General features: G+C 45.9%; 43 protein-coding genes and 1 pseudogene. 31 read left to right on the top strand and 13 right to left on the bottom strand.

Going from position 1 to position 48,959, the window contains the following annotated elements:
• On the bottom strand, positions 1–167 hold a 167-nt coding region (locus tag M2108_RS27685), incomplete at its 3' end, for a transposase (RefSeq protein WP_277472631.1).
• A 2-nt stretch (positions 168–169) separates the two neighbouring features.
• Between M2108_RS27685 and M2108_RS27680 the strand changes: the two genes are divergently transcribed.
• The gene (locus tag M2108_RS27680) at positions 170–1,147 is read left to right on the top strand and encodes a LysR family transcriptional regulator (protein WP_346780616.1); all 978 of its coding nucleotides are present in this window, start codon (positions 170–172) and stop codon (positions 1,145–1,147) included.
• Here the strand turns inward: M2108_RS27680 and M2108_RS31705 are convergent.
• Positions 1,144–1,392 carry a helix-turn-helix transcriptional regulator gene (locus M2108_RS31705; RefSeq protein WP_481856954.1) on the bottom strand — a complete coding sequence of 83 codons (249 nt, stop codon included), beginning with the start codon at positions 1,390–1,392 and terminating at the stop codon, positions 1,144–1,146. The two genes, M2108_RS27680 and M2108_RS31705, sit on opposite strands and share 4 nt — an antisense overlap.
• Positions 1,393–1,521: 129 nt before the next feature.
• Positions 1,522–1,842: a hypothetical protein gene (locus M2108_RS27675; RefSeq protein ID WP_280777274.1), complete on the bottom strand. Its 321-nt coding sequence runs from the start codon at positions 1,840–1,842 to the stop codon at positions 1,522–1,524.
• Positions 1,843–2,456: 614 nt separating this feature from the next.
• Here M2108_RS27675 and M2108_RS27670 point away from each other — a divergent pair.
• From M2108_RS27670 to M2108_RS27630, 9 genes and pseudogenes are all read left to right on the top strand, one after another.
• A complete protein-coding gene (locus M2108_RS27670) occupies positions 2,457–3,863 on the top strand; it encodes a glycoside hydrolase family 1 protein (RefSeq protein ID WP_277472627.1) in 1,407 nt (468 codons plus the stop codon).
• 180 nt (positions 3,864–4,043) lie between these two features.
• Entirely contained in the window at positions 4,044–4,928 is an 885-nt protein-coding gene (locus tag M2108_RS27665) for a LysR family transcriptional regulator (RefSeq protein WP_277472626.1), read from the top strand.
• A 303-nt stretch (positions 4,929–5,231) separates the two neighbouring features.
• Positions 5,232–6,128, top strand: coding sequence for an AEC family transporter (locus M2108_RS27660; RefSeq protein WP_277472625.1), 897 nt, complete (start codon positions 5,232–5,234; stop codon positions 6,126–6,128).
• 195 nt (positions 6,129–6,323) lie between these two features.
• Complete coding sequence (locus tag M2108_RS27655; protein ID WP_277472624.1) at positions 6,324–8,183, top strand: beta-glucoside-specific PTS transporter subunit IIABC; 1,860 nt, start codon at positions 6,324–6,326, stop codon at positions 8,181–8,183.
• Positions 8,184–8,346: 163 nt separating this feature from the next.
• Positions 8,347–9,255 (top strand): LysR family transcriptional regulator, encoded by a 909-nt coding sequence (locus M2108_RS27650; RefSeq protein WP_277472623.1) that lies wholly within the window; start codon positions 8,347–8,349, stop codon positions 9,253–9,255.
• Between the two features lie 399 nt (positions 9,256–9,654).
• Positions 9,655–9,762: pseudogene (locus M2108_RS27645) on the top strand (RNA polymerase subunit sigma-70); the annotation flags it as partial.
• Positions 9,763–9,868: 106 nt separating this feature from the next.
• Positions 9,869–11,377, top strand: a complete 1,509-nt coding sequence (locus M2108_RS27640; RefSeq protein ID WP_277472622.1) for an amidase family protein — start codon at positions 9,869–9,871, stop codon at positions 11,375–11,377.
• Between the two features lie 413 nt (positions 11,378–11,790).
• Positions 11,791–13,644, top strand: coding sequence for a beta-glucoside-specific PTS transporter subunit IIABC (locus M2108_RS27635; protein ID WP_277472621.1), 1,854 nt, complete (start codon positions 11,791–11,793; stop codon positions 13,642–13,644).
• Between the two features lie 26 nt (positions 13,645–13,670).
• The gene (locus M2108_RS27630; RefSeq protein ID WP_277472620.1) at positions 13,671–14,591 is read left to right on the top strand and encodes a nitrilase-related carbon-nitrogen hydrolase; all 921 of its coding nucleotides are present in this window, start codon (positions 13,671–13,673) and stop codon (positions 14,589–14,591) included.
• Positions 14,592–15,807: 1,216 nt separating this feature from the next.
• On the opposite strand, the gene M2108_RS27625 is transcribed toward M2108_RS27630, so the two are convergent.
• Positions 15,808–16,587: an alpha/beta fold hydrolase gene (locus M2108_RS27625; protein WP_277472619.1), complete on the bottom strand. Its 780-nt coding sequence runs from the start codon at positions 16,585–16,587 to the stop codon at positions 15,808–15,810.
• Between the two features lie 343 nt (positions 16,588–16,930).
• Between M2108_RS27625 and M2108_RS27620 the strand changes: the two genes are divergently transcribed.
• The 7 genes from M2108_RS27620 (at position 16,931) to M2108_RS27590 (ending at position 26,265) form a co-directional block, all read left to right on the top strand.
• The gene (locus tag M2108_RS27620; protein ID WP_280777272.1) at positions 16,931–17,944 is read left to right on the top strand and encodes a substrate-binding domain-containing protein; all 1,014 of its coding nucleotides are present in this window, start codon (positions 16,931–16,933) and stop codon (positions 17,942–17,944) included.
• A gap of 53 nt (positions 17,945–17,997) precedes the next feature.
• Positions 17,998–19,164: a M24 family metallopeptidase gene (locus M2108_RS27615; RefSeq protein WP_277472617.1), complete on the top strand. Its 1,167-nt coding sequence runs from the start codon at positions 17,998–18,000 to the stop codon at positions 19,162–19,164.
• A 78-nt stretch (positions 19,165–19,242) separates the two neighbouring features.
• Positions 19,243–20,205: an ABC transporter permease gene (locus M2108_RS27610; protein ID WP_277472616.1), complete on the top strand. Its 963-nt coding sequence runs from the start codon at positions 19,243–19,245 to the stop codon at positions 20,203–20,205.
• Between the two features lie 35 nt (positions 20,206–20,240).
• Positions 20,241–21,731 carry a sugar ABC transporter ATP-binding protein gene (locus M2108_RS27605; protein WP_074083764.1) on the top strand — a complete coding sequence of 497 codons (1,491 nt, stop codon included), beginning with the start codon at positions 20,241–20,243 and terminating at the stop codon, positions 21,729–21,731.
• 1 nt (position 21,732) lies between these two features.
• The gene (locus M2108_RS27600; protein ID WP_277472615.1) at positions 21,733–22,680 is read left to right on the top strand and encodes an ABC transporter permease; all 948 of its coding nucleotides are present in this window, start codon (positions 21,733–21,735) and stop codon (positions 22,678–22,680) included.
• Positions 22,681–22,877: 197 nt separating this feature from the next.
• Complete coding sequence (locus M2108_RS27595; RefSeq protein ID WP_277472614.1) at positions 22,878–24,668, top strand: cache domain-containing sensor histidine kinase; 1,791 nt, start codon at positions 22,878–22,880, stop codon at positions 24,666–24,668.
• Complete coding sequence (locus M2108_RS27590) at positions 24,661–26,265, top strand: response regulator (protein WP_277472613.1); 1,605 nt, start codon at positions 24,661–24,663, stop codon at positions 26,263–26,265. The genes M2108_RS27595 and M2108_RS27590 overlap by 8 nt, the downstream gene beginning before the upstream one ends.
• Before the next feature lie 71 nt (positions 26,266–26,336).
• Here the strand turns inward: M2108_RS27590 and M2108_RS27585 are convergent, their stop codons facing one another.
• Positions 26,337–27,665 carry an extracellular solute-binding protein gene (locus M2108_RS27585; RefSeq protein ID WP_277472612.1) on the bottom strand — a complete coding sequence of 443 codons (1,329 nt, stop codon included), beginning with the start codon at positions 27,663–27,665 and terminating at the stop codon, positions 26,337–26,339.
• Between the two features lie 306 nt (positions 27,666–27,971).
• Here M2108_RS27585 and M2108_RS27580 point away from each other — a divergent pair, with 306 nt between their 5' ends.
• From M2108_RS27580 to M2108_RS27550, 7 genes are all read left to right on the top strand, one after another.
• On the top strand, positions 27,972–28,949 hold the full coding sequence (locus tag M2108_RS27580; protein WP_277472611.1) for a LacI family DNA-binding transcriptional regulator: 978 nt from the start codon (positions 27,972–27,974) through the stop codon (positions 28,947–28,949).
• 195 nt (positions 28,950–29,144) lie between these two features.
• On the top strand, positions 29,145–30,458 hold the full coding sequence (locus M2108_RS27575) for an ABC transporter substrate-binding protein (protein WP_277472610.1): 1,314 nt from the start codon (positions 29,145–29,147) through the stop codon (positions 30,456–30,458).
• A gap of 111 nt (positions 30,459–30,569) precedes the next feature.
• Entirely contained in the window at positions 30,570–31,454 is an 885-nt protein-coding gene (locus M2108_RS27570; RefSeq protein WP_277472609.1) for a carbohydrate ABC transporter permease, read from the top strand.
• Positions 31,454–32,281 carry a carbohydrate ABC transporter permease gene (locus M2108_RS27565; RefSeq protein WP_277472608.1) on the top strand — a complete coding sequence of 276 codons (828 nt, stop codon included), beginning with the start codon at positions 31,454–31,456 and terminating at the stop codon, positions 32,279–32,281. The genes M2108_RS27570 and M2108_RS27565 overlap by 1 nt, the downstream gene beginning before the upstream one ends.
• Before the next feature lie 59 nt (positions 32,282–32,340).
• A complete protein-coding gene (locus M2108_RS27560) occupies positions 32,341–33,312 on the top strand; it encodes a carbohydrate kinase family protein (RefSeq protein ID WP_277472607.1) in 972 nt (323 codons plus the stop codon).
• Complete coding sequence (gene gtfA / locus M2108_RS27555; RefSeq protein ID WP_277472606.1) at positions 33,309–34,778, top strand: sucrose phosphorylase; 1,470 nt, start codon at positions 33,309–33,311, stop codon at positions 34,776–34,778. The genes M2108_RS27560 and gtfA overlap by 4 nt, the downstream gene beginning before the upstream one ends.
• A 103-nt stretch (positions 34,779–34,881) precedes the next feature.
• Positions 34,882–36,318, top strand: a complete 1,437-nt coding sequence (locus tag M2108_RS27550; protein WP_277472605.1) for a glycoside hydrolase family 32 protein — start codon at positions 34,882–34,884, stop codon at positions 36,316–36,318.
• 282 nt (positions 36,319–36,600) lie between these two features.
• Here M2108_RS27550 and M2108_RS27545 read toward each other — a convergent pair whose 3' ends face one another.
• Positions 36,601–37,032, bottom strand: a complete 432-nt coding sequence (locus M2108_RS27545; RefSeq protein ID WP_277472604.1) for a MarR family winged helix-turn-helix transcriptional regulator — start codon at positions 37,030–37,032, stop codon at positions 36,601–36,603.
• Between the two features lie 197 nt (positions 37,033–37,229).
• Between M2108_RS27545 and M2108_RS27540 the strand changes: the two genes are divergently transcribed.
• Positions 37,230–38,546, top strand: coding sequence for an amidohydrolase family protein (locus tag M2108_RS27540; RefSeq protein ID WP_481856953.1), 1,317 nt, complete (start codon positions 37,230–37,232; stop codon positions 38,544–38,546).
• Between the two features lie 169 nt (positions 38,547–38,715).
• On the opposite strand, the gene M2108_RS27535 is transcribed toward M2108_RS27540, so the two are convergent.
• The 5 genes from M2108_RS27535 to M2108_RS27515 are packed head-to-tail and all read right to left on the bottom strand — an operon-like array spanning position 38,716 to position 41,030.
• Complete coding sequence (locus M2108_RS27535; RefSeq protein ID WP_277472602.1) at positions 38,716–39,012, bottom strand: spore coat protein; 297 nt, start codon at positions 39,010–39,012, stop codon at positions 38,716–38,718.
• An 11-nt stretch (positions 39,013–39,023) separates the two neighbouring features.
• The gene (locus M2108_RS27530) at positions 39,024–39,224 is read right to left on the bottom strand and encodes a hypothetical protein (protein ID WP_277472601.1); all 201 of its coding nucleotides are present in this window, start codon (positions 39,222–39,224) and stop codon (positions 39,024–39,026) included.
• A 31-nt stretch (positions 39,225–39,255) separates the two neighbouring features.
• On the bottom strand, positions 39,256–40,392 hold the full coding sequence (locus tag M2108_RS27525) for a zinc-dependent alcohol dehydrogenase (protein WP_277472600.1): 1,137 nt from the start codon (positions 40,390–40,392) through the stop codon (positions 39,256–39,258).
• Positions 40,389–40,775 (bottom strand): spore coat protein, encoded by a 387-nt coding sequence (locus tag M2108_RS27520; RefSeq protein ID WP_277472599.1) that lies wholly within the window; start codon positions 40,773–40,775, stop codon positions 40,389–40,391. The genes M2108_RS27525 and M2108_RS27520 overlap by 4 nt, the downstream gene beginning before the upstream one ends.
• 12 nt (positions 40,776–40,787) lie before the next feature.
• Positions 40,788–41,030 carry a spore gernimation protein GerQ gene (locus M2108_RS27515; protein WP_277472598.1) on the bottom strand — a complete coding sequence of 81 codons (243 nt, stop codon included), beginning with the start codon at positions 41,028–41,030 and terminating at the stop codon, positions 40,788–40,790.
• 415 nt (positions 41,031–41,445) lie between these two features.
• Between M2108_RS27515 and M2108_RS27510 the strand changes: the two genes are divergently transcribed.
• Positions 41,446–42,531, top strand: a complete 1,086-nt coding sequence (locus M2108_RS27510) for an L-dopachrome tautomerase-related protein (protein ID WP_277472597.1) — start codon at positions 41,446–41,448, stop codon at positions 42,529–42,531.
• Positions 42,532–42,597: 66 nt separating this feature from the next.
• Here M2108_RS27510 and M2108_RS27505 read toward each other — a convergent pair whose 3' ends face one another.
• Entirely contained in the window at positions 42,598–43,149 is a 552-nt protein-coding gene (locus M2108_RS27505; RefSeq protein WP_277472596.1) for a helix-turn-helix domain-containing protein, read from the bottom strand.
• A 361-nt stretch (positions 43,150–43,510) separates the two neighbouring features.
• On the opposite strand from M2108_RS27505, the gene M2108_RS31485 reads away from it, so the two are divergent.
• Both M2108_RS31485 and M2108_RS27495 read left to right on the top strand, forming a co-directional pair.
• On the top strand, positions 43,511–43,738 hold the full coding sequence (locus tag M2108_RS31485; protein ID WP_346780615.1) for an alpha/beta hydrolase: 228 nt from the start codon (positions 43,511–43,513) through the stop codon (positions 43,736–43,738).
• Positions 43,739–43,754: 16 nt separating this feature from the next.
• Positions 43,755–44,525, top strand: coding sequence for a DODA-type extradiol aromatic ring-opening family dioxygenase (locus M2108_RS27495; RefSeq protein WP_277472595.1), 771 nt, complete (start codon positions 43,755–43,757; stop codon positions 44,523–44,525).
• Positions 44,526–44,693: 168 nt separating this feature from the next.
• On the opposite strand, the gene M2108_RS27490 is transcribed toward M2108_RS27495, so the two are convergent.
• The gene (locus M2108_RS27490) at positions 44,694–45,566 is read right to left on the bottom strand and encodes an AraC family transcriptional regulator (protein WP_277472594.1); all 873 of its coding nucleotides are present in this window, start codon (positions 45,564–45,566) and stop codon (positions 44,694–44,696) included.
• A gap of 160 nt (positions 45,567–45,726) precedes the next feature.
• Between M2108_RS27490 and M2108_RS27485 the strand changes: the two genes are divergently transcribed.
• Genes M2108_RS27485 through M2108_RS27475 form a run of 3 tightly spaced genes read left to right on the top strand, consistent with a single transcriptional unit; the run spans position 45,727 to position 48,569 of the window.
• Positions 45,727–46,557, top strand: coding sequence for an amidohydrolase family protein (locus M2108_RS27485; protein WP_277472630.1), 831 nt, complete (start codon positions 45,727–45,729; stop codon positions 46,555–46,557).
• A 24-nt stretch (positions 46,558–46,581) separates the two neighbouring features.
• On the top strand, positions 46,582–47,547 hold the full coding sequence (locus M2108_RS27480) for an aldo/keto reductase (protein ID WP_277472593.1): 966 nt from the start codon (positions 46,582–46,584) through the stop codon (positions 47,545–47,547).
• Positions 47,547–48,569, top strand: coding sequence for a zinc-binding alcohol dehydrogenase family protein (locus M2108_RS27475; RefSeq protein WP_277472592.1), 1,023 nt, complete (start codon positions 47,547–47,549; stop codon positions 48,567–48,569). Before M2108_RS27480 ends, M2108_RS27475 begins: the two co-directional genes overlap by 1 nt.
• Positions 48,570–48,959 lie beyond the last annotated feature (390 nt).

The following is a 48,959-nucleotide window of genomic DNA, read 5'->3' as shown; positions in this document are numbered from 1 at the left end:
TCTTCCGGTAGATCCCGCCAGGCAGCACCACTTCGAGCGATCCATAGAAAAGCGTTAAACATGGTTCGTTCATTTAATTTTGACGGACGTCCTGTTGTGTAGGGTGGAAACATATCCTTAATTTGATCCCACTGTTCATCGCTTATTTCGTACCATCTTTGACTCATGTTTGCTGCTCCATTCGTTTTTCTCAAATCTTACCATAATATTTAGTTTTCAGACACATTCTAAAGACTTGAAGGCGTTTTTAGCGGTGTACCAATACAAAAGTATTAACCAGGCAGCACAAGCATTGTTTGTGACACCTCAAGGGTTGAGTCAAACAATTAAAAAACTCGAAAGGGAACTAGATCTTGAGCTGTTCAGCAGAACACCAAAAGGCGTCTTTCCAACAAGATATGGGGACGTGCTTAATGAAAAAGCCGGACAAATCATCAAAGAACTGACTTCACTCAAGAACACTACCCAGATAAAAGCCACTGAACGAATAGCGCCTCTGACGGTTGCTTCTACATTCGGTGTCATCGCCTATCTAACAGTAGATTTTTTGATTGACTTCCGGGAAGCGTATCCCGATATTCGGCTGGATATTATTGAAGCTCCGGATGATTCAACTGAAGAATCTGTATGGACGGAAAAAGCTGAACTCGGATTTCTTGCAGGACCCATTAATGTTGTGAAATTTAACGCATCCTTCTTCACCTCACATAAGCATTGTTTGGTTATCCATAAAGAACACAGACTAGCACAAAAACGAGCTATCGCATACGAGGATTTGGAAGATGAGCCAATTGCCCTCGAGGGACGAGCTTTCCGGCCATATCATAACAATATGAACCGGTCCCTGAAAGCGGGCGTTACACCGCAGATCCTTCTGGAAACCTCTGAAATTGAGTTCACTCATCAAATTGCTAGCGCGAATAAAGGGATTGGGTTGTCCGTCGATTATTGCGCCTTCAACAACCGTTACAAGAACACCGTTATAAGACCATTTCAGAATTTCGATGAATGTACCTGGGACACGTATCTCATTACCAAGAAAGGTAAGATCATCAGTAAAGAAGCGGAAATTTTTCAGGATTTTGCGTTGTCCTGGCTGCAGACGAATCAAGCAAAGCTGTTCAAATGGAATGGGGAAGAACTTTAAGTGAAATTCTCCCGATATTCTTGAGGGTAAGAGCCGATTTGTTTTTTGAATACCTTGATAAAATGGGGAACAGATGTATAACCGAGCTTACCGGAAATATAAAATACTTTGAGATCTGTATTCTTCAGAAGAAATACAGCCCGTTCCATGCGGATCTTCAACAGATAATCTCCGATTGTCTCCCCGGTAACTGATTTATATACACTGGACAAATGAACAGGATAGAGGCTGACATGATCGGCAATAGATTGCTGAGAAATTCATTCACTTAGATTCTCTTGTATATATACTTGTACTCGAGAAACCAAGCCTTGCTGCTTATTTTCTATGTTTGAGGTCAGAGTATCTCGTAAGTCATTCAACTGTTTATGAGCTCACTCTTCTAATGTTTTGATCGACAGGAAGCTGGACTTGCATTGCAGTTGCTCTAACTCGAAGATTGGTTGATTATGATCTCTTCTACCGTTTTTATTAGCTGCCTGTATAAAGGTTGCTGCAAGCACAATAAACACTTCATAAACCCTGTCGAATGTCATATCTTTCATGAGTTTCATTTCCGTAAAGATGGATTCCAGCTTTTGCTCGAATTCGCTCCAACGTCCGGTTTCCAGCAGTATGAACAGATACGGGGGTTCATATAATGACGTAATCTTTGAAGGCAGAGTGTCCGTAAGGTTTGCAATGTAAGCTAACAACAATCCCTTCTGATGGCCTGCATACCGGGTGAACACACTCAGGGATTGTTGATATAAGCTTGCTATTTGCTCGGGGAAACGTTCGGTTTGGCTAAGATAGATCGAAATATCCTCATTAACGAAGGCTTGTGTGCTGCTGAAACTTCGAGGCAATAGAGTGCAATAAAGAGTCCGACAACCTGGATTTGCTTTTGACCAGCAGAACAAGATAACCGTGATCCGAGAAGCAGTGCCAGACCCCAATAAGTATCCTGGAATACTTCGTATGCTATACTGGCCAAAGCGTGCTCAAGAAGCGAGAGGGACTGTACATCATAATTGGAGGAACCTTCTTCTATCTTTACCAATACCAAAGTCACCGGATTACCTGCGGAGAAGGGGAGGTCAAATAACTGCAGCTTTTCATGAATAATGTCCCGAGAAAATAAGCTGAACCCGGAAGAAGATCTATAAGAACTTCTGGGGTTTTTGAAAAAATGGAAATGAGGACGTCATCTTACTTTCTCTACTATATATACAAGAACATATAAGCAAGATACCTATTAAGTATTGGTAAAAAGAATGGACAATGGGGTATTCTAAGTTAGACAATGGATATCTGGAGGTTCGTTCAAATGACCAAAAATAAGTTTCCGGAGAACTTTTTATGGGGTGGAGCTGTAGCTGCTAACCAGGCAGAAGGTGCTTGGCAAACAGATGGAAAAGGTATCTCTATTGCTGATGTTATGCCTCTTGGAGTACAAGGACCAGTACACAGTGAGCCTACACCTGAACAATATTATCCTGCACATGAAGCAGTAAATTTCTACCATCATTTTAAAGAAGATGTTGAATTGTTTGCAGAAATGGGTTTTAAATGCTTTAGAACGTCAATTGCTTGGACGCGTATATTTCCGAATGGTGATGAGCTTGAGCCTAACGAACAAGGTCTGAAGTTCTATGATAATCTGTTCGATGAACTTCTTTCAAAAGGTATCGAACCAGTTATTACAATTTCTCACTATGAGACCCCTCTCCATCTTGTAAAGCAATATGGTGGATGGTCCAATCGTAAGCTGATTGGATTCTTTGAGCGATATGCGACAACAATTTTCAAGCGCTACCGTGAGAAAGTGAAATACTGGATGACGTTTAATGAAATTAATAATGTGCATATCATACCTTTTGCTGCTGGGACTATACCTTCAGTTGATGGAAAAATTGATATGCATACGCTTTATCAATCCAGTCACCATATGTTTGTAGCCAGTGCGCTGGCTGTAAAAGCTTGCCATGAAATTATTCCTGGTGCGAAGATCGGCTGTATGCTTTCATTAAGCGGGGTCTATCCGAATACATGTCACCCGGATGATGTCTTTGAAACCTATCAGTTGCGTCGCCGTTCCCTTTTCTTTGGAGATGTTATGCTTAGAGGGACTTATCCAAGCTACATTAAGCGTATATGGGAGGAGCTGAATATACAGGTGGATATGGAACCTGGTGATGAAGAACTCATCAAGCAATATCCTTGCGAATACCTTGGATTTAGTTATTACAGAACAACTACACATAAAGCTGGAATTCCAATTGTTGGACATACTGGAGGAGTGACAGGTATTGATAATCCTTATCTGGAATCTACTCCGTGGGGATGGCAAGTAGATCCGAAAGGATTACGTTTAACCTGTAATGAGCTTTACGATAGGTACCAGAAGCCATTATTCATTGTGGAGAATGGTTTAGGTACTATTGATCAAATTGAAGCAGATGGCAGCATTCAAGACGATTACCGGATTGATTATCTTAACAAACACCTCAAGGAAATCAAGGAAGCCATTCATGATGGAGTTGAAATTATAGGCTATACCTGGTGGGGACCAATTGATATTATTAGTGCCGGTAAAGGTGAAATGAAGAAACGGTATGGCTTCATTCATGTGGATAAGGATGATGAGGGTAAAGGCACATTAAAGCGAACTAAGAAGAAAAGTTTCAACTGGTATAAGCAAATTATTGAAACTAATGGAGAAATTATTAATTAAAAAAGTAAAACCCAAACCTTAAAAGTGTTTGGGTTTTACTTTTTTTTTATTGCAAATATAAGACTGCTCTTGATAATTATAAACAACGAAGGACTTCATATAGTTCTTTCTGGATATGATAAGATATAGTCAGGCGTTGATAATAGTATATTAGAGCATTTTCTATAGGAGGGCTGAATAATGGACATCCGCCAATTACGCTATTTCATGGCTATCGTTGAAGAAGATCAAATTCTCACCAGAGCGGCTAAGCGGCTCAATATGGCTCAGCCTCCTTTGAGCCAACTATTGAAGGCGCTTGAAGATGAGCTTGGAGTCCTTCTATTTGAGCGCATTGGCAAACGCTTGGAACTAACGCCAGAAGGGAAAGCCTTATACCAAAAAGCACTTAAAATTACAAACTCTATGGACGAAATTATGATAGAGATGAAAGAAATTAGTGAAGGTGTTCGGGGGCAATTGATTTTAGGAACTACAGTATATTATGCTTCCCTCTTGATGGACAAAATGAATTACTTCCGTCTAAATCACCCCTTAGTAACGTTCAAAATACTACAAACTGATCCTGTAAGGCTGGTTCAACTGTTGAAAAATCGTGAAATTGAGTTTGCATTGCTGAATCTGCCTGTAGGAAGTGACGGTCTCTCTAAGCTTGAACTGAAAGAGCTGAAATATACCTTTGTTTATCCGACTGAATGGAGGTTGTCCGGCAATTCAATAAACAGCAAAGATATTGAACAATACCCCTTAGTATTCATGAGCAGGGAAAAGGGGTATGGGACTTTTGAAGATACCTTAGAGGAGTTCCGGAGACTGGGGGTAAAGCCTAATATTGTAGCGCAAACAAACGACCTACACATGATCATGAGCATGATTGAAAAAGGGATTGGGGCCTCTATTCTTCCGAGTATTGTGGTCCGTGAAAATTATAATCCGAATATTTCAAAGTTAGAAATCACTGATTTTAAACTCAGTACGGGTTCCGCTCTCGTCTGGTTAAGAGACCGTTATGTTAGTAAAGCTGCTAAATACTTTCTTGAACTGTTTGGAGAAAAGGATTTTTAATTTAAAACGGGCTAGTCTTAAAGGCTGTCCGGTAAATTTTGCTCATTAAAAGAACTTGAGTTACCTAGCCTTGTAGCATCTGGTATTAAGAAATAAACATCATTGTTGGGATTATATTAACATGGATTTTATACATATAGAAAATATGTAAAATATATATATGTAATACTATTAACATATAGCTCTATATCCGCTTACTCTAAATTGATTTATATGTTCCAGAGTATATACTAGATACATTTTAAGTATTGGCTCACCTTTTATGTTGTCAGGTATGATGTTCAAGAGGTGAGGATAGAATTTATGAGTGCTATATTTTCGCAAATCTTTTTATTGTTTGGTTTAATGATGATTGGATATATAGTGAATAAAGTGAAGGTGATGGATGAAGTTGCAGAAAAGAAAATCTCAAAATTAATTGTTAATGTCACGATTCCTGCAACTATTCTCTATTCTTCGATGTCCCAAGGGGTGGAGGATAAAACAAGAATCCTATGGGTGATTGTTGTAGCGGTAGCTGTATTCCTAATTACACCGATGTTAAGTTCTATGGCAGTAAGAACATTTAAGATGGATAAAACCTTCAAACTGATGTTAAACTACAGTAACTTGGGTTTTATGGGAATTCCTATTGTATCAAGCATCTATGGTGGAAATGCTGTGTTTGATGTGTCTATCTTTATGATGGTATTCAATATAAGTTTGTTTTCCCACGGAATATCCATTCTCCAGGAGGGTCATGGAACTAAAACAGAGGCATTAAAAAACATGCTGAATCCTGGGATATTATCCGCTGTAATTGCCTTGGGGATATTTTTGCTAGATATACCCGTTCCGCTTCCTCTCGCCAGTCTATGCTCATCCGTGGGCAGTATTACTACACCTTTAGCTATGATTGTCATCGGTTCGACTATGGCATCCATAAGTATTAAAGAGGTAATACAAGATAAAGAGATATATCTGTACACCATAATGAAAATTATTTTAATTCCTGCAGTAATTTGGTTTATTCTTCAGTTCTTTGTGCAAGATCCGATGATACTGGGAATAGCAGTAATATTATCGAGTCTGCCGACAGCAGGTAATGTATCGATGTTATGTTCAGAGTATAATGGAAATATTGGACTAGTTACAAAAGGAATATTCATGTCTACTTTATGTTCCATCGTTACAATTCCTATTCTGTTAATCATCTTTTAGATTTAGACCCTTTTACGAGGGTCTTTTTTGTATGTTTTATAATTGCTGTTTCTATATATCTCTAGACATATATAGAAGAGACGATTTAAATATTGGCCGATTATGAAAAACCTAAGTATGATAATCATGTAGTTTCAAAGCAGGTATTGCTTATAAAGTACATGATGAAACAGTCTTACTACAGGGGGTATCAATATGGATTTCAACAAGTTGGCCAAAGACATCCTGCAACTCACGGGAGGCAAAGAAAATATTGTTCATTTAGAACATTGCATGACACGGATCCGGATGAATGTAAAGGATGACAGTAAGGTACAAACCGAACAGCTAAAATCTCTGGATGGTGTGATGGGTGTTGCCCAGAGTGGGGGCCAGCATCAGATTATTATCGGGAACAATGTGACTAAAGTATATAAGGAATTAGTTGGTGTTGGTCATTTAGAAAGCGCTAACAGTGAGGACGCGGACGAACAAACGGAGAAGAATAGCTGGATTAGTAAAGTATTTGACATTATCTCAGGAATTTTCGTTCCTATCATACCGGTTATTGCTGGAGCAGGTATGCTCAAGGGACTTCTATCCATTTTGACAACAACTGAAGCGATAACTACAACTAGTGATGCCTATAAGTTCATTGAAGCTCTGTCGTCAGCTGCTTTTATATTCCTGCCGATCCTGCTTGCTTTTAGTTCAGCCACCAAATTTAAGACTAATCCTTATGTGGCTGTTGTGCTGGGTGGATTTATGCTACATCCGGCCTTTACAGCTTTAAGGCAGCAAGAAATTACAAGCCTCGATGTGTTCAATCTTCCGGTACGGCTAATTGATTATTCGTCAAGTGTTCTTCCCATCATTCTTGCGGTTTGGATGCTGTCGTATATTGAAAAAATAGCCAGAAAAATCATTCCGGGTTCTCTTCGAATTGTTCTTGAAGCAATGCTCATCTTGCTCGTTGCTGCTCCCATTACAATGACGGTTATCGGACCGCTGGGTACAGTTATTGGAGATGGTTTATCAGATGTATTTAATATTATATTTAATTTCTCGGGATTGCTTGCGGGGGTACTACTTGGAGGGACTTTCTCCTTGATCGTTATTACTGGAATGCACTATGGTTTCACTCCATTAATTTTGGGAGGTATCGCTAAGAATGGATTCGATTTAATCAAACCTATGATGATGATGGCGAATATGGGGCAAGCAGGTGCTACCTTCGCAGTATTCCTTAAAACTAAAAATAAAAAAATGAAATCTCTGGCCGGAGCCAGTACGTTTTCAGCACTGCTTGGAATTACAGAGCCGGCCATTTACGGGGTTACAATGAAATTAAAAAGGCCATTTATTGGGGCACTCATCGGAGGAGCGGCTGGCGGAGGAATTGCGGGAGTATTCAAAGTGAAAGCTTATGGCTGGGCAGTAGCTGGTTTGCCTGCTATTCCGCTATTCTTAGGAAATACCTTTATTTATTTTATTATTGCTGTATTAGTGAGTTTTAGTGTCGGGATGTTGGCTACATTACTCCTTGGCTTTAAAGATATAGAAGAAGAAAAGCAGATAGAACAAGCTCAGAAGAGTACGGATGCAGTGATGGGAGCTAAGGGCGAAGTTATTCAAAGTCCATTAGAAGGAGAAGTTATACCAATTCAAAACTTGAGTGATCCTGCTTTTGCTGAAGAGATGATGGGTAAAGGGGTAGCTATTGAGCCAAGTGCCGGAAGTGCAGTTTCACCCGTAGACGGTGTAATTATGCATATAACAAAAAGTAAACATGCGATAGCTATCGTTTCTGATGCTGGTGCAGAGGTACTGATACACATCGGGATTGATACGGTAAAGCTTAAAGGAGAACATTTCATTTCACATGTCAAAGCAGGCGATCACGTTACTGTGGGACAATTGCTAATAGAATTTGATATTCCTAAAATTAAGGATGCTGGTTATCAAACTGTAACTGCAATATTAGTAACAAACCCTGATAGGTATCAAGAGCCTGGGCGTGCTCTTCCCGGTCCAATCGTTTTTGGGGAGCAATTGATGACGCTTGAGATGAAGTAGTAGTCTAGCAGTATTTAGAAGGGCAACACATGAAGTATGTGTTGTCCTTTTATATTTTATAAGTATAAGAATAAGATTTAATCAATATTAGGCAGTGAGCTTACTGTCTGCTAGTCTAAAAAGATCAAATACAGGAGATTTATTCAGAGAGGTGGATAGTAAAATGGACCTGCGCCAGTTTCGTTACTTCGTAACAATTGTTCAGGAGAATAATAATATTACACAAGCTGCCAAGAAGCTGAATATATCACAACCCCCACTCAGCCAACAGTTAAAAGCGATGGAGGCTCAAATGAATGCGGAGTTTTTTATCAGGAATGGTAAAAGACTTGAACTAACTGATGTGGGAGCGGTATTTTATAACCGGGCTACTAAATTACTCGAAATGATTGAAGAGATAAAAAACGAAATCGCAGATGTCAAGGACGGGTCAAGTGGGTGTCTATCACTAGGAACTTCAGATTTCTATGGTCCTTTGCTAACTGACAAAATTTGTGAATTTAATTCGATCTATCCTGGAATCACCTATAGGATTATACAATCAGATGCTAACCGTTTAGGAGCACTGTTGATGTCTGGAGAAATCGATCTTGCTATTGTTAATATGCCAATTGATCTGCAACTCAGTGAATTTCATACCCACAGATTAAACCAAATAGGCTTTTCTTTATTTGTTCCTAATGAATGGGAGTGGAATGGAAGTGAAACTGAGATTACATTTCAAGAAATGGAAAATATTCCTCTAGTTTTGACCAAACGGGAAGAAGGCAAAGGTGGATCTTATGATGTTTTTATGAAGGAATGTAGTATAGCAGGGATTAAACCGAATATTCTTGCAGAATGTAATAATCTTCAAACTGTAATTTCACTAATATCTAAGGGGCTTGGCGCTTCCATACTACCGAATTATATGAATCAATTCTTAATTTCCCGAAATTTGCGTCAATTTCATATAAGGGATTCAGAACTATATAATGATTCAGCAATCATCTGGAGAAAGAAGAACTATACTCCAAAGGCTATAACTCATTTTGTGAATTTATTTGATAATCTATCACAATATAGTTTTTAAAGGGGAGAAAAGAGGCTGAACTCTTTAAACTTGAAACGGCTGCTGTTGCTAGATATTCATATCAACAACTCGTTTTTATGGGAAAGGACGAAGTGGTTTTTATACCTGCTTTGATAAGACAGTTGAATTTACCACGAATGATATAGCAGTTGTCCGGTGTTTGGGGAATCAGTGATACCTATAAAGGAAAAGCATTAGAACGATATAATAGAATGGCTCTTTCTTCTATATAGAACGCAATTAATAAACTAACAAATCTCTCTAGCCGTTAGACAGGTGCATACCCCAAACCACTATTATATTCCGATCCTCACATGATACGGAAATGCTACGCACTGAGAGTGAGTGAACGATATAACACATTTAACGTGGATTGACATCATATCGTGTCCACAACCTCAAAAATTCGACAACACCGGCGAAGACATGGAGGACCTGATTTCTATCGGCACCATCGGCCTGATCAAGGTTATTGGGAGCTACCGCCCGAACAAGGACGTATCCCTGCATTATACGGAAATAGTATTAAGAAAATAGATATTCAATATTGGATGGATCTTTCTACTACGTGCTACAATTGTGTCAAATTGTATTACGTAAGGGATGTGTGAGGATGGAGACAAGTGAACGGGGGAATCCGTTTGATTTACAAAAAGTTAGCATAATGGAAATCCAGGATCTATTTGAAAGTGGAAAATTTACCTCGGTTGAACTTGCTCAATTGTATGTGGATCGCATCAAATCAATGAACTCAAAAGGTCCAAGTTTGAATGCTGTTCGTTCCCTAAACCCCAACTGGCTGGAAGAAGCCGAAGCAGCCGACAAGGCTCGTCAAGATGGAAAACATCTCGGACTTATGCAAGGTATCCCGGTTTTATTGAAAGACAATATTGATGTCAAAGGTATGCCAACGACCGGAGGGTCTCTGGGGCTTGTGAATTCTTATCCGGAAATTGATGCTCCGCTGGTTCAATCACTAAAAAAGGCCGGTGCCGTTATTTTGGGTAAAACCAATTTACATGAGCTTTCTGGATGGGTAACCTTTAATTCTCCGCAATCATATAGCTCACTTGGGGGTATGGTAAGAAATCCGTATGATGCCAGTTTACCACCTGGCTCGTCCAGCTCCGGCTCTGCTGTGGCGGCGGCTGCAGCCATGTGTGGCATCGCCGTAGGTACGGATACTGGCGGGTCCATCATAAACCCTACCGCGATTGAATCATTGGCTGGAATGCGCCCAACCGTGGGGCTAATTAGCCGAACAGGCATTCTTCCCATCAGTAGCAGTCAAGACACTGCTGGACCTATGGGAAGAAGCGTGACTGATATTGCGATTGCTCTGACAGCTATGACAACAGGATCTGATCCTCTGGACAATGCAACACTGGAAAGTGAACCTTATCAAGAATTTGATTATGTGAAATGCTTAACCAAAGACGCGCTCCAGGGCGTTCGTATAGGCGTTCCCATCGTTCAAGTCTCTCAGGACAAGAAATCATTATGGACGGATGCCTTGGCTAAACTGGAGGAGCTGGGCGCAGTCCTAATCAATATTCCACTCGACATGAGCGGTACCAAAATCGGTGATCATTTTGTCTGCAGCTATGAATTTAAAATAACCATGCAGAAATATTTGGATCGTCTGCCCACCAACGCCCCCATCAAGACCGTTGCTCAATTGTTTCAATATTACCGGGACCATCCCGATACCATGCTCAAATACGGAGCCGATCATTTATTCAACTCCGAAAAGGTTGACCTGATCAAAGAGCATAAGCGAGCCATAGAGGCCCGTCAAAAAGAGCTGATGCACTCTAAAGATGTCATCGACCGCTTGGTGCAGATCTATGAAGTTGGTGCCTTTGTTTTTCCGGATGGGAAATCAGTCGTTATGGCCCAGAAAGCGGGATATCCTGCTATCGGAGTGCCCGCCGGATTCCAAGCCGCCAACCGTAATCCGTTTGGCATATCTTTTCTGGGCAGCGCGGCTTACACAGAGGATAAGCTGCTTAGTTATGCCTTCGCTTACGAACAAGCAACTCTGCATCGTAAACCGCCCGAGGAGACCAATCCTTCACTCTTTATGAGTGCTCAGGATCATTTTCCCTATTGTACACCTTAGTAAATGAATACCGAAATAATCAAAAAAGAGCGGGTTATCGCAAAGATGTCCGCTTTTTTTGTGCGAAATATCAATAGTACTTGATATTCTGTTAGAAATGTTGGAATTTTCCCCATGCCGTTTTGAATTCATTCTTATTCTCTGTCTTATCTTTGAGCTTATCTTAATGGCATTACCCCTTTAGGTCAGCTTCTAATTCTACCTTAACAAGCATTATAGAGATTCAAACATTGTGCCTACACTATATATGATTTATATATTACTTACATATTTTTTATGTATTTATTTTATACAACCTTTTTATGATACTATCATTACTAATCTTGTGTATGTGAGAAATTATAACACGACTCTTAACTGAGTCCGCACATATGCCTGGATTGTAAAATTTCAAGATGCAAAGGGGTAAGTCGATGAATCATAAACATGTTGCGTCAGAAGTTCTGAATCTTGTAGGCGGGGAACAAAATGTTGTGGACGTTGTGCATTGCGCGACAAGACTGCGCTTTAAATTGGCTGATTCGAGTCAAGCTAATAAAAGCAAGTTAGAGGAAATGCCGGAGGTTATTACGGTGGTTGAGAGCGGCGGTCAATATCAGGTCGTCATCGGTAATGAAGTTGCTCATGTTTATAAGGAACTGGAGAAACTAGTGCATTTGGGAACATCGACGGATAAGAAAGAGGTAAAATCAGATCAAACCTGGGTTGCCAAAGTGTTCGAAGTTATTTCGGCCAGCTTTTCTCCTTTGATTCCAGCACTTGTAGGCGCAGGTATGATAAAAGCACTGCTATCCTTATCCTTGTTTTTCGGCTGGCTGCCGGCAGACTCAGGTACGTATTTAATTTTGTCGGCTGCAGCCAATGCGATCTTTTACTTTCTCCCGATTTTTCTTGGCGTTACCGCATCTAAAAAAATGGGTGCCAACCCATATATCGGTGGTATGATCGGAGCTTCGTTGTTGGAACCTAATTTTACTGGATTACTTGCCAATGGAACACATTCGAGCTTTTTGGGGATTCCTGTAGTTTTGTTTGACTATTCCTCCTCCGTATTCCCTATATTTATTGCTTCCATAATTTATGCCATGCTGGATAAGCTTTTGAAAAAAGTTGTATATAAAGATATTCAAATGTTCGTGGTGCCTACACTATCTTTGCTGGTCATGGTTCCTTTCACTGCCCTAGTATTCGGTCCCTTTGGCGTATACGTTGGGGAAGCTATCGCCTCTGGAATTGATTTCCTCAGCCAATCGAGCAGTATTCTTACAGGCGTGGTCGTTGGTGGCTCCTTTACGTTCTTAACAATTCTTGGACTTCATTGGGGACTTATACCCATCATTCTGCAAGATTTAAGTGATGGTTCTTCCCCAATTCTTGCAATGTCTCATATGGGAACCTATGCACAAATCGGTTTGGCAATCGGAATTTTCTTCAGAGCCAGAGATAAGCGCATAAAGGCTATTGCAGGCCCTGCCGCCCTTACAGGTCTGCTATCGGGTGTTACCGAACCGATTATGTATGGGCTCATGCTCCGCTATAAGAGAACCATTCCTTATATTGTCATTGCTGGAGCCATCGGGGGCGGTATTCTGGGAGCGGTTCATGGTTCCCTTTCCTCATTTGTATTCGCTAGTATCTTTTCATTCGGTGCCTATCACCCGCTTGGAAAAGTACTCATCTGCATCGTTGCCGCTTTAGTGGTCGGCTTACTACTACCGCTGCTGTTTGGTTTCGAGAACAAGGGGAAACAGGAGGAAACTACTCAGTCAACGCCTGTAAGTTCACTGGTGGTGCCTTCTGGAGAAACACTACAATCCGAATCGATCGTCAGCCCGCTTATCGGTTCTATAAAACCGCTCAGCCACGTGGATGATCCTGTCTTTTCCACCGAAGCTATGGGAAAAGGAGTCGCTATCGAACCTACAGAAGGTTTGGTCTATGCTCCATTTGACGGCGTAGTTACATCGCTTGTTTCAAGCAAACATGCCGTTGGAATGACATCGGATAGCGGAGTTGAAATCTTGGTTCACGTCGGTTTGAATACCGTTAAACTAAAAGGGAAATATTTTACCTCGTTCGTTAACGAAGGCGATCGGATTCGAAAGGGTGATAAATTACTCGAGTTCGATATTGAGAAAATCAGAGAAGCAGGATTCAGTGTCACCACACCAATCATCGTCACAAATACATTTAATTATCAACAAATTACCCATTCTGAGAAAGAACGCATTAGCTCCAATGAGAATTTGCTGTTAGTCAGCATCTAAAAATATCTTTTTTAAGGAGGACAAAAATGAGCAGACCCGATACAGTATCCTTTATGAACGATCAGCTTGTTAACACCACACCTATTAAGGTGGCAGCAGTAAATGCTGAGTCCGCTGCAAATTATAATTTACAGGCCGGATTGAAAAAAGCGGATAAAATTATCAAAGAAGCGAAGGAAGCTGGAGCAATATTAGTTGCCTTCCCCGAGCTATGGCTTCCCGGATTCATGAATGGCGGAAATAAAAGGAAAACGAAGGGTGTACCGCCCGAAAGATTTCAGGATTATATTGATCATTCAATTGAAGAAGGAAGCGCGGAATGGACGTCTGTTTTAGAACTTGCAAAAGACAACGAAATCTATTTGTCTATGAGTATTTCCGAAAAGAATACGACTAATGCTGCCCTGTATATGACACAGCTTCTCATTAGTCCTGACGGAAAGGTACTTGATAAGAGAAGTAAAATTAATCCCTCCGGAGGAGAACGAAGCTACTTCGCTGATATGCCAATAGCAGAAAACCTGAATGTCGTAAACACCCCATTGGGGCGCATTGGCCAGCTTTCCTGCGGTGAACATTTAAAGCCGTTGATGACATATCCGATGATGGCCCAAGCTGAGAATATTCATGTCGTTGCATTCCCTTACAATATTTTAGGCGACGAAGCGGAATGGTGGGAAACCTATAACTTGAATAAAACGGTCGCATCTTACTATGCCCTTGCTTCCGGCAGTTGGACCATTCTTACATCTGTTGGTACATCTGCTATTATAAATGGGGTAGGAGAAGTAATTGCAGAAGCCGATAATCAAAATAGCAATTTCGCTATTGCAGAAATAGAACGCACTACATTTAATAATATGGACAAAAGGACAAATAATTTCTCTTCTCAAGTTCTCGAATTAATAGAAGAAACTTATTTAGCGAAATCACCAAATTCCAAATAACCGATCCTGTCATCGAAAGTTACAACGAGCCGAACGCACCATCTCTGAGCTTGTCCATTTACTGGCGCAGTTATTGACGGTGCGGTAGGCGAGAGTCAGCTTTTAGGAGGCTGATTTAGCAAAATAGCTTGATCGCAACGGGAAGGTTGTCAAAAGCGGCTACTACCGAATCTTCAGAATGGGAAATATTGTACTGGCCATATGAGCTCTCACATTGATTTTCAGGCTGATCAAGGCCATCGAGAGCTGTCGGCCGAATAAAGGCACGATCCTATAGGTACGGACAAGGAAGGGGACGAAATGACGCGGATAAATAGAAGGGCGCTGATGAAGATGTAGCATGAGTTTTATATGGGCGAAGCGGTGTGGGTTGAAATCACAAAAGAAAGCAACTTGTCTGCAGACGAGTTGCTTTCTTTTGTGCATTTGTTTCGGAGGGGGATCATCAGCGACCATTAAGCGTGATGATCCCTTCTATATAGAACGCAAATTAATAAACTAACAAATCTCTCTAGCCGTCAAATCGGTGAATTACTGGGCCGTACGCGTCAAACGGTCAGCATTTATTGGCACAGCTATCAATCTCAAGGTCTGAATGGTCTAGAAATGGAACATTCCCCTGGACAACCGACAAAACTTACAGAAGAACAGTTGTTTAATACGTGAAAAATTTATACCATACACTACTTATTATCATCCAGTAAGTAATAAAAGGAAAAGCGAGTTCTTATAGAACGAGGAAGATTTGATAACATTATTTTTAGAAGAAGCTGTCCAAATGCATCCAACATTATAAACGATGTTAGGACTTGAAAAGGCTTGTCAATAAAGACCTATTTTAATAACATCTTTAGGTATTAACGAATTATCTCAATTATAATGCTCGAAAATACGATTCATCTCATCTATAGTTGTTCATTGTCTCAAGCATATAATGAAAAAAGCAGCCTTTTGGCTACTTTTCAGTCTCAATTATAACCGTTACTCACACTGTGAGTTGTAATTCATCTTGTCACCGTTTGAACCGTCATTTGGCACAGGTTTGTAACGATTTTTGGCACAAGTATTTTAGCCCTGATGGTCAAGAACCCTTGATTATCAGGGCTTTTTTTGAGGCGGACATTATAATGAAAATAGGCTGTAAGAGATTAAGCTCACGGGCTGATTTGCTCAATCATTGGGCTTATGGGAGCGATAGTCCGGCTAATCTGAGTCGTTATGCAAAAGAAGATAATAATTGGTTGAATCTATCGCGCTCCTCTAAAAAAGCGCAATGACCGCTGTAATGGAACGGAACTAGCTTCGAATTTTTGATGAGCTTATTTGTTTCCTCAGCTTTGGTAAACGGAACGACTTTATCATGAATTCCGTGAATAATTAATGTGGGTATATTGATCTGACCGAGATCGTTGTAAACATTTTCATCTCTGAGCGTTACCATAATGGCAGAAGTCGCCCAATTCGCCGCTTGTAATCCCATTGAAACGAACCAGTCGGATTTCGGATTGGAAATATACTGAAAGAAAAAAATTCCCGTTTGGTCTTGCAGCATTTGCGGTCGGTCATGATTTGTATTTTCGATGATTTTATTTGTAAATTCTTTCGGAACGCTAGATGGAGAGGCAGCGTCGATCAGGACGAGTTTAGATACCCCATACTCTTTGTGACGGGCCATATAACGAATCGATATCGCGCCTCCAGTAGAGTGTCCTGCAAGTGTTATGTTTCTTAACTGTAACGCCTCTATGACCATGCGGACATCATCCGCTAATCTATCGAAATTGTACCCGTCGAATGGTTTATCCGAATTGCCGTATCCTCTCCAGTCCATTCCGATACAACGATATCCGAGCTTAGGAAGGAAATTGAACTGATATTCGAACTGGTTATGGTTTAGCGGCCATCCATGAATAAAAAGTATCGTTTTATTTCCCTTCGGATTGATATCCTCTATAAATACTCTTACGCCCGGTTCCACAGTAACGAAGTATCCCAAGTGAATCGCCTCATTTTTTTAAAATGTAGTTTCCCTTTAAGATATTCGCCTAAGGTAAGGTGAATGCGTAATTTCGGCGCCGGGACAGATTATTTACAGCTGCCGCTTTCATGTTCCGGAGGCAGGAGCAAGCAGATGCAAGACAGCATCAGAGCAAAGTCCAAGCCTTGTTACGGCTTGGGCTTTGCTCTTTTTACTCTCCGGCATCAAAACTTTCAACCCTGATGTCATTTTTTTCAACCCTAAACGGGCGGCGATTAATTATATAATCAATTCAAGGCAACAAGCTATAAACACTGGAAGGAGGACGGCGGCTAGGTCAACACTAATGACAGGGGGAATAATGATGAAGAAAAAAACTTCGGTACTGGCATTGTTTTTAGTGCTCCTGATAGCGGTTACAGGATGCGGCGGAGGGGCTGGTAATGCAGGCACGACAGAAGCGGCCAGTACATCCGAAGGCTCCAATTCATCCGGGAAATCTGGAGACGGAAAAATTGTAATCGGTTTCTCGCAGACGGTTATGAATCACCCGTTCCGGATTGCCAACGTAGATACGGCAAAGAAGGCAGCCGCCGATCTCGGGGTTGAGATTATTGTGACAGATGGACAAGGGGACGCAAGCAAGGAAATCGCCAACATCGAGAGCCTGATCGCCCGCAATGTCGATGCCCTTATCGTGAGCAGCCTGTCGGGCAACGCGATCTATCCCGCATACAAGGAAGCGGAAAGAGCGGGCATCCCGCTGATTATCGCGGCCTCCGGCGTACCGGACGATGACAGCATTCCTTATACGACATTCGTTGCTTCGGATGAGGTGACGATGGGCCAGCAGGCGGCGAAGTACATTGCCGACAAGATGGGCCAAAAGGGCAATCTGGTCATCCTCAACGGTGTCGTCGAGTCGACCAACTCCCAGCTTCGTACGCAGGGATTCATGCCGGAGATTCAAAAGTATCCGGATATCAAGATCGTGGCAGAGCAATCCGGAGAATGGCTGCGGCTGCCGGCGATGCAGGTGATGACGAATATTTTGCAGGCCAACAGCAAGATTGACTTCGTGTTCGCCCAGAATGACGAGATGGCGCTCGGCGCAATTGAAGCCATTAAGAAAGCAAACCGGATGAGCGAGATCAAGGTGGTCAGCATGGACTCCCAGAAGGAAGCGCTGGAGAAGATCAAGAACACGGATGAGCTGATGATGACCGTGAAAAATGAATGGAGCTTCGAGACGGCTGTGAAGCTGGCAATCGATGCGGCGAACGGCAAAGAGATTCAGAAGAGAGTGATTCTGGACTCTCCTGTAATCGATAAGTCGAATGTCGATAACTTCTACGATCCGAATTCAACTTTCTAAAGGAAACATATCAGACAACACCAATCCAAATATAAATTCAGGAGGAATTCATCATGGGTTTTGAAGACGTATTGCACGAAATTCCGGTAACCGAGTACAAGGAACGTTTGCAGAAGGCAAGAGTGAAAATGGAAGCGGAAGGCCTGGACGGGCTGCTGGTGTATTCAGACTCGTACCGTATGAGCAATGTCCGCTGGTTAGCCAACTATCGCGCATTCGACGGGGTATTCCCGTATCCGGCTATGGTGTTTATCCCGCTTGACGGCGAACCTACACTGTTCGCGGAAGGCAGTCTGGTATCCTATGCCGCCGACGAGACATGGTTCTCCGATGTAAGAGGAATCCGCCAGGAGCTCGGCAATGTGCTGAAGGATTTCCAGAAAGGCAGAAATTCCGCAAAGATCGGCCTCAGCGGCTCGAAATATTGTGCGCTTGAATTCTATGAGACGATCCGCGACAGTCTGAATCCAACCTCGGTGCTGCAGAAGACCAATATTATCGAGTACCTGAAGTCGATTAAGAGCGAAACGGAAATCCGTAATATGAAAGTAGCCGGCCGACTGGCGGACATGGGGATTGAAAAAATCCACGAGCTGCTCGCCACCGAACGTCTGACCGAGAGAGAAGTGACACGTCAAGCGATGGCGCACATGTTCGCTAACGGTGCGGACACCGTGTCGTTCGACATGATGGTCCAATCAGGACCGAACTCCGGGGACTTCTTCCTGGCCCGCCCGCGTGACCGCGAAATTGTCAAAGGCGACACGATCCTCATCGATATCGGCTGCCGTTATAACGGATATTCGTCCGATATGGCGCGTGGTGTAGCTTACGGCAAGGTGGATGCGGAGAAACAGCGCCTGCTCGATACCTGCCTGGAAGCATGGAGAGCGGGAATGTCCGCTCTGAGACCGGGCATGACCGGCGCGGAGGCCGATGTGGCCGCCAACGAAGTGCTGAAGCGCGAAGGTTATCCGCATATGGCCGGTGAAGGCCGCGGCTGCGCCCACTCCACAGGTATGGATCCGGAGGAGGAAATTCCGGTAGTAGGCCCGGACAGCCAGGATATTCTGGTCGAGAACCAGACGATCGCATTTGAAATTACTCTGCTCATTCCCGGATATGCCGGTACCCGTGTAGAAGATACGGTTGTAATCCGCAAAGACGGACCGGAGTCGCTAACCAATCATCCATATGTCTGCAACTGGTACCAGGATTAAAATTTGAATTAGCAATGATGGCTTTGCTTCAGTAAGCAAAGCCATCATTGTCCCATTAAAAAAAGGGGAATCAGGCAGATGGAAACCATTCAGAAAGCCCGTACGCTCTTAAAACAGGAAGAGACGCTGCTGCTGCTGTTTATCGTAATCGTCACATTAATCTCTCCGATCTTCTCACCGGAGTTTTTCACTTCCTATAACTTCTCAAATCTGCTGCGGCAGATCTCCTATCCGGCCATCGTGTCGATCGGGATGCTGCTGACAGTACTGATCGGCGGCATTGACCTGTCGGTGGGTTCCGTGATGCAGGCGGTCAGTTTAACGGCTATTATGCTCGTTCAGCTGCAGGCGCCAACCGGCGTAATTGTGATTGTTGTCCTGGCACTGGGTTTGTTCCTCGGTCTCATAAATGGCATGCTGATTACCTTCGGGAAGCTGCAGCCATTCATCGTAACGCTAGGAACCAAGGTAATTATCGACGGAACCACGCTGTTTATGACGAAAGGCAAAGGCATCAGCGGAGATGCGAGCGACAGCTTCCTTTCCATTGGCGGGGGGTACATGGGGGCTATTCCTAATCCTGTCATTATCATGCTGGTGTTGTACATCATCGGGTTCATTCTGCTGAACAAAACGATCTTTGGGCGGCAGATATACAGTGTAGGGTCCAACCGGGTGGCGGCTTACAACTCGGGCATCAACGTTAAAAAAGTACAGCTGAGCGTTTATACGCTGTCCGGATTGTTCGCTGCGATAGCGGGGCTGCTGATTGCCTCCAGAACCGGCGCTTATCAGCCGATGTCCGGCAATAGCGGAGCAACAGGCATGGAGCTGAGTGCCATCGCCGCCGTCGTGGTGGGCGGAGCCAGCTTATCCGGCGGAAAAGGCACAATCTGGGGAGCATTTTTAGGTGCTCTGCTCGCCGGGCTGCTGTTTAATCTGCTCGTATTCCTGAACATGAATCCTTATATTCAGCAGTTCATTCTGGGCATCATCATTCTGGCTGCCGTCATCTTTTCCGCTTCCAAGAACCGCAAGTAATTACAAATCCATGTATATGACAAAGAGGGAACGATATGGATAATGTCATCCTTAAATTAGACGGAATCTCCAAGCAGTTCGGCAATCATTATGCGCTGAAAGATATTAACGTGAACATTAGCGAAGGGGAATTCCATGCGATTGTCGGCGAGAACGGGGCCGGCAAATCCACCCTGATCAAAATATTGTCCGGCGTTCATTTGCCTTCGGAAGGCAACGTTCATTTTAAAGGCCAGTCCGTCAAGTTCCTGTCGCCTTATATGGCGCAGAAGAGCGGGGTCAGCACGTTGTTTCAGGAAATTCAGGAGATTCCCGCGCTGTCGGTGGCGGAGAATATTTATCTTGGGAGAGAACCGCAAAAGGGTTCCCTGCTGCAGTGGAAGACGCTGTATAAGGAAGCGGGAGAGCTGCTGAACAATCTCGACATCAAGATTGACCCATATAAGAAAATGGAAGAGCTGAGCATCTCGGAACGAAAGATGGTCGAGATCGCCAGAGCCGTCTCGTTCAACGCGGAGCTGCTGATTATGGATGAACCTTCCGCGAATCTGAACGAAGACGAACTGGCTGTGCTGTTCAAGACGATTGCCGAGCTCAGAAAAAGAAAGGTAACGATCATCTATATTTCGCACCGGCTGCGGGAAATCTTCGCCATGGCTGACCGGGTTACCGTTCTGAGGGACGGACAGCATGTAAAAACGATGGATATCAAGGATACGGATGAAGCGCGGCTCGTCCAGCTGATGATCGGGCGGGAGCTGAATGAATATTATCCTGTGAACACGGAACAGATCGGTGCCAAAGTGCTGGAGATTTCTGATTTGAATGTGCCGGAGCTGCTGCATAATGTGAGCTTAAGCCTGAACAAACGCGAAATTCTCGGCATTGCCGGATTAGCGGGCTCGGGCGGAAATATTTTGACTAAAGTGCTGTTCGGGCTGGTCAAAGGCTATTCGGGCAAGATGGTGCTGGACGGCAAGCCGTTCGTTCCGAGAAATCCGCGGCAGTGCATTGCGGACGGGATTGCATTTGTGCCGGAGGACCGTAAGACGCAAGGGTTATTTCTGAATTTAAGTGTGCGGACCAATATGTCCATTACTTCGCTGCGCAAGTTCAGAACATTCGGTCTGATCAGTGAGCCGAAGGAAAGCAGGCAGGCCAATGAATTGGTGCAGCAGCTGTCGGTGAGACCGAAGAACATTAAGGCGCCGATCCGCTCTCTCAGCGGAGGCAACCAGCAGAAGGCGCTTATCGGACGCTGGCTCCTGGACAAGTATAAAATTCTTATTCTCGAAGAGCCTACCCGGGGTGTGGATGTCGGGGCCAAGATGGAAATTTACCAGGAAATCAACAAGCTGCTGAGCCAGGGCCTGTCCCTGATCATGGTCTCCTCCGAGCTTCCCGAGCTTCTGGGAATGTGTGACCGGATTCTTGTCTTCTCCGGCGGAACGATTACCGGCGAGCTGCAGCGGGACGAAGCATCCGAAGAGAAGATTATGGAATACGCACTGCAGGAGGTGAAATGAAATGAATATGGCGAAATGGAGAAGTTATCTTCCACTGGCAACCCTCATCCTGTTAATGATCGTAGGTTCACTCCTGTCCGATAAGTTCCTGACGTACGCCAATCTGATGAATTTGCTGCAATACAGTGCGGAAAGTGCGCTCATTGCCGTTGGAATGACACTTGTAATTCTTACGGGAGGGATCGATCTTTCGGTTGGCTCCGTTGTGGCTTTAACGGCGGTCGTCAGCGCCAATACGCAGCATTTGGGCGTGTGGGGCATTCTGGCGTTGGTGATCCTGATCGGCGCTCTTGTCGGTGCGCTCAACGGAGTCGTGCTGACGAAATTCCGGGTCGAGCCTTTTATGGCGACGCTGGCTACGATGGCGATCTTCCGGGCCGTTGCTCTCTGGTACACGAACGGCGGACCCATTATCGGAACGGTGACACCTGCGTTTTCGAATATAGCGAACGGAAGTTTGCTGGGCATTCCGCTTCCCGCCGTCTATGTCGTAGTGGTGTTCATCCTCGGATATTTTGTTCTGAATCGTACGCCGTTTGGCAGACATGTGCTGGCTGTCGGCGGCGGGGAAGAGACATCCCGGTTGTTCGGGATCAAGGTTGAGCGCGTCAAGGTGATCGTGTATATCATCAGCGGCGTTCTTGCCGCCCTGGCCGGGCTGCTGATTACTTCACGGATCGGCATGGGTGAACCGCGTTCGGGTTTTCAATTCGAGCTGGTGGCCATTGCCGTCGTGATTGTCGGGGGAACCAGCCTTACGGGAGGCCGCGGCACGATCGGCGGAAGCTTCATCGGACTGCTCATTTTCGCTGTGGTGATGAACATCATGAATCTGCTGAACATCTCATCCTTTGTCCAACCGATCGTGCGGGGACTGATCATTATCCTGGCCGCCCTGGCGATTTCCCGGATGGTAAAAGCGAAATCCGCAGCTGCGGAAGCTTCGTGAGCGAAAGATGCATAGCGAATGTGCAAAAGAGTAATGGCCGGACGGTCCCCATCATGGGGCGTTCGGCTGTTTTCATCATGTGGGAATAATGGCAATCCATGCTATATACGCGGCAGGCAGGTTAATTTTGCTTATTAACATGTAAAAGGATTCTTGGTAGTATAGGTACAACCTATGTTTGAAGGAGCTGCTGGATATTGAAGCGTGCACTGCTAACCTACCTGTCTTCCAGCGTAAAGCGTAAGATGATTCTGATGGTGGTAGTTATGCTGATTCTTGTAATCGCTATCATTGAGATTGTCACTTACGCCGTTTCTATTAATTTTCATCTGAACGATGCCAAGGCAAATGATACCCAGAAGGTACAATTTATCAGCGAGAATATGGACGATGCCATTTCTTACATGGGTAAGCTGATGGATAGTATTACCGAGGATTCAGAAATCCAGTCTATGCTGCTGCAGACGAACCAGCTTACCTATGAGAAGTTAAGTGCGCTGGAACAGCTGGTCGTTTCCAAAATCCTGTACTCCACCGACAAGCTGGAAACCGTCTATCTCTTCAATACGCAGCAGTTCCTGGTCAAGCTGAACTATAACACTTCCGGGAGCGTGAATAATAAGGACGACGTGCAGTCCGAGCTGAAGAAACAGCGTTATGACACGGTGGGAAGAATCACCTGGAGGGTCAACAAAGGGGTTATTTATATCGAAAGAGCCATCCGGGAACGGGATTCGCTCAAGATGCTCGGTTATATAACCATTTCGCTGAGGGACGATTATTTAAAACAACGCCTGCAATCCGAGCCTTACCGCTACAGCTATGTGTTTGATGAGCAGGATCGTATCGTTGTCAGCAGCAGCGAGGTTCTGGATATCCACGTGGATGATCTGCTCCGCCGCGCGAAATTGCAAGCCGCCGAGGGGCCTTCTGTATTGAATATGGAGCCGTACGGAAAAATGCTGTTCACAACCTTCATATCCGCCCAGGAAGGGTGGAGAGTAGTCTCGCTTGTGCCGCTTAAGGAAATCTCCAAAGGCACGGAACTGATCGGACGCTGGATCATCGCGATCGGAGTAATCGGCGTGCTGGTGGGCATCCTCTTGACCTGGTTCACGACCAGCCGCATAATCGCTCCGCTCCACGCGCTTAAGCAGGTTATGGATCAGGTGGAGACAGACCGTTTCGATCAGCAGGTCAGAATCAACCGGAGGGATGAGTTCGGGCGGCTCGGGCGCAGCTTCAACCAGATGATGGGCAAGATCAATTATTTGATCTCCGAGGTGTACCAGAAGGAGCTGGCCCAGCGTGAATCAGAATACCGGGCACTTAAGGCCCAGATTAACCCCCATTTTCTGTACAATACGCTGGATACGATCCGCTGGCTGTCCATGTACGGTGAGAATGACAAGATCGAGAATGTGACCATCTCCCTGGCGCAGCTGTTGAAGGCCAATCTGGCCGATCACCGGGAAATGGTGCCGGTCCGCTCGGAGCTGGAATATATCAATGCTTATTTGGCTATTCAGAAGACCCGTTTTGAGAGCCGGATCACGGTTTCAATCCACATGGACGACGACATTGCGGAGCTATGGATTCCCAGGTTTATTTTGCAGCCGATTGTGGAAAATTCGTTCGTGCACGGGCTGGAGAATAAAGTCGGTCCGGGCAACCTGAGCATAATCGGGATCATGGATGGAAGGAGCGTAAGATTCCGGGTGATTGACGACGGTGTCGGGATCGAGGAACAGAAGCGGGACCGGCTGCTGGAATTCACGGGCGAGGTGGACTTCGGCAGCGCCAAAGGGACAGGCAACGGAATGAGAAACGTACACAAACGGATTCAAATGCTGTTCGGCGAAAGCTACGGTCTGACGATCAACGGCATGCCAGGCAGCGGTACCATTGTCGATATTATAGTGCCTGTAATGGAGAATGTAACTGCGTCTCCCAATACTGCGGATAAAGGTGGGAAGCATATTGTATAAAATCGTGATTGTGGATGATGAAGACATCGTAAGCCGGGGACTGAGCGAGAAGGTAGACTGGAGCAAGCTGAACTGCACCGTATGCGGGACGGCCGCCAACGGACTGGAAGGCATAGAAGTCATTGAACGCTTTAAGCCGGATATCGTCATTACCGACATCAAGATGCCCGGGATGAACGGGCTGGAGCTGGCCGAGCATATCAAGCGTCATTATCCGGGGATGATCACGATTCTCCTGAGCGGATACAGTGAATTCGACTATGCCCGTACCGCAGTAAGGCATCAAGTATTCGATTATCTGCTCAAACCGATCAAGATTCCGGACCTCAATGCCTGCATTCTTAAGGCGGTGGACAGGATCAACGGCAAGAGAGCTTCTCTGCTGCAGGCGGCCAGTGACTCCAAGCGGGAGAACGCGGACATCGTGGAGGCGGGTATCCTCATGAATGTGATTGTGAACGGCAATAAGGATATTGCCGCTATGCGTACAAAGCTGAAGGATTACGGTATCCAGCTCGGCTGCGGTGTGGTCGTGGTGTTTGAGATGTATAATCCCTCGGATCTTTCTTATGAAGAGTATGCCTCCCTGTACCAGTATGCCGTCAACAATATAGTGAATGAAACGTACCACCGTTTCCAAATGGCGACCTCCATCGTGGATATGGAAGGGAAGAGTGTTGTCGTCGTCAAGTCTGATCCCGCCTTGCAGCAGGTGATTATCCGCAAAAGAGTGGTGGAAGCGACAACCGAATGTCTGGAGAACATCGAAATGTATTTAAAAAAGCAAATCAGCGTCGGCATCGGCACGGGCTTCCAGGAGATCAGCGAGCTGTACAGCTCCTTCCAGCATGCGCTTAAGCTGCTCGAGACCCAATTGTTCTGGGGAAGTCTGATGCCAAAGCTGCAGGATGCACTTCAGTGCAGCTCTGGCAAGCCGGCGTTGGGCCGTATGGATGCGGAATGGTTTGAGGCAATTTGTGACGGCGACGAGCCGAAAGCGAAACGGTATTTGGACAAATTCACGGCCGACATTAGAGCCGGCAGGAATAAAAGTATCGCCCTGAACTGCTGTCTTGACTTCCTGCTCGGCCTGTCCAAGCATGTACCGGAGTGGAGGATAAAGGACCAAATCACCGAAGCCATTGCGGGAATCACCGGACTGCGGACCTTCGAAGAATATACGGACCTGTTAAGCCGGATTACAGCCCTGGCCTGCGAGGAGGCCTTATGGAGGAAGGAAGAATCGATGGGAAGAAGCCTGGCGGAGCGGATCGCCCGGTATGTGGATGATCATTATGCCGAAGCCGAGCTGAATCTTCAATTGGTTGCAGACTTGTTCCATGTGAGCGCCAGCCATCTCAGCAGAATTTTCAAAAAAGAGCTGGGGACTAACTTTAACGAGTACCTGTCGCTCAAACGGGTGGAAAAGGCCAAGCAATTACTCACCGGCAGCCGGCGTTTGACCGTACTTGAAGTTGCCCACCGGGTCGGGTTCGCGGACGGCAAATACTTCGGGCAGGTGTACAAAAAATATTATGGAATAACACCCTCGGAATATAAAGAAACCTTGTTCGGCCCCCGCTGCAATGCGTTATAACGCCAGGAGGGCGCACAGCAAAAATCTCTATCCCCGGCCGGTTTGGCAAAACAGGCGGGGATAGAGATTTTTTATTTGATGCCCTGCTTTTCGATTTCCGCCTTGGCTTCATCCAGCGCCTGCCTGGCCGTCTTCCTGCCGGTGAGCGCCGAGGTGATGGCATCCTGCAGCACACCCGACCACTCCACATAAGATGACATGCTCGGCCTGTTGATCGCATATTCGAATTGTTCGGTCATCAGGTTCCGGTTCAGGTATTTTTCCTCATTCTCGAACTGGTCAATCTGCTCGTTCCAGACTGAAAGGCCTCCAATTTGGTCCTTGGCGGACACTTCATTTCTCATGCTGATCGTCAAATCAATAAATGTCCAGGCCCAGTCTTTATGACGTGAAGTTCGGGTAATGCCGAGTGCGCCGCCCCCGGTAACGGTGGAGCTTCTTTGATATCCCTGGAAACCGGGCACAAGCGCCATTTTAAAGCCGGGTTTGCGGCTGAGGATCGGATCGGCATAAGCCCAGCTGATCAAAAAAGGCGTCTTGCCCTCCGCGAAGGTCTCAATAGCAGACATATCGCTTGCAGTCAGGGAAGCGGGATCGGATAAACCGCTGCTCCGCAGGGTGTTCACCATAAATTCCAGCGCCTGCACGCCGCCGCCCTCATTGAATACCCAGCGGCCGTTGGCATCCTTCGCCTGCACGCCAAGGGCGTTGGCCAGTAGCGTATAATCGGTGATCAGGCCTTCGCCCGGCTTCCAGCTCCAGATCAGGCCGTACTTGGCAAGTCCCTTATCCTGAATGTACTTCGCCATGTCCTTCAGTTCCTCCCAGGTGGCTGGAGGAGCATAAATGCCGGCGCTTCTCAGCATCGATTCATTATAGTAGAGGAACTTCTCTTCCATGATGACCGGGAAGGCATATAAATCGGGAAGCGCATACAAATCATTGCTGATGACCCGCTGATTATAAGCAATGGGTACCAATTTATCAATTACGCTTCCTGTGACATAGTTCCGCAGAGGCTCAAGCAAGCCGGTTCTGGCAAATCCGGTGGTCCAGACCGTATCGACCAGGATAATATCCAAATCTGTGCCTCCCCGCAGGATGCTGTCTTCTATCTGGTCATGCAGCGAGTTGATATCGGTGGAGCGGATATCGACTTTGATCCCATATTGCTCTTCATACCGCGCGGCAATTTTCCTGATATAAGGCAGATAGGAGTTTTCGATCAGAATGCTGATCTGGTCAGGACGGCCGGAGACCGGAGATGTTGATTGGGCTGCTTCATTTCCGGATCCGCGTTCATTCGAACGGGTGCTGAAGATGAAAATGGCTGCCAGGGTCAGGAGTGACAGGAATAACAGATAATAAAAAAGCTTGGATCTGAGCATAGACTTGTCCACACACCCCCCAAAGCAAAGTCGGGTTATCTTTCTCTAATAGTATAGTGGGAATATTTGATTAAATCGACTGAAAGGTTTTTCCGAATTTGCCATCCGCTTGATCTAATAAAATTTGAGATCATGTGGAATATGGGCATCAAAGATCATAGATACCTCATGATCATCAAAAAAGATGCTCAAAACTGGTCGACGACGGTTCCTCACAGCAGGAGTGTTCTCTTCACTAGTATTTTTTTATACTAACTTGTGAAATGAAGTATCTTTCGTTATAGTTGGATTAAATAAGATACAAAAAGCGGTGGGAAAATGGCAACTATTCATGATGTGGCACTCAAGGCAGGTGTATCGGTCACAACCGTATCTAGAGTTTTGAACAACCGTGGATATATCAGTGAAATGACCCGAACAAAAGTATTCGGCGCGATGGAGGAATTGGGTTACCAGCCGAACGAAATCGCTCGCTCACTGCTCCGTAAACAATCAAATTTATTCGGTCTTATTATCCCGAATGTATCCCACCCCTTCTTCAGTCAACTTGCGGATCGGATCGAATATCACGCGTATCTCGAGGGATACAAAGTTCTTCTATGCAATTCTCAGATGGATCCAGCTAAAGAGAGAGATTACATCGATATGCTTAAACGGAATCGGGTAGACGGCATAATCATGGGCAGTCACACGCTGGAAGTCGAGGAATATCGCAGCTTGAAGTCGCCTATCGTCACCATCGACAGGAAAATTTATGACAATATTCCTTACATTAGCTCTGACAATTATCGGGGAGGCCAACTGGCCGCAGAGCTTCTTGTGGCAAAGGGATGCCGAAAGATCGCGCATATTTGTGGTAACCTGGAGCTTCAGATGCTGTCCAATCAGAGAACGGATGCTTTTCTTGAGGTGACTATAAAGCATGGCGTTGAAAGTTTGGTAGTCGAGACGGGATTAAACGTTTTTGACGAGGACAAGTATGAGAAATTGCTGGGACAATTGCTCCAGGAGCACCCCGATATTGACGGCATTTTTGCCACGAGCGACATTTTAGCTGCCTATGCAATTAAGGAAAGCCTGAAAGCAGGGAAGAGAATCCCAGAGGATATCCGGATCGTCGGCTATGACGACGTAGGAGCATCACGATGGGTTCGGCCCGAGCTGACGACCATACGCCAGCCGATTGATGCTTTGGGCAAAATGGCCATCAAGCTCCTTCGCATGCAAATGGATGATGAGCGGGTGGCCTTTGAAAACATTTTGCCCGTGGAATTAATTGAACGCGCAACGACGTGAACCGAACAGGTCCGGTTCTCAGAGTGTCGAGAAACCCAGGTCATTTAAGACCTTGGGTTTCTTTTTTTACAAATTAAATTAATGTCAAACGATTGACATATGTCAAACGATTGACATATGTCAAAGGTTTGACATATAATCATAGTGCAAGTGAATGCAAGCGATTTCAAAACTTTCTATGGGGGAGTAAGTGGGATGAAAAAGAAATGGTTTAAAGGTTTGCTTTCCGTGGTGGCATTATCGCTCGTGATTTCCGCATGCGGCAATAGTAACGATGCGAACACACCGGCTGAAGGGTCGGAAGGAAAAGAAGTGAAGATCACGCTTTTGAACTCAAAAGGTGAAATTCAAACGCAGCTTGAAGAGGCAGCCAAGGAATTCCATGGAGATAACCCGAACATCACAATCGAGGTTACGGCGGCACCTGCGGGAACATCCCCTTTCGAGCGGGCCTCTACTTTATATGCTTCCGGAAACCCGCCGACCATGCTGATAATGGATACCGGAGATGTTGAGAAGTTTAAGGACCGTATCTTGGATCTGAGCGGTGAAAAGTGGAATGCCGATGCTGTTGAGAACGCGACAGTGCTCACCACATTTGACGGTAAGAATTACGCTTTCCCTCTTGCCATAGAAGGTTACGGCTTCATTTATAACAAAGCGGTACTGGATAAAGCGACAGGAGGAAACTTTGATCCTTCTACAATTAAGACGAGAGACGACATGGAAAATCTGTTCAAGCAGATTGAAGCCTCCGGTAAAAAGGCGCTGATCATTTCTCCAATGGACTGGTCGCTCGGCGCCCATTTCCTCCCGCTTGCCTATGCGGGACAAAACAAGGACATGGCGGAAGTGAATAAATTTATCGACGGACTGAAAGCCGGTACAGTCGACCTTTCTGCGAACAATGTTTTTAACGGCCTGATGGACACATTCGATGTCATGATGAAATACAACATCGACCAAAACTCCCCGCTTTCCGGCGTGTATGAGCGCGGCGGGGAGATGCTTGGCAAAGGCGAAGTGGGCATTTGGTTCCAGGGCAACTGGGCATGGCCGCAAATCAAGAGCTTTGATACCGCAAACGGCACTTACGGCTTCCTTCCCGTACCGGTCAGCAACAATGCAGCGGATTACGGCAACCAGGAAATTTCGTCGGCGGTATCAAAACGGATCATTATCGACAAGGAAAAGAGCACTCCGGCACAGCAGGAGGCAGCTAAGAAGTTCCTGAACTGGATGGTTTACGATCAGAAGGGACAGGATTTCCTCGTCAACAAGGCAAGCATCATTCCTGCTTTTAAAAACATTACGTTGCCGGCTGCCGATCCGCTCGGCCAATCGATCCAGGACTACATTGCGAAAGGCAAATCCGAACAATCGATGAGTACGCTGCCAGCCGATCATTGGGCAAAAGTCGGTGCCTCGATGCAAAAATATTTGAGCAAATTGGGCGATCGGGCTGAGTTGACTAAAGAAATTATGGAGTACTGGAAGAGTGTGAAGTAAAGATAGACGACTAACCAACCTTATTATTCAGTGGGTAAGGTCTTGATGGCCTTATCCATTGTTTCTGTCCACACTAGATTACTTAACCTATCAAGATGGCGAGGGGTTTAAATGATTAAGGAAAAGGGGAAATGGAATCGGATACGCACCCGGCTGCTTTTTACGGGTCCAACCCTGTTTGCTTTTCTAACGGTAATGATAGTTCCTTTCCTGTATGGTATCTATTTAACGTTTACAAACTGGGACGGCATCTCGACGACCCATTCGCTGGTGGGATTCCAGAACTATTTAGCGGTCTTTAAGGATACTGTGTTCTGGAAGACCTTTGGTCTGACACTCAAGTATGTCGCTTTCACCGTTATTCTCGTAAATGCAGTCGCGTTTCTATTAGCCTACGGCCTGTCTAGGGGCATAAAGGGACAGAACGTATTCCGCGCCGGTTTCTTTATTCCGAACCTGGTCGGAGGGATCGTCCTTGGCCTGATTTGGCAGTTCATATTTTCCAATGTGTTAGTGTATGTCGGCCAAAAGACAGGGATCCCCATTCTCTCTACTTCGTGGCTTGCCGACCCGGATAAAGCGTTCTGGAGTCTGGTAATCGTCACAGTATGGCAATATGCCGGCTACATGATGGTGATTTACATCGCCGGTCTCATGAGCGTACCGAACGATATTCTTGAGGCAGCCAGCATCGACGGCGCGAGCGGCTGGACGCGTATGAGCCGAATGATACTGCCGCTCATGGTGCCATCCTTTATCGTATGCATCTTCCTTACGCTTCAGCGCGGGTTTATGGTATATGATGTCAACCTGTCCCTCACGAAGGGCGGTCCCTTTAAAAGCACGGAGATGGTATCGATGCATGTGTACGAAAAAGCATTCCTTTCCCGTGATTATGGCCTCGGTCAAGCCGAGGCGCTGGTTCTGTTTCTGCTTGTTGCCACTATTACACTGCTGCAAGTTTACTTCAGCAAGAAATTGGAGGTGGAGGCATAATGGTCGGTACAAGAGCTTCTTCATCCTTGCTAAAAGGGCTTATGCTCACTGTTCTTCTGTTTCTTTTCATTTTTCCTTTTCTCTTTTTGCTCATCAACTCATTTAAAGAAAATACAGAAATTACATCAAACCCATTGGCATTCGCGAAAAAATTTAGTATGGAAAACTATACCACGGCGTTCGAGAAAATGGGGTACCTTAGTTCATTTACCAATTCCCTAATCATTACCATGTTGGCTGTCCTGCTGATCTCACTGGTATCGGCGATGACGGCGCATTACTTCGTCCGCAACCAAACGAAGTTCAATCAATATACATTCCTGCTTATGGTCGCTTCTATGATCATACCGTTCCAAGCAATTATGATTCCGCTGGTGAAAATATACGGCTCGCTTGACATGCTGGATAATGTCTGGTCGCTGATCTATATGTATGTTGGATTTGGTTGCTCTCTTGCAGTCTTCATCTATCATGGTTTTGTGAAAGGCGTACCGGCTGAGCTGGAGGAAGCTGCGATGATCGATGGCTGTACACGTACACAAACATTCTTTCGAATTGTCTTCCCAGTGCTTATGCCCACAACGGCCACAATTTCAATCCTTAACGTACTTTGGATCTGGAACGACTTTTTGCTTCCATCCTTGGTGCTGATAAGTCCAGAAAACCGGACGCTACCTTTGTCCACGTTTAGTTTCTACGGAACCTATTCGGTAGATTACGGCCCTCTTATGGCTGGTCTTGTGTTGACCATTCTGCCTATTATGGTGGTTTACTTATTTGCCCAGAGGTATATCATTCAAGGAGTCATGCAGGGCTCCATCAAATAAGGCGCTATGCCTGAAGCCAAATAACAGCAGCACCGGAGATGGCGCATTGGAGGAATACTGTGTTTTATTACGAAAATCGCTTGGCGTTCGAAGAGAAGGGAAGCGACATCCTGACGGTAGGGGAAATGCTGGTCGATATGATCTCCGATGAGTATGATGATACCTTCGAAAGTCGCACATATCAGAAGTTTTTCGGCGGCTCTCCATCCAATATCGCGATGAATGTAAAGCAGCTGGGCATTCGTCCGTTAGTCGCAGCGGCAGTAGGCAAGGACGGCTTCGGAACATTTCTGATCAATCAGTTGAAAAAGGCGGGGATTGAAACCGATCTCTTGCAGCAAGTAGATGCGTCCACCAGCATGGTCGTCGTCACGAAGAGCAGATCCACCCCGATTCCCATTTTCTATAGGGGGGCCGATCAAGAGCTTACCTTCTCGCCGTCACTGAGAGCTGCGCTGCAATGCACGAAGATCGTACATTTCTCATGCTGGCCCATCTCGGTTCCGACAGCCCGTTCCACGATTGAGCGGGTTATCGACGAAGCCAGGGATAACGGCGTTTTGATCGGTTTTGACCCCAACTACCATCCGTCGATTTGGCAGAGGGGAGAGGACGGCATTGCAATCGTCAAATCGATTGTCGGCCAAGTAGACATCATCAAGCCGTCCGAGGATGATGCAGAGCGGCTGTTCGGCAAGGATTCGCCCGAGAACCAAATCGAAAAGTTCATGGAGTTGGGGGCGAAGTTGGTCATTATGACGCTGGGGGCGGACGGCGCCCTGGTCTCGAATGGCAGCGAAACGCTTAGGTTTGAAACACTGGCCACGGAAGTTAATGACACAACCGGGGCCGGCGATGCATTCTGGTCGGGCTTTTACACAGCACTCATTAAGGGCTATACGATACGTCAATCACTCCATCTCGGTTTTGCCGTCAGTGCCTATAAATTGAGATTCACCGGGGCCGTTGCCCCCCTGCAGACACTTGAGGAAATCGGACGATTGTACGATATTCAGGAGGCAAGAAAATGACAGTTAAAAATCAAGTTCAACTTATTACGTATCCCGATTCGATGGGCGGTGATTTGAAGGCACTGAACCACGTTTTGAACAAACATTTTACCGATATTTTTAAAGGTGGGGTACATATCCTTCCACCGTTTCCATCCTCCGGAGACAGAGGGTTCGCCCCGCTTACTTACCTCGAAATCGAGCCGGAATTCGGCAGCTGGGAGGATATTAGAGAGATTGGCGGAACATTTGACGTCCTCGTGGACCTTATGGTGAATCATATTTCCAGGCAGTCGGCGTACTTTCAGGATTTTCTGGAAAAGGGTCGCGCATCTCGATACGCAGATTTATTTATCACCCTTGACAAGCTTTGGGAGAATGGTGAGCCAGTCCAAGCAGACATTGACAAAATGTTTCTCCGCCGGCCGCTTCCTTACTCGGCGTATACCATTAAGGATACTGGAGAGGTTGAACGAGTCTGGACAACATTCGGAAAGACTGACCCATCCGAACAAATTGATCTGGATGTTCAATCCGATCAGGTCAAGCAGCTGCTAGCCGATTTCTTTATTAACTTCAAAAAAAACAATATAAAAATCGTCCGGCTTGACGCGGTTGGTTATGTCATTAAAAAGCTTGGGACAAGTTCCTTCTTTGTAGAGCCGGACATTTACGAGTTCCTTGATTGGATTAAGGCGCTAGCCGAATCGCTCGACATTGAGCTTCTGCCAGAAGTTCACTCCCACTATAGTGTCCAGAACAAGCTGGCGGAACATGGCTTCTGGATTTATGACTTTATCCTGCCCTACCGTATTCTGGACACTCTTGTTAACAAGTCCAGCGAAGCACTGCTTGACTATTTGAAGAATCGGCCGGCAAAGCAGTTCACCATGCTGGACTGCCATGACGGAATTCCGGTCAAACCGGATCTCGACGGACTAATCGATACGAAAAAGGCAAGAAAGGTAGTAGACATCTGCACAGAGCGGGGATCCAATCTCAGCCTGATTTTGTCGGATGAACATAAAAGTGAGGATGGTTTTGACGTCCATCAGATACGCTGCTCCTATTACTCGGTGCTTAACGAGGACGATGACGCCTATCTGGCTGCACGGGCCATCCAGTTCTTTACTCCCGGTATTCCTCAAGTGTATTATGTAGGGCTGCTGGCTGGCAAAAACGACGAAGAGCGGGTCAAACAGACAGGAGAGGGCCGCGAGATCAACCGGCACAATTACAGCCTGGAAGAAATCGAAGAGTCCCTTCAACAGGAAGTCGTACAGAGGCTGCTTCGGCTGATACGGTTTCGTAACGAATACGAAGCTTTTCAGGGTGAGTTCCGCGTGCTGGATTCATCGCCACAAGAGGTTCGGCTCGAGTGGGTCAAGGAGAACAGGAAGTGTACGCTGCACGTGGATTTGATTCGCAACCACACTGTAATCCACTATGTGGATGATAATGGGAGCCGGAAAATCTACACAATTTAAAACGTATCTAGCAGTTTCCTGGCAGATAGAGGACATCAACGGCTTGTTGGCGTTCTCTATCTTTGTTACCGGCCGTGCGGCAATACAATGGAGGTGCGAGAGCATGACAGACGTAACGAATGACGATCACTATCGGCCGCAATTCCACTTTACCCCACCTGCCAATTGGATGAATGACCCAAACGGGATGGTGTATTTTGAGGGAGAATATCATTTGTTCTATCAATATCATCCAGGAGGATCAACCTGGGGACCGATGCACTGGGGGCATGCTGTGAGTGTCGATCTGGTTCACTGGGAGCATCTCCCGGTCGCACTTGCGCCGGATCAGAACGGAATGATTTTTTCCGGCAGCGCCGTGGTGGATTGGGATGATTCCAGTGGTTTTTTCGGAGGAGAGCCAGGACTCGTGGCCATCTTCACCCATGCTGACGAGTATCCGGAGTCAAATCGCCCCCGGCAAAGGCAAAGCTTGGCGTACAGCCTAGACCGGGGACGGACATGGAACATGTATGAGGGAAATCCGGTACTTTGCAATGAACAACTGACGGATTTCAGAGATCCGAAAGTTTTTTGGCATGCCGAGACCGATCGGTGGGTGATGGTACTGGCCGCAGGCGACCGTGTGCATCTGTACACCTCAATAAATCTTAAGCAATGGTCCTTTGCAAGTGAATTTGGGGCGGTCGACGGTTCCCATGACGGTGTGTGGGAGTGTCCGGATCTCATTGAGCTGCCTGTTGAAGGGAGTCCGAACGGTAAGTCGCGATGGGTTCTCATTGTCAGTATAGGTGACAAGCCCGGATATCCGGAGGGATCCAGGACCCAGTATTTTATCGGACAGTTCGACGGCAGTGTTTTCATGAATGATTATCCTTCTGACACGGTATTGTGGTTGGATTACGGCAGGGACAATTATGCCGGTGTGACCTGGTCCGGCACACCGGATCCCGCTATGAAAACCTTTATCGGCTGGATGAGTAACTGGCTCTATGCTAAGGTCACACCGACTGGTGAATGGAGAAGCGCGATGACAGTGCCCCGCCTTCTTAGTCTTAAGCATGGGGAAGACGGTATACGGCTTGTCCAATCGCCTGTGCCAAATTTGGAAAGACTTCGCAAACAACCTTGGGAGCAGCTTGATGTCCACCTCAGATCGGAAGAAAATCTGCTTGCGTCTTTGCAGGAAGATGTCTATGAGCTGGTTTGTGACATTGAGGTGGGAACCGCCGCCGAGATTGGGTTTAAACTGCGGAAGGGCGGGAACGAAGAAACCATCGTGGGATATCGTATATTTGAGCAACAGCTTTATCTTGATCGTACGCGCTCCGGGGAAACCAGCTTTCATGATTCTTTTCCGTGCATGCATGATGTACCATATACGATTCTGGGCGGCAGGCTGCGCTTGCGTATTTTTGTCGATCAGTGTTCGGTTGAGGTATTCGCCGGAGATGGCGAAGTCGTGCTCACTGATCTAATCTATCCGGACCCCGCCAGTCGGGGATTGGAGTTATTTGTGAGAGGCAGGAAGCGCAGCTAATCTCCCTTCAAATATACCCCCTGCATTCGATTCTATAGTCTGATCAGCCTTGGGCAGTATCCCGTTTTGGAAATGACAGTCCGGCCTATCGTGAACATAAATTTATCACAAAAGCCCGCACCCGGCCTAATGGCTCGAATGCGGGCTTTTGTCTTAGATTAGGTCTTGTCCATTCTCATTCTCGGTATAGATGGAGATAAGCACGATGGCCGTGTCTTCGCTTATAATGAAGAAATCTGCAGGAAGGCAGCGGGGCATGCTGATTAAGTAGATTTTTGGCGGCTACATTGTTTTTTTAACTTTGTTTAATAATTCCATTAAGGTGACGCTTTCCGACTCGGTAAGCCCTTGAGTAATGCGTCTTTCTACTCCCATAAAAATATCGTTGAACTCTTCGACGAGATCGATTCCTTTTTGTAATAAATAAATTTTTTTCTGCCGCTCATTATCCTTTGGAATCACTCGTTTGACATACCCCTTTTTCTCTAACCCTTGAAGCATACTGGTGATCGTGGCTCCTTTACGTCCAAAATGTTCAGCTAAATCCCTCTGGATCACACCTTTATCCTGATTTTCAAATATGTAACCCATCATCTGCCCCTGCTGAGTATTCAGCCCCAATTCTGATAATCGAGCATTCGCCATGTTTCTGATGTTCATTCCAATGGATCGAATCAGATCCGAATAAGGGGTATAAATAGATTGCTTCTCCATTCTGCGTTGTCTCCTTGCTAATTAATAGAATTCTAATTATAAGATGATTTTACTTTTCCGGCGAAGAAATTTCAATGAGGAGGCTTCATGCAATTTTTGTGAATGACAATATTTCCATGTGAATCGAACTAGATGTTCTAAATAAAATAGTTAGAACCTTGACAGTTAGAATTATGACAATTATAATTCGATCTTAGATAAGAAAAATAATTCAGGAGGTAAACGAAATGATTACAGCAATTACAAATGCTAAAATTTTTGACGGAGAGAAATTAATTGAAGCTACAACGGTTCTGATTGAAGGAGAAAAGATTATATCGGTAGGAGGTGTAGTACCAGTACATGCGGTCACAATCGATGCTAAAGGAAAAACATTATTGCCTGGCCTGATCGATGCTCACGTACACACATCCGAAGAAGGCTTACGTGACGCATTGAACTTCGGTGTTACAACTGAGCTGGAAATGATGGGCGGATTCACGAGAAGCGGTCGCGAGGAACAATTGAAAGGAATCGATGATATTGCTGATGTACGCTCCGCAGGAATGGGAGTCACACCACCTGGAGGGCACCCCGATGAACTTATGCCTGGAGATGGAGAAATTCCAGATTTCGTATTGAAGGAGTTGGAGAAGTTAAGTGAGGAGGAGCGTAATGCAAGGCTGGTAGCGCATGCTCATGATCATGAGCATGCGGCGGCTGAACTTGCGAGCCCTGATGAAGCAGTGGCATTCGTTCAAGAGCAAGTCAGACAAGGTGCCGACTATATCAAGATTATGATAGAAGAAGGTTCGGTATTAGCGGCACCTGGTTTACCTGTTTTAAGCCAAGAGATTATGAGAGCTGCCGTTGAAGAAGCTCATCGGCAGAATAAGATTACGTTGGCTCATGTACTGACTGTCGAATCAGCCAAAAAAGCGATTGATATTGGTATTGACGGACTGGCACACATTTTCATTGATCGACCAGATACCACTGCTGATCTAGTGAAAAGGATTGCGGATGCCGATGTTTTCGTCACGCCATGTCTCGTTTTGAACTCCTCCATTATCGGAAACTCCGCATCGGAATTGGCATCGGATACGCGTGTGAACTCCAAGCTTAGTGAAGAATGGGTCGAAACGTTAAATTCCAGTTTCAACACCTACCCGCAAGGCAGTATGGAAGACAACTATCGGAATGTGATGGATCTTCACCGTGCAGGTGTAGATATCCTTGTTGGCACAGATGTTTCCGTGCCAGTTCCTTCATTGGGTGGACTTGCCCATGGTGCTAGCGTACACCACGAGATGCAGCTATTGGTAAAAGCCGGATTCACGCCTGTAGAAGCCTTACAATCCGCTACTTCGAAGACGGCTCGCCGTTTCAGCTTGAATGACCGTGGACGAATTGTAGAAGGGGCAAGAGCAGATTTATTGTTGGTTGAAGGAGACCCGACAACCCATATTTCTGACACGTTATCGATTAGCGAAGTATGGCTTCGAGGAGATCGGAAAATTAACAAGAATTATTAAGAGGTAAGCCTCTCGGCAAATAAGGTCCTTAAAAACAAGAGGCTGCCCCAAGCAGCCATTTCATGGCTTTTGGGACAGCCTTTTCTTGCAGTTACAGTTGACATAAAACTTTATTCCACGCAAGCGTCTGAACCATGGTGATTTTGCGCATTTTTTGGCGAATATGTTGTCAGGACAGAAGGTTCGTAGCGGTCTGAATATTTTTCAGATCAAGCTGAATTTGCTCCGGAATACGGTAGGGGTGGTATAGGCCCCGCTGCATCATGTAGTCTGTTATCTTTTCATGGGAATTAATAGCCTCGCCGAGTTGTTTCATCAGAATATCCTTGATTTCGGGGGTAGCACATTCGGTCACAGCCATGGCGTAGTTTCTGACGCTGCTCTTGGCGTTCATCAAAAGATCCATTGCGATTACGTCATCGGTCAGCATATGAAGACCAGTCATGTGTTCTAATATTGGGTTCATTTTTTTATCTCCTATACAGTCACTTTAGATAGAACTTCACCAAGTTCCTGAAGCTGCTGTTGTGCTAATGTCGCATCTTGTTGCAAAATTTGTATGAGCTCCGGGTCGGTTACCAGAGCTTGCATGGTCTTAGATTTCGTTATGCAAACCGTCTTAAATGCAGCTATTTCACGGACCTCAAGCATTTCATGCAAAGCGTAATTAGAATTCATTCAGGTTGACCTCCCATGTATCTATCCATATTCAGGGCTTTAAGATGACTTTAATGCAATCGTCTGTTTTTGTATCGAACACTTCATAACCCCGCTTGGCATCGCTGAGCGGAATGACGTGAGTAACAATGTCTCCAGGGTCTACTTTGCCGGACGTGACCAACTCATACATATACGGCATGTAGTGAATAACCGGAGCTTGTCCGGAGCGGATATTCACGTTGCGCTGCATGATGTCGCCGAGGGGGAATCCGTTATAGCGTCCGCCGTATACCCCGGTGACTTGAATGGTCCCGCCTTTGCGGACAGCCTGAGACGCAATGATAAATGCGCTCATGGTTCCGCCTTGCAATTTCAAACCGCTGGCCAGATATTCAAGATCACTCATCTTGCCGTCCATGCCTACCGCATCAATCACGACATCGGCACCGCCCTTGGTCATTTCCTTGAGATGGTTGCCAATATTCTTGTCCTGTTCGAAGTTTACGATTTCCACATTGTTTGTTCGCTTCGCATGCTGTAAGCGGTAATCGACATAGTCAACGGCGATGACCCGCTTTGCTCCCTTCAGCCAGCAGAATTTCTGGGCCAGAAGTCCGACCGGACCGCAGCCGAGCACAATGACCGTATCTCCATTCTTGACGCCGGCGTTATCTACGCTCCAGAATGCTGTCGTCATGGCATCGGCGATCAAGCTTAGCTTTTCGTCCGGTTGTTCGCAGTTCTCGGGAATCTTGAAGTGAGTAAAGTTGGCAAACGGAACCCGTAAATACTCGGCTTGCCCGCCAGGGTAACCACCGGTCGTTCCGGAGTAGCCGAAATATGCGCCCATATCCCCGTGTTCGTTAGAGTTGTCACATTGGCTTTCAAGCTGATTTTTGCAAAAAAAGCATTCCCCGCATGCAATGTTGAACGGGATGATTACACGATCGCCCTTCTTTACCTTTGTAACGCCAGGGCCCACTTCTTCTACGACCCCCATCGGTTCATGCCCGATGACATAGTTCTCCTGAAGGTTAGGGATCATTCCGTGAATAAGGTGAAGGTCAGACCCGCAAATGGCGGAACTGGTGATTCTTACAATCATATCGTCCGGTTTCTCAATCTTCGGATCCGGCACCTCTTTGACCACGACATTTTTTATCCCTTGATACGTTACCGCCTTCATGCTTTATGTCCTCCAATATGTTCATCTGGGGTCCGGTCAAACATCCCTTTACGCGATGTATCATCCGGGAACAAATTCATCTGCCCGATCATCACGGTATTATTCGCTGAAAGCTGGTCGAGTTGGTACTGTTCGTTAAGCTCATAAGGATGGAACCATTTTTTGCGAATCATCAGCTCCGTGATTTCTTGGTGCAGTGCAATCCCCTGCATAAGATGATTGCGCAGCAGGACTCTTGCATCAGGAGAAGCCGTTTCCGTCAGGGCGATGGACAAATTCCGTACACCTTCCTTGGCACGAAGAAGGAAGTCCATTGCAAAAGTCATATCTGCCATTTCCGGCATGTTTAATGAATTAATCGGGTCTAAATAATCGGTATTCATGTGCGTCCCCCCTTAATGTGTTATAGGTGTCGGGCTATTCGGAACAGGTGATTGGAAAGGAGCTCGTGCGTAGAGTGCTTGCAGCTCGGCGATCTGTTGGGTGGATTGAATTACGTCTTTCTGCATTAATGCTTTTAGCTCTTGGTCAAAGACCAAGCCTTGCATAAGTTTTGACTTAGCGAGGCAGAGCGTTTTAAAATTTAGCGCTTCATGCAGTTCCATCGATTCGTGCGGCGCTAGCGTTGGCGTATTCATTGAGAACTGTTCCCTCCTTTTAACTTCACCGTTAAATTTTCCGACTTCATCGAATCTTATACGTAAAATAAAGCCGGGGTAAATCAGGCGATAAGCTCGATAAGTGAATCTAATGCGGCAACAAATTCACAAGCACTGGAGACGGCCCGGCAGCAATTGACCCGAGCAGAGGAATTTTTAGACCAAGCGCAGACTTCAGCAAACGCATTACGTCTGCCGGACCAACAATAAAACGCTGGTAGCTTTTGCAGAGAGCCTTCAATTCCACTTTAGCAGTGGTTTTGAAGGCTTTTTCAATATATTTCCGGGACTGGCCTGTAAAATTTTTTTTTTAAATCCGGGCAATTGAATCCTGTTCAGTCATATAAATAAGCGATAGCAGTTCGAACCTGTTGAGGAGGACTTTATACAAGTGATGTTACCGAGTGAAAGGTATTTTGGTACATTTGAGGCGGTTTTTTTATTTAACGGGGCCATGCCTACAGGTGTTACTGTTTCTGAAACCGGGCGTATTTTTATTTGCTTTCCAAAATGGGGAGATGACGTTAAATTTACGGTGGCTGAAATCGTTCACGGTACATTACAGCCTTATCCTAGTTTAGAAGCCAATGTGGTAAGCCCATCGAACATCACAACGTCATTCATTAGTGTCCAAAGTGTGGTTGCCGATGGAAAGGGTACGCTCTGGGTACTGGATACAGGAGCTCCTAATTTCTCAGAACCCATCAAAGGAGGGGCGAAGTTAGTCGCTGTAGATTTAAATTCAAACACCATAAGAAGCATATATACATTTACGGAAGATGTTGTATTGCCGACCACTTATCTGAATGATGTCCGATTTGATTTTCGTGTCGGTAAAGCAGGTTATGCTTATATAACGGATTCCTCTTCCCGAGGACCAGGAGCCATTATTGTCGTTGATTTAGAAACCGGTTATGCCTGGAGACGGTTAAATGGGGCAAATTCCACTTCGCCCGATCCCTTTTTCATACCAAAAGTTGAAGGTAAAATCCTGATGAATCGAAACAAAGACGGATCTACCTCACCCTTTAGATTGGCATCCGATGGTATAGCCATTTCCCCGGACGGCAAGATGTTGTATTTCTGCCCTCTCTCCAGTCGTCAGCTGTACTCGATTTCAACGGAAGCTTTAAGAGACCGGACCATACCGGATATGAATCTGCAGTATTACGTAAAGTATTGGGGAGAAAAAGGCGCTTCAGATGGAATGATCACCGATGCAAAAGGGAACGTGTATGCTGGAGACTATGAAAGCAATAGTATTCGAAAGATATTGCCGAATGGCGTAATGGAAACCATCGCACATGACCCGAGAATTTTATGGCCGGATACTTTTTCGATTGGTCCAGATCAATGCTTGTATTTCATCGTGAACCAGTTACATCGGCAGTCAAGATTTCATTATGGAAATGACCTGCGGCAGAAGCCTTATAGTTTACTACGTATGAAAATAGCCGAGCCACCTGCTCCTACCTTTTAGTAAGCAGCTGAAAATGATCATAAAAGCCCGTACCCGGCCTAATGGCTCGTGTACGGGCTTTTAGTCTTAAATTAAGTCTTGTCCGTTCTCGTTCTCGGTATAGATGGAGATTAGCACGATGGCTGTGTCTTCTCCAATGTTTTTTACCAGATGGGGGGTACAGGCATTCCAGCTAAAGGAATCACCTTCCGTAAACTCGGCTCCATCCTCCCCTTGCTCTGCATAAATCCTTCCTTTAATGACTACATGCACTTCCTGCCCTTCGTGCGCATGCGGTGCCTCGCCGGTCATGGCACCAGGAGGAATCTCTACTATACTCATACGTACGTTCTTTGTAGAGCTCAAGTGTTCCACTTTCAGGTTTTCCAGTCCGCTGGTTGTGATGGTCCGTTCGTCTTTACGTACAATGTGCATTCGTTCTTCTTTCTTTAGAAGCAAATAGGCCAGCGGGACTTTTAGCGCCTGGGCTATATTTTCCAATGTTGAAATGGACGGTGAGGTTTTATTCGTTTCAACCTGGCTCATAAAGCCTTGGGAGAGGCCGGTCAAATCGCATATTTGAGCAATCGTTATATTTTTTCGCTTCCGGATTGCCCGGATCGTTGAGCCAATATCCATCTGATCACGCCCTCGAAATATTTGTAATACAAAACTTAAATTTATATTATCAATTTTCGGGTTGACAAGTCAATGTGAGGCACGTTAAATTACTCATATAGAAAATATATTTTTATTACTAATATTTTATTGGGCAAAGCAGCAGATACGAACAGCAAGGAGGAGTCAAGAATGATTTCCGCATATCAATATGACGTTCACTTACCGGTTAAACTTGAGAAGACAAGAAGTATCCGGTTGATCCGGACAGACGTTATTTGCTCGGGTTCAGCCAGGGGGCGATCCTGTCCATGACACTTGCCCTTACAATGGGATCACAATAAAGGGGATAGTAGCGCTTAACGGATATATTCCTGATTTTGTGAAAACAGAGTACTCCCTTCGCAGCATTAAAGACGTCTCTATATTTGCCTCGCACGGGGAATATGATTCTGTATTACCGGTCCGGATCGGGCACGAGACAGCTGCCTATCTGCAAGAACAAACGGAGCGCGTGACTTTCAAAGTGTATCCGACTGATTATGGCGTATCTGAAGAGAACCCAATTGATTTGTTAGAGTGGCTTAAGAAAGATGTCAACTCAATCTAAATGAGGAGTGGAACAGATGATACCTTCCTATTTCTTTGCACACGGTGCACCCTCAATCGTGCTTGAGGATAATGACTATACGAAGCTGCTGAAGCAGTTTAAAGACAATACGCCAAAGCCGAAAGCGATTGTTCTTTTCTCCGCGCACTGGGAAGAGGCAGTCCAGACGGTTGGCGCTGCTAAGGCGTATGAAACGATTTATGATTTTGGCGGATTCCAGGACGAGCTGTACCAGATGACTTATCCGGCGCAGAGTGACCTGGCACTTGTTGAGCAAATCCAGAATTTGTTCACCAAATATGGTGTTGAGAACACCCGGAATGAGACAAGAGGCTTGGATCACGGGGCATGGGCGATTCTAAAACTGCTCTATCCGGATGCAGATATCCCGGTCGTAGCGCTATCCGTGAACCGTCATTTGTCTAATGAACAGCAGTATGAGATCGGCAAGGCACTGGCTGAGCTTCGTGAGCAGGATGTGCTCATTATCGGAAGCGGAGGAACCGTGCATAATTTAAGAGGATTGAACTGGTCGTCCGAGGGGATTGACGGGTGGGCTGAACAGTTTGACAACTGGATTCAGCGTAAGCTGGAGACATGGGATACCGAAGCATTGTTTCAATATCGCGAGCTTGCCCCCTATGCGCGGGAGGCCGTTCCTACAAACGAGCATTTCATCCCGCTGCTGCTGGCCATGGGCACTGGTGATACCAGCCGTAAGGCCAAGCTTCTTCACCGGAGCTATCAGTATGGGAACCTCAGCTTGAGCTGCTGGCAATTTAATTAAAAGACCAAAGGGCAGTGGAGATGAGTAAATCTTCGCTGCCCTTGGTTTTGTTTCGAAATTCCTGTTATCTCGGCGTTTGGGCCGGACAAATAGATACGGAAAAATGAAGCTAAAAAAGAAGTCTGCGGAGCAGTGAGACTTAGTCACTGAATACTCCTCAGACTTCTTTTACATATTGGTCTGATTCTGTCTGTATTTGTGAGGCGTTACTCCTGTCAAAGCTTTGAACATCCGGTAGAAATGAGTTGGTGTTTCGTATCCGCATTGTTCTGAAATATCAGCGATCTTGTGATCTGAGCGGATCAGGAGCTCCTTGGCACGGATAATCCGTTTGGCATTTACATATTGGGTAACATTCATAGTGGTCAATTGGCGAAAAACGCGTGAGAAATGAGGTACGGATACACTTGCTTTTTCTGCAAGCCTGGCAAGGGAAGCTTCTCGTTCGGGATGCTCGTCGATGTCACGCAGCACCTGCTTCATCCAGGAAGGGCCTACGCCGGTTTCGATCGGGGCATTGCGTTTGCGGATAGACTGGACATGCCGGTTAATTTGCAGTAAAAGCTGACATGAGAGAAGCTTAACGGCTTCATGATAGCCCAACTTTTGTTCTTCCAGCTCCTGATGGATTTGGCCGAGCGCCATTTCCGTAACAGATCTCAGAGGTTCCTGCAGCTCAATCTGGTATATCCCTTTTTGTCTGGCAAAATCAAAGCATAATAAGCTGTTGTACGAATCGTCCATCGGCTCCATCGCAAGCAGAGTAGGCGCAAAGTAAAGGGCTGAGGATACAATGGGATCTTCGTTATGCGGCAGAGAATGATGGATCGTGTTCCCCGGTATGATGAACAGGTCACCCTGCTTTTTTTCAAACCAGGCATTATCAATAAAGAATACACCTCTACCCTGATAGATATAGACTAGCTCATAGCGGTCATGCAGATGATCCGGGAGCTCGTTCATTTGTCTTTTTTCCGTTTTGTATGCAAGCTCAAAGGGAAACAGAGGGTCGCCAAAGAAGGGTTTACGGATAGGCTTCACTCGGATCACTCCTTTTAGAGGATGTTGTAAGGCTATGATCAGATATCAAAATAGGTTATAAAAATGCATGTTTAGAACATTAAATACTTGATTCTCTTAGTATACAATGTTCATTGAAGAGGAGCATTACATTATGAATGCAGAAGAGGTGTGCAGCAGGATGCGTATTGACGCTCATCAGCACTACTGGAAAATTGCACGGGGAGATTACGGCTGGATTAGACCGGAGCTGCCGGTGCTGTACCGGGATTTCATGCCGGTGGATCTGGAGCCGCTGCTTCAAACACAGAGCCTTGACGGGAGTATTATTGTTCAGGCGGCCCCGACGTTTGAGGAGACGAATTTTATTTTATCCATCGCTGACCAATCGCCGTCTGTGCTTGGGGTGGTAGGCTGGCTGGATCTTTTCGACCCGAACCACCGTCGAATCTATGAGAAGCTCAGGCAGCATCCGAAATTCAAGGGATTCCGGATTATGATTCAAGATATGCCGGATGCTTACCGGATATTAGAACCCGGATTTGTGGAAGCGCTTCGCGGATATGCGGAAGAGGGCGTGCCCGTAGATCTGCTGCTGGTTTCCGGTCAGATGGACGCTGTATTAAAGCTGCTTGAACAAGTTCCTGATCTGCGTGGCGTTATTGATCATATTGGCAAGCCGCCGATCCGGGATAAGGAGATGGAACCGTGGAAGCAGTTCATGGCTGAATTTGCCCGGTACTCTCAAATTTACTGCAAATTATCCGGAATGGTGACAGAAGGGGATCATAAGCAGTGGCGCAAAGAAGACTTTCTTCCATATATCCGCACAGTAGTAGAGCTCTTCGGTCCGCAGCGGGTAATGTTCGGCAGTGACTGGCCGGTATGTCTGTTGGCGGCAGATTATTCTGAGGTTGTGGACATTCTGGCTGATTCTTTGCCTGAAGCCTGGGGGGAATACGAGCGCGGCCTTTTATTTGGTGAAAATGCGAAAGCGTTTTACAAACTATGAATCTGCTGAACGGGGGAACTTGTAATGAAATATCGTACATTAGGAAATACCGGGCTGGATGTGTCAGTGCTAAGCTTTGGCGCTTCTTCGCTGGGATCGGTGTTTCGTGAAACGGATGACCGGCAGAGTATCAAGACTGTACATGCTGCCATTGATGCAGGCATTAACTATATTGATGTTTCACCCTACTACGGTCTGACCAAAGCAGAGACGGTACTTGGAAAGGCGGTTCAGGAGCTGCAGCGTGACAAGTTCCTGCTGTCCTCCAAAGCCGGGCGCTACGGTGAAGCAAGCTTTGATTTCTCCGCCAAACGTATCTTCAGCAGTGTGGAAGAGAGCCTCCAACGGCTGCATACGGACTATCTGGATATCCTGTTTCTGCATGATATTGAATTCGTGCCGGCTGCTATTCTTATGGAAGAAGCGGTACCGGCGATGGTTAAGCTGAAGGAGCAGGGCAAAATCCGCTTTAGCGGAATCAGCGGCCTGCCTTTACAGTTGTTTGAAAAGCTGCTCCCGCAAATGGATGTGGATGCGATTCTGTCTTACTGCCATTATTCGCTCAACGACACATCTCTATTGGAATTGCTGCCACTGCTTCAGGCAAAAGGGACCGGATTGGTCAACGCCTCACCGCTGTCTATGGGACTTCTGAGCACACGTGAGACGGCAGATTGGCATCCTGCAGGAAGCAGGCTAAAAGCAGTATGTAAACAAGCCGCCGAATATTGTGCCTCAAGAGGTACGGATATCGCTAAGCTGGCTGTTCAGTACTCTACCAGTCATGAACAGATTCCGACTACACTGGTCAGTACAGCTACTCCGGCCAATATTATCAATAATGCCGCCTGGACTGATGAAAAGGTGGACGCTGAGCTGCTGCAGGAAGTGCTGGATATACTGAAGCCCGTTCACAATGAATCATGGGTTAGCGGCCGCCCCGAATACAATGAACGTCTGGAACCGGCCAAAGGGGGCGGAATAGTATAATGAAGGGCATTGTCTGCGAGGAAGTCGGGAAATTGATCTGGCATGAAGATTTAACGGAGCCCGTACTTGAAAAGGGAGCGGCTATCGTCCGCATTCGGCGGATTGGAATCTGCGGAACGGACCTGCATGCCTATCAGGGCAATCAGCCGTTTTTTAGCTACCCGCGGGTGCTCGGTCATGAGCTTGCCGGCGTTATCGAAGCGGTAGGAGAGAATGAGGCAGGGCTGCACGCAGGGGATCAGGTCAGTATTGTGCCCTACATGCATTGCGGTGAATGTTCAGCTTGTCTGGGCGGAAAAACAAACTGCTGCAAAAATATGAAGGTGTTCGGTGTCCATATAGATGGAGGAATGCGTGAGCTGGTCTCAGTTCCGCTCGGTCATTTAATCAAGACAGAGGGTCTCACGCTTGATCAAGCTGCAATGCTGGAGCCGCTGGCGATTGGAGCACATGCCATCCGGCGCTCCGGCTTGACAGCAGGTGACACAGTTCTTGTTATTGGAGCAGGCCCGATTGGCCTGGGTGTCATGGCACTTGCCCGGTACGCAGGAGCCAAGATCATCGCCATGGATGTTAATGAAGAAAGGCTGGAATTCTGCCGCAAATGGGCACAAGCAGAGTATACAGTGAATGCATTGCATCCGCCGGAGGAGCAGCTTACTGCTATTACAGGAGAATCAAGCGCAGCCTTTGTTATTGATGCAACAGGTAATGCCAAATCCATGACGAATGCATTCAATCTGGTTGCGCACGGCGGATCGCTTGTATATGTCGGTCTGGTCAAAAGCGACATCACCTTTAATGACCCCAACTTCCACAGTCACGAGATGAGCCTGATGGGCAGCCGCAATGCAACCATGGAGGACTTCGATTTTGTACGGAGGGCAATCTCGGCCGGATACGTTGATATAGACCGTTATATAACACACCGTTCGAATTTTGAAGATCTAATTAACCATTTTGACAGCTGGCTCAAGCCGGAGTCCAAGGTGATCAAAGCGTTGGTTGAAATGAATGATTAATAGATATGAAGTGCATTTTATCGGATTAACATAGGTTAATCCATTTTTTTATTTCGTTCATTTAATCCTGTAACTCTACCTGTTTCAATATTGCCTAAATGATTCATAGATTATCTTTGAAAAAAAGCTTGCATGTTCTTTCGGAAGTATGGTATATTCTTATTCCGGCCAAGAAATGCTGAAAATCATCGACGCCAAGCTCGAAAAAAGAAATTAAAAAAGAGCTTGCAACGAACGACCGGATGTGATATAGTATAAAAGTTGCTGCTGACGAAACATGAACAGTGACAACGAACTTGATCTTTGAAAACTGAACAACGAGTGAGTATCGGAATTCACTTCGGTGATTCCAAAATGAGAATGTAACATTCTCGTCAGATGTTTCAAAAT

It is taken from the genome of Paenibacillus sp. PastM-3, from assembly GCF_029893965.1.
GTDB lineage: Bacteria > Bacillota > Bacilli > Paenibacillales > Paenibacillaceae > Paenibacillus_AQ.
This window is presented reverse-complemented; position numbering and strand designations above follow the sequence as displayed.

Coding starts and splice junctions, on each gene's coding strand:
- M2108_RS27670 (WP_277472627.1), top strand. CDS start 2,457: ATGACCAAAAATAAGTTTCCGGAGAACTTTTTATGGGGTGGAGCTGTA.
- M2108_RS27665 (WP_277472626.1), top strand. CDS start 4,044: ATGGACATCCGCCAATTACGCTATTTCATGGCTATCGTTGAAGAAGAT.
- M2108_RS27660 (WP_277472625.1), top strand. CDS start 5,232: ATGAGTGCTATATTTTCGCAAATCTTTTTATTGTTTGGTTTAATGATG.
- M2108_RS27655 (WP_277472624.1), top strand. CDS start 6,324: ATGGATTTCAACAAGTTGGCCAAAGACATCCTGCAACTCACGGGAGGC.
- M2108_RS27650 (WP_277472623.1), top strand. CDS start 8,347: ATGGACCTGCGCCAGTTTCGTTACTTCGTAACAATTGTTCAGGAGAAT.
- M2108_RS27640 (WP_277472622.1), top strand. CDS start 9,869: ATGGAGACAAGTGAACGGGGGAATCCGTTTGATTTACAAAAAGTTAGC.
- M2108_RS27635 (WP_277472621.1), top strand. CDS start 11,791: ATGAATCATAAACATGTTGCGTCAGAAGTTCTGAATCTTGTAGGCGGG.
- M2108_RS27630 (WP_277472620.1), top strand. CDS start 13,671: ATGAGCAGACCCGATACAGTATCCTTTATGAACGATCAGCTTGTTAAC.
- M2108_RS27620 (WP_280777272.1), top strand. CDS start 16,931: ATGATGAAGAAAAAAACTTCGGTACTGGCATTGTTTTTAGTGCTCCTG.
- M2108_RS27615 (WP_277472617.1), top strand. CDS start 17,998: ATGGGTTTTGAAGACGTATTGCACGAAATTCCGGTAACCGAGTACAAG.
- M2108_RS27610 (WP_277472616.1), top strand. CDS start 19,243: ATGGAAACCATTCAGAAAGCCCGTACGCTCTTAAAACAGGAAGAGACG.
- M2108_RS27605 (WP_074083764.1), top strand. CDS start 20,241: ATGGATAATGTCATCCTTAAATTAGACGGAATCTCCAAGCAGTTCGGC.
- M2108_RS27600 (WP_277472615.1), top strand. CDS start 21,733: ATGAATATGGCGAAATGGAGAAGTTATCTTCCACTGGCAACCCTCATC.
- M2108_RS27580 (WP_277472611.1), top strand. CDS start 27,972: ATGGCAACTATTCATGATGTGGCACTCAAGGCAGGTGTATCGGTCACA.
- M2108_RS27575 (WP_277472610.1), top strand. CDS start 29,145: ATGAAAAAGAAATGGTTTAAAGGTTTGCTTTCCGTGGTGGCATTATCG.
- M2108_RS27570 (WP_277472609.1), top strand. CDS start 30,570: ATGATTAAGGAAAAGGGGAAATGGAATCGGATACGCACCCGGCTGCTT.
- M2108_RS27565 (WP_277472608.1), top strand. CDS start 31,454: ATGGTCGGTACAAGAGCTTCTTCATCCTTGCTAAAAGGGCTTATGCTC.
- gtfA (WP_277472606.1), top strand. CDS start 33,309: ATGACAGTTAAAAATCAAGTTCAACTTATTACGTATCCCGATTCGATG.
- M2108_RS27550 (WP_277472605.1), top strand. CDS start 34,882: ATGACAGACGTAACGAATGACGATCACTATCGGCCGCAATTCCACTTT.
- M2108_RS27545 (WP_277472604.1), bottom strand. CDS start 37,032: ATGGAGAAGCAATCTATTTATACCCCTTATTCGGATCTGATTCGATCC.
- M2108_RS27535 (WP_277472602.1), bottom strand. CDS start 39,012: ATGAACCCAATATTAGAACACATGACTGGTCTTCATATGCTGACCGAT.
- M2108_RS27530 (WP_277472601.1), bottom strand. CDS start 39,224: ATGAATTCTAATTACGCTTTGCATGAAATGCTTGAGGTCCGTGAAATA.
- M2108_RS27525 (WP_277472600.1), bottom strand. CDS start 40,392: ATGAAGGCGGTAACGTATCAAGGGATAAAAAATGTCGTGGTCAAAGAG.
- M2108_RS27520 (WP_277472599.1), bottom strand. CDS start 40,775: ATGAATACCGATTATTTAGACCCGATTAATTCATTAAACATGCCGGAA.
- M2108_RS27515 (WP_277472598.1), bottom strand. CDS start 41,030: ATGAATACGCCAACGCTAGCGCCGCACGAATCGATGGAACTGCATGAA.
- M2108_RS27510 (WP_277472597.1), top strand. CDS start 41,446: ATGTTACCGAGTGAAAGGTATTTTGGTACATTTGAGGCGGTTTTTTTA.
- M2108_RS27505 (WP_277472596.1), bottom strand. CDS start 43,149: ATGGATATTGGCTCAACGATCCGGGCAATCCGGAAGCGAAAAAATATA.
- M2108_RS27495 (WP_277472595.1), top strand. CDS start 43,755: ATGATACCTTCCTATTTCTTTGCACACGGTGCACCCTCAATCGTGCTT.
- M2108_RS27485 (WP_277472630.1), top strand. CDS start 45,727: ATGCGTATTGACGCTCATCAGCACTACTGGAAAATTGCACGGGGAGAT.
- M2108_RS27480 (WP_277472593.1), top strand. CDS start 46,582: ATGAAATATCGTACATTAGGAAATACCGGGCTGGATGTGTCAGTGCTA.
- M2108_RS27475 (WP_277472592.1), top strand. CDS start 47,547: ATGAAGGGCATTGTCTGCGAGGAAGTCGGGAAATTGATCTGGCATGAA.